The 55,779-nt window shown below is 69.4% G+C and carries 53 protein-coding genes and 1 tRNA gene (1 of these 54 running past the window's edge); 34 read left to right on the top strand and 20 right to left on the bottom strand.

The features are described 5' to 3' along the window. Positions 1-1,043: the 5' portion of an MDR family MFS transporter gene (locus tag OHS16_RS22415; protein WP_328539027.1), read on the bottom strand. It extends 1,300 nt beyond the left edge of the window; the window shows 1,043 of its 2,343 coding nt (coding positions 1-1,043); its start codon is at positions 1,041-1,043; its stop codon lies beyond the left edge, outside the window. A gap of 56 nt (positions 1,044-1,099) precedes the next feature. Between OHS16_RS22415 and OHS16_RS22410 the strand changes: the two genes are divergently transcribed. Beyond that, positions 1,100-1,873 (top strand): peptidoglycan-binding domain-containing protein, encoded by a 774-nt coding sequence (locus OHS16_RS22410; protein WP_328539026.1) that lies wholly within the window; start codon positions 1,100-1,102, stop codon positions 1,871-1,873. 129 nt (positions 1,874-2,002) lie between these two features. Continuing rightward, on the top strand, positions 2,003-2,656 hold the full coding sequence (locus tag OHS16_RS22405) for an HAD-IA family hydrolase (protein ID WP_328539025.1): 654 nt from the start codon (positions 2,003-2,005) through the stop codon (positions 2,654-2,656). Positions 2,657-2,712: 56 nt separating this feature from the next. Here the strand turns inward: OHS16_RS22405 and OHS16_RS22400 are convergent, their stop codons facing one another. Continuing rightward, positions 2,713-3,294 carry a TMEM165/GDT1 family protein gene (locus OHS16_RS22400; RefSeq protein ID WP_328539024.1) on the bottom strand — a complete coding sequence of 194 codons (582 nt, stop codon included), beginning with the start codon at positions 3,292-3,294 and terminating at the stop codon, positions 2,713-2,715. A gap of 243 nt (positions 3,295-3,537) precedes the next feature. Beyond that, the gene (locus tag OHS16_RS22395; RefSeq protein ID WP_328539023.1) at positions 3,538-4,266 is read right to left on the bottom strand and encodes an ABC transporter permease; all 729 of its coding nucleotides are present in this window, start codon (positions 4,264-4,266) and stop codon (positions 3,538-3,540) included. A gap of 188 nt (positions 4,267-4,454) precedes the next feature. Between OHS16_RS22395 and OHS16_RS22390 the strand changes: the two genes are divergently transcribed. The 3 genes from OHS16_RS22390 (at position 4,455) to OHS16_RS22380 (ending at position 7,739) form a co-directional block, all read left to right on the top strand. Beyond that, on the top strand, positions 4,455-5,096 hold the full coding sequence (locus OHS16_RS22390; RefSeq protein ID WP_328539022.1) for an HNH endonuclease family protein: 642 nt from the start codon (positions 4,455-4,457) through the stop codon (positions 5,094-5,096). Positions 5,097-5,158: 62 nt separating this feature from the next. Then, positions 5,159-6,859 carry an alkaline phosphatase D family protein gene (locus OHS16_RS22385; protein WP_328539021.1) on the top strand — a complete coding sequence of 567 codons (1,701 nt, stop codon included), beginning with the start codon at positions 5,159-5,161 and terminating at the stop codon, positions 6,857-6,859. A 247-nt stretch (positions 6,860-7,106) separates the two neighbouring features. Continuing rightward, the gene (locus OHS16_RS22380; RefSeq protein WP_328539020.1) at positions 7,107-7,739 is read left to right on the top strand and encodes a DedA family protein; all 633 of its coding nucleotides are present in this window, start codon (positions 7,107-7,109) and stop codon (positions 7,737-7,739) included. Here OHS16_RS22380 and OHS16_RS22375 read toward each other — a convergent pair. From OHS16_RS22375 to OHS16_RS22365, 3 genes are all read right to left on the bottom strand, one after another. Next, a complete protein-coding gene (locus OHS16_RS22375) occupies positions 7,696-7,947 on the bottom strand; it encodes a DUF2277 domain-containing protein (protein ID WP_328539019.1) in 252 nt (83 codons plus the stop codon). The genes OHS16_RS22380 and OHS16_RS22375 overlap by 44 nt on opposite strands. A 10-nt stretch (positions 7,948-7,957) precedes the next feature. Further along, complete coding sequence (locus OHS16_RS22370) at positions 7,958-8,914, bottom strand: sigma-70 family RNA polymerase sigma factor (RefSeq protein WP_328539018.1); 957 nt, start codon at positions 8,912-8,914, stop codon at positions 7,958-7,960. Positions 8,915-9,102: 188 nt separating this feature from the next. Beyond that, positions 9,103-10,479 (bottom strand): DUF1254 domain-containing protein, encoded by a 1,377-nt coding sequence (locus OHS16_RS22365; protein WP_328539017.1) that lies wholly within the window; start codon positions 10,477-10,479, stop codon positions 9,103-9,105. Positions 10,480-10,865: 386 nt separating this feature from the next. Here OHS16_RS22365 and OHS16_RS22360 point away from each other — a divergent pair, with 386 nt between their 5' ends. Next, positions 10,866-12,074 carry a beta-1,3-glucanase family protein gene (locus OHS16_RS22360; RefSeq protein WP_328539016.1) on the top strand — a complete coding sequence of 403 codons (1,209 nt, stop codon included), beginning with the start codon at positions 10,866-10,868 and terminating at the stop codon, positions 12,072-12,074. 52 nt (positions 12,075-12,126) lie between these two features. On the opposite strand, the gene OHS16_RS22355 is transcribed toward OHS16_RS22360, so the two are convergent. Together OHS16_RS22355 and OHS16_RS22350 are read right to left on the bottom strand one after the other, a co-directional pair. Next, positions 12,127-14,028, bottom strand: coding sequence for an NAD-binding protein (locus tag OHS16_RS22355; protein WP_328540939.1), 1,902 nt, complete (start codon positions 14,026-14,028; stop codon positions 12,127-12,129). Between the two features lie 106 nt (positions 14,029-14,134). Continuing rightward, the gene (locus tag OHS16_RS22350) at positions 14,135-15,688 is read right to left on the bottom strand and encodes a hypothetical protein (RefSeq protein ID WP_328539015.1); all 1,554 of its coding nucleotides are present in this window, start codon (positions 15,686-15,688) and stop codon (positions 14,135-14,137) included. A 60-nt stretch (positions 15,689-15,748) separates the two neighbouring features. Between OHS16_RS22350 and OHS16_RS22345 the strand changes: the two genes are divergently transcribed. Then, entirely contained in the window at positions 15,749-16,492 is a 744-nt protein-coding gene (locus OHS16_RS22345) for a TetR/AcrR family transcriptional regulator (protein ID WP_328539014.1), read from the top strand. A 27-nt stretch (positions 16,493-16,519) separates the two neighbouring features. On the opposite strand, the gene OHS16_RS22340 is transcribed toward OHS16_RS22345, so the two are convergent. Next, complete coding sequence (locus tag OHS16_RS22340; protein ID WP_328539013.1) at positions 16,520-17,026, bottom strand: nitroreductase family deazaflavin-dependent oxidoreductase; 507 nt, start codon at positions 17,024-17,026, stop codon at positions 16,520-16,522. A 182-nt stretch (positions 17,027-17,208) separates the two neighbouring features. Further along, positions 17,209-17,805, bottom strand: a complete 597-nt coding sequence (locus tag OHS16_RS22335; RefSeq protein WP_328539012.1) for a cysteine hydrolase family protein — start codon at positions 17,803-17,805, stop codon at positions 17,209-17,211. A gap of 74 nt (positions 17,806-17,879) precedes the next feature. Between OHS16_RS22335 and OHS16_RS22330 the strand changes: the two genes are divergently transcribed. Further along, positions 17,880-18,908, top strand: coding sequence for a GlxA family transcriptional regulator (locus tag OHS16_RS22330; RefSeq protein WP_328539011.1), 1,029 nt, complete (start codon positions 17,880-17,882; stop codon positions 18,906-18,908). Positions 18,909-19,103: 195 nt separating this feature from the next. Next, entirely contained in the window at positions 19,104-19,655 is a 552-nt protein-coding gene (locus tag OHS16_RS22325) for an isochorismatase family protein (protein WP_328539010.1), read from the top strand. A gap of 21 nt (positions 19,656-19,676) precedes the next feature. Here OHS16_RS22325 and OHS16_RS22320 read toward each other — a convergent pair whose 3' ends face one another. Next, positions 19,677-21,287: a TROVE domain-containing protein gene (locus OHS16_RS22320; RefSeq protein ID WP_328539009.1), complete on the bottom strand. Its 1,611-nt coding sequence runs from the start codon at positions 21,285-21,287 to the stop codon at positions 19,677-19,679. Between the two features lie 876 nt (positions 21,288-22,163). Here OHS16_RS22320 and OHS16_RS22315 point away from each other — a divergent pair. Next, complete coding sequence (locus OHS16_RS22315; protein WP_328539008.1) at positions 22,164-22,886, top strand: class I SAM-dependent methyltransferase; 723 nt, start codon at positions 22,164-22,166, stop codon at positions 22,884-22,886. Positions 22,887-23,315: 429 nt separating this feature from the next. Beyond that, a complete protein-coding gene (locus OHS16_RS22310; protein WP_328539007.1) occupies positions 23,316-24,167 on the top strand; it encodes a phosphotransferase enzyme family protein in 852 nt (283 codons plus the stop codon). A gap of 33 nt (positions 24,168-24,200) precedes the next feature. On the opposite strand, the gene OHS16_RS22305 is transcribed toward OHS16_RS22310, so the two are convergent. Further along, positions 24,201-25,094, bottom strand: coding sequence for a hypothetical protein (locus tag OHS16_RS22305; protein ID WP_328539006.1), 894 nt, complete (start codon positions 25,092-25,094; stop codon positions 24,201-24,203). A gap of 559 nt (positions 25,095-25,653) precedes the next feature. Between OHS16_RS22305 and OHS16_RS22300 the strand changes: the two genes are divergently transcribed. Both OHS16_RS22300 and OHS16_RS22295 read left to right on the top strand, forming a co-directional pair. Continuing rightward, a complete protein-coding gene (locus tag OHS16_RS22300) occupies positions 25,654-26,262 on the top strand; it encodes a DUF6234 family protein (RefSeq protein ID WP_328539005.1) in 609 nt (202 codons plus the stop codon). Positions 26,263-26,881: 619 nt separating this feature from the next. Continuing rightward, positions 26,882-27,871 carry a hypothetical protein gene (locus OHS16_RS22295; RefSeq protein ID WP_328539004.1) on the top strand — a complete coding sequence of 330 codons (990 nt, stop codon included), beginning with the start codon at positions 26,882-26,884 and terminating at the stop codon, positions 27,869-27,871. A 390-nt stretch (positions 27,872-28,261) separates the two neighbouring features. On the opposite strand, the gene OHS16_RS22290 is transcribed toward OHS16_RS22295, so the two are convergent. After that, complete coding sequence (locus OHS16_RS22290; protein WP_328539003.1) at positions 28,262-29,080, bottom strand: class I SAM-dependent methyltransferase; 819 nt, start codon at positions 29,078-29,080, stop codon at positions 28,262-28,264. A gap of 56 nt (positions 29,081-29,136) precedes the next feature. Here OHS16_RS22290 and OHS16_RS22285 point away from each other — a divergent pair, with 56 nt between their 5' ends. The 13 genes from OHS16_RS22285 to OHS16_RS22225 all read left to right on the top strand — a co-directional run bounded on the left by OHS16_RS22285 (position 29,137) and on the right by OHS16_RS22225 (position 40,615). Beyond that, entirely contained in the window at positions 29,137-29,853 is a 717-nt protein-coding gene (locus tag OHS16_RS22285) for a GntR family transcriptional regulator (protein WP_328539002.1), read from the top strand. 611 nt (positions 29,854-30,464) lie between these two features. Beyond that, the gene (locus tag OHS16_RS22280) at positions 30,465-30,731 is read left to right on the top strand and encodes a DUF6284 family protein (RefSeq protein WP_328539001.1); all 267 of its coding nucleotides are present in this window, start codon (positions 30,465-30,467) and stop codon (positions 30,729-30,731) included. Next, a complete protein-coding gene (locus tag OHS16_RS22275) occupies positions 30,728-31,576 on the top strand; it encodes a DUF2637 domain-containing protein (RefSeq protein ID WP_328539000.1) in 849 nt (282 codons plus the stop codon). Before OHS16_RS22280 ends, OHS16_RS22275 begins: the two co-directional genes overlap by 4 nt. Next, positions 31,576-32,319: a DNA methylase gene (locus OHS16_RS22270; protein ID WP_328538999.1), complete on the top strand. Its 744-nt coding sequence runs from the start codon at positions 31,576-31,578 to the stop codon at positions 32,317-32,319. Before OHS16_RS22275 ends, OHS16_RS22270 begins: the two co-directional genes overlap by 1 nt. After that, complete coding sequence (locus OHS16_RS22265) at positions 32,319-32,651, top strand: RRQRL motif-containing zinc-binding protein (protein ID WP_328538998.1); 333 nt, start codon at positions 32,319-32,321, stop codon at positions 32,649-32,651. The genes OHS16_RS22270 and OHS16_RS22265 overlap by 1 nt, the downstream gene beginning before the upstream one ends. Positions 32,652-32,665: 14 nt before the next feature. Next, on the top strand, positions 32,666-33,040 hold the full coding sequence (locus OHS16_RS22260; protein WP_328538997.1) for a DUF6251 family protein: 375 nt from the start codon (positions 32,666-32,668) through the stop codon (positions 33,038-33,040). Positions 33,041-33,313: 273 nt separating this feature from the next. After that, a complete protein-coding gene (locus tag OHS16_RS22255; RefSeq protein ID WP_328538996.1) occupies positions 33,314-35,101 on the top strand; it encodes a MarR family transcriptional regulator in 1,788 nt (595 codons plus the stop codon). Positions 35,102-35,197: 96 nt separating this feature from the next. After that, on the top strand, positions 35,198-36,112 hold the full coding sequence (locus OHS16_RS22250) for a bifunctional DNA primase/polymerase (RefSeq protein ID WP_328538995.1): 915 nt from the start codon (positions 35,198-35,200) through the stop codon (positions 36,110-36,112). Then, a complete protein-coding gene (locus tag OHS16_RS22245; RefSeq protein WP_328538994.1) occupies positions 36,109-36,453 on the top strand; it encodes a hypothetical protein in 345 nt (114 codons plus the stop codon). The genes OHS16_RS22250 and OHS16_RS22245 overlap by 4 nt, the downstream gene beginning before the upstream one ends. Beyond that, positions 36,450-37,613, top strand: a complete 1,164-nt coding sequence (locus OHS16_RS22240; RefSeq protein WP_328538993.1) for a DUF3631 domain-containing protein — start codon at positions 36,450-36,452, stop codon at positions 37,611-37,613. Before OHS16_RS22245 ends, OHS16_RS22240 begins: the two co-directional genes overlap by 4 nt. Positions 37,614-37,794: 181 nt before the next feature. Then, entirely contained in the window at positions 37,795-37,992 is a 198-nt protein-coding gene (locus OHS16_RS22235; protein WP_328538992.1) for a helix-turn-helix domain-containing protein, read from the top strand. Further along, entirely contained in the window at positions 37,992-39,140 is a 1,149-nt protein-coding gene (locus OHS16_RS22230; protein WP_328538991.1) for a tyrosine-type recombinase/integrase, read from the top strand. The genes OHS16_RS22235 and OHS16_RS22230 overlap by 1 nt, the downstream gene beginning before the upstream one ends. Positions 39,141-39,334: 194 nt before the next feature. Then, positions 39,335-40,615, top strand: coding sequence for a PIN-like domain-containing protein (locus OHS16_RS22225; protein WP_328538990.1), 1,281 nt, complete (start codon positions 39,335-39,337; stop codon positions 40,613-40,615). Between the two features lie 172 nt (positions 40,616-40,787). On the opposite strand, the gene OHS16_RS22220 is transcribed toward OHS16_RS22225, so the two are convergent. Next, positions 40,788-40,862 (bottom strand) — tRNA-Val (locus OHS16_RS22220). Positions 40,863-41,127: 265 nt separating this feature from the next. On the opposite strand from OHS16_RS22220, the gene OHS16_RS22215 reads away from it, so the two are divergent. The 7 genes from OHS16_RS22215 to OHS16_RS22185 all read left to right on the top strand — a co-directional run bounded on the left by OHS16_RS22215 (position 41,128) and on the right by OHS16_RS22185 (position 47,472). Continuing rightward, the gene (locus tag OHS16_RS22215; protein WP_328538989.1) at positions 41,128-41,901 is read left to right on the top strand and encodes a DUF4097 family beta strand repeat-containing protein; all 774 of its coding nucleotides are present in this window, start codon (positions 41,128-41,130) and stop codon (positions 41,899-41,901) included. 34 nt (positions 41,902-41,935) lie between these two features. Continuing rightward, entirely contained in the window at positions 41,936-43,327 is a 1,392-nt protein-coding gene (locus OHS16_RS22210) for a hypothetical protein (protein WP_443042667.1), read from the top strand. A gap of 299 nt (positions 43,328-43,626) precedes the next feature. Beyond that, on the top strand, positions 43,627-44,364 hold the full coding sequence (locus OHS16_RS22205) for a FadR/GntR family transcriptional regulator (protein WP_328538987.1): 738 nt from the start codon (positions 43,627-43,629) through the stop codon (positions 44,362-44,364). After that, positions 44,361-45,506, top strand: a complete 1,146-nt coding sequence (dgoD, locus tag OHS16_RS22200; RefSeq protein ID WP_328538986.1) for a galactonate dehydratase — start codon at positions 44,361-44,363, stop codon at positions 45,504-45,506. Before OHS16_RS22205 ends, dgoD begins: the two co-directional genes overlap by 4 nt. An 84-nt stretch (positions 45,507-45,590) precedes the next feature. After that, positions 45,591-46,262, top strand: coding sequence for a bifunctional 4-hydroxy-2-oxoglutarate aldolase/2-dehydro-3-deoxy-phosphogluconate aldolase (locus tag OHS16_RS22195; RefSeq protein ID WP_328538985.1), 672 nt, complete (start codon positions 45,591-45,593; stop codon positions 46,260-46,262). Positions 46,263-46,285: 23 nt separating this feature from the next. Further along, positions 46,286-47,215: a sugar kinase gene (locus OHS16_RS22190; RefSeq protein ID WP_443042784.1), complete on the top strand. Its 930-nt coding sequence runs from the start codon at positions 46,286-46,288 to the stop codon at positions 47,213-47,215. Positions 47,216-47,253: 38 nt separating this feature from the next. Further along, complete coding sequence (locus tag OHS16_RS22185) at positions 47,254-47,472, top strand: FmdB family zinc ribbon protein (RefSeq protein WP_328538983.1); 219 nt, start codon at positions 47,254-47,256, stop codon at positions 47,470-47,472. A gap of 48 nt (positions 47,473-47,520) precedes the next feature. Here OHS16_RS22185 and OHS16_RS22180 read toward each other — a convergent pair whose 3' ends face one another. The 3 genes from OHS16_RS22180 to OHS16_RS22170 are packed head-to-tail and all read right to left on the bottom strand — an operon-like array spanning position 47,521 to position 51,994. Further along, positions 47,521-48,399 carry an HAD family hydrolase gene (locus OHS16_RS22180; protein WP_328538982.1) on the bottom strand — a complete coding sequence of 293 codons (879 nt, stop codon included), beginning with the start codon at positions 48,397-48,399 and terminating at the stop codon, positions 47,521-47,523. Next, complete coding sequence (locus OHS16_RS22175) at positions 48,396-50,831, bottom strand: phosphoribosyltransferase (RefSeq protein ID WP_328538981.1); 2,436 nt, start codon at positions 50,829-50,831, stop codon at positions 48,396-48,398. The genes OHS16_RS22180 and OHS16_RS22175 overlap by 4 nt, the downstream gene beginning before the upstream one ends. Then, the gene (locus tag OHS16_RS22170) at positions 50,831-51,994 is read right to left on the bottom strand and encodes an HpcH/HpaI aldolase/citrate lyase family protein (protein WP_328538980.1); all 1,164 of its coding nucleotides are present in this window, start codon (positions 51,992-51,994) and stop codon (positions 50,831-50,833) included. Before OHS16_RS22170 ends, OHS16_RS22175 begins: the two co-directional genes overlap by 1 nt. Before the next feature lie 202 nt (positions 51,995-52,196). On the opposite strand from OHS16_RS22170, the gene OHS16_RS22165 reads away from it, so the two are divergent. Next, positions 52,197-52,967: a TerD family protein gene (locus tag OHS16_RS22165; RefSeq protein WP_328538979.1), complete on the top strand. Its 771-nt coding sequence runs from the start codon at positions 52,197-52,199 to the stop codon at positions 52,965-52,967. Positions 52,968-53,047: 80 nt separating this feature from the next. On the opposite strand, the gene OHS16_RS22160 is transcribed toward OHS16_RS22165, so the two are convergent. From OHS16_RS22160 to OHS16_RS22150, 3 genes are all read right to left on the bottom strand, one after another. Further along, on the bottom strand, positions 53,048-53,785 hold the full coding sequence (locus tag OHS16_RS22160) for a TerD family protein (RefSeq protein WP_328538978.1): 738 nt from the start codon (positions 53,783-53,785) through the stop codon (positions 53,048-53,050). 123 nt (positions 53,786-53,908) lie between these two features. Next, positions 53,909-55,039, bottom strand: a complete 1,131-nt coding sequence (locus tag OHS16_RS22155; RefSeq protein ID WP_328538977.1) for a DUF475 domain-containing protein — start codon at positions 55,037-55,039, stop codon at positions 53,909-53,911. A 138-nt stretch (positions 55,040-55,177) separates the two neighbouring features. Further along, on the bottom strand, positions 55,178-55,753 hold the full coding sequence (locus OHS16_RS22150) for a TerD family protein (RefSeq protein ID WP_328538976.1): 576 nt from the start codon (positions 55,751-55,753) through the stop codon (positions 55,178-55,180). Positions 55,754-55,779: the final 26 nt, after the last annotated feature.

The raw sequence follows: 55,779 nt of genomic DNA, 5'->3' as shown, positions 1-55,779 counted from the left end.
ACCGGGAAGACCTTCCAGCGGCCTGTGCGGCTGACGATCTGTCCCGACGCGGTGGACGAGAGCAGCAGACCGAACACCATCGGCAGCATGTGCACGCCGGACAGGGTGGGGCTCACGCCCTGGACGACCTGGAGGAAGGTCGGCAGGTAGGTCATCGCGCCGAACATCGCGAAGCCGACGATGAAGCTGATCACCGAACACAGCACGAACGTCCTGATGCGGAACAGTTTCGGGGGAAGCACCGGCTCGGCGGCCCGCCGCTCGACATGGAGAAAGGCGAAGAGCAGCAGCACCCCGAGAACAGCCAGCCCGATGACCGGCGCGGACACCCACGCCCAGGTGGTGCCGCCCAGCGACGCGACCAGCACCAGACACGTGGCGACCGACGCGATCAGGAAGGTCCCGAGGTAGTCGATGGTGTGCCTGGTCGAACGGACCGGGATGTGCAGGACCGCGGCGATCACCCCGAGCGCGACGACGCCGATGGGGAGGTTGATGTAGAACACCCAGCGCCAGCTGAGATGTTCGGTGAACAGCCCGCCGAGCAGCGGCCCCAGCACGCTGGTCGCGCCGAAGACCGCTCCGAAGAGCCCCTGGTACTTTCCCCGCTCACGCGGCGGCACCAGGTCGCCGACGATGGCCATCGACAGCACGATCAGACCACCGCCGCCGAGCCCCTGCACCGCACGGAACCCGATGAGCTGGGGCATGTTCTGCGCGATGCCGCAGAGCGCGGAGCCGATCAGGAAGATGACCACGGCCGTCTGGAAGAGCCTCTTGCGGCCGTACTGATCGCCGAGCTTCCCCCAGAGGGGGGTGGCGGCCGTCGAGGCCAGCAGATAGGCCGTGACCACCCAGGAGAGGTGTTCCATTCCGCCGAGGTCGCTGACGATCGTGGGAAGTGCGGTGGAGACGATCGTCTGGTCGAGGGCGGCGATGAGCATGCCGAGCAGCAGAGCGCCGATGGCGACCAGAACGCTCCGCTGGGGCCGCCCGCCGGACTCGGCGGGGGCCGCCGGAAGTGCCGGGGTTTGCTGAGCCATGCACTCCATCCTGGTGCTGCGGCATAATCGCCGCGAGTTCAAGGGGGGTGGCCACAGTGAGCCATGAGGATTTTGAACCGCTGCGGATACGGCCGTACGTCACGCTGCCCGATCCCGAGCCGGATCCGGCGGACGACGTCGTGGGTGCCGCGTACCCGACCGTGCCGATCGCGGCGGCACCGGTGCTGGAGGCGGAGGCGGCCGGCCCGCCTGATCCGCCGCGGCCGCCGGGCAGGAGGCGAAGACCGTTCACCGTGATCGCGGGCGGAGTGGCCGCGGTGGCCGCTCTGGGCACGGTGGCGTTCGCCGGAGGGCTGTTCTCCGCCGATGACACCGTGCGGGACCAGGCGCTGCCGGACACGGCCAGCAGCACACCCGACGATCCGGTGCCCCCGCCCGCCGCGCCCCCGTCTGCGGCGTCGGCGACCCCGTCCGCGGCTCCACCGGCCGCCAGGCCCCCGAGGCCCGTCACACCGTCCGCGCCGGCCGCCCCCGCCCCACGCGCCTCGGCCTCCCCCACCGCCGCTGCGTCCCCCTCGCCTTCCGCGCCCACCGCACGGGCCACCGCGGAGATCAGCAGTCCGGCCACCCGGGCACCGTCCGCCGCCGTACTGCAGCTGGGCGACAGCGGGCCCGGTGTCGTCGAACTGCAGCAGCGGATGAACCAGGTGTACGTCTACCGTGCGGCACCCGACGGCAGGTACGACGCCGATGTCGAGGACGCGGTGCGCCAGTACCAGTCGTGGCTGGACATCCGGAGCGATCCACCCGGTGTCTACGGGCCCGAGACCCGGCAGGCCCTGGAAGCGACGACCCAGGAACCCCGGTGAGTCACCGGGCAGGCTGGCGCGACCCCCGCTCCGTTTTGTATCCTGCTGAAACAAAGTGGTTCCGCCCGCACTCCCTGACCGGCGGGCGGGGCCGCCTTGTCTCTGCTCACGCCCTCCTGGAGTCCCCTGATGACCGTCCTGAACGCCCGCGCCCTGCTGCTCGACATGGACGGCACCCTGGTGAACTCCGACGCCGCCGTGGAGCGCGTCTGGAGCCGCTGGGCCCTGGCGCACGGCCTGGACCCGCACGAGACCCTCAAGGTCGTGCACGGCCGCCAGGGGTACGCGACCATGGCCGTACTTCTCCCGGACCGCCCGGTCGAGGAGAACTACGCGGACAACCGCGACATGCTGGCCCAGGAGACCGCCGACACCGAAGGCGTGGTGCCGGTTCCCGGCGCCACGGAGTTCATGGCTTCCCTCGCCGGGGTGCCGCACGCCCTCGTCACCTCGGCCGACGAGGCGCTGGCGACGGCCCGCATGACGGCGGCGGCCCTGCCGATGCCGTCGACCCGGGTCACCGCGGAGGGTGTGGGCGCCAGCAAGCCGGACCCGGAGGGCTTTCTGAAGGGCGCGGCCGAGCTGGGCTTCGCGCCCGCGGACTGCATCGTCTTCGAGGACTCCGAGGCCGGTATCACCGCAGGCCGGGCCGCCGGCATGCGGGTGGTGGGTGTCGGCCCGCGGGCCGCGGTGCACGCGCCCACCGCGCAGGTGGCCGATCTGACCGGGGTCCGCGTCGAGCCGGCCGCCGACGGCACCCTGAACGTTCACATCACCGCCTGAGGACCCCCGCACGGCGCGGCGGGCCCGCACCCCCTTGGTGGGGCCCCGCCGCCGCGTCAGCCGGCGATCGCCTCGTAGATGCTGAATCCGGCGAGCACCAGCATCAGACCGGCCGCGATCCTCGTGATCAGTTTGAGCGGCACACGCCTCATCAGCGTCCGGCCACCCACGATGCCGAGCCCGGCGACCGCCCAGAGCGCCAGCACCGCGCCGATGCCCACCGATACCGGGCTGTCGTAACGCGCCGCCAGGTTGGCCGTCATGATCTGGGTGAGGTCGCCGAACTCGGCGACCAGGATGAGCATGAAACCGGCCCCGGCCACCCTCCAGAAGGACTGGTCCGACGGGGCCTTCACCTCGTCCTCCTCGTCGTCCCCCTTGAAGAGCAGCATCGCCGCTCCGGCGAGGAAGAGGGCGCCGACGATCGCCTGGAGCAGCCGGTGCGGAACAAGGGTCAGTACGCTGCCCGCCGCGATGGCCAGCGCGACATGGACGGCGAAGGCCGCCGCGACGCCGACGAAGACATACGAGGCGCGGTAGCGGGTGCCCAGCATCAGACCGGCGAGCGCGGTCTTGTCGGGTAGTTCGGCGAGAAAGACCACGCCGAAGGTGATCGCCAGGATGGTGAAGCTGAACACGGGTTGACGTCCTCGATCGGTCGGGGCTGCCCGTGCCGAGAAGATCCGTCTCAGAGAAGAACCCGGAGAAAAGGGGTCGCTTCGGCACGGCAGCGTCAATGGAAACACTGCGGCCGAAGGTCTCGCTGGCGGGTCTCCTCAGAGATCCGCCTCCGGGCGCCGGCCGAACCGAGGTTCAGCAGTATGTCGACGTTCCGGCGAAGAGCTACTCCCCTTCTGCTCCATCCAGGGTACGGCACCGGCTCATCGGTTCAGGCGCCCCCTGGCCACCAGCTCCAGCACCAGGGCGACCGCCACCGCCTGCACGGCACACAGCGCGACGAGGACGAAAAGCTGAACGGCCCCGGCCTTCACCGGGGAGGCGCCGCCCAGCAGCATGCCCACGAAGGCGCCGGGGAGTGTGACGAGACCCACGGTCCTGGTCTGGTCGAGTCCCGGCAGCAGCGCGTCGGCCGCTGCGGGTCCGGCTATCTCCAGGCGGGCCTCACGGTCGAGCAGCCCGAGCGCCATGCCTGCCTCGACCTCCCCCCGTCGCACGGCCAGTTCGTCGAGCGCGCGCCGCCCGCCGAGCACCGTCGCGGTGAGCGCACCGCCGACGAGGATCCCGGTGACCGGAATGACCGCGATACCGCGCAACGGCACCAGCCCGGTCAGCAGCAGCACGCCCACCACCGGGAAGACTCCGGCGGCGATGGGTACCGCGGCCCACCACCAGGTCCGGTTCTGTGTGATGCGGCGCCCCGCGGTCCGTACCGCGACCGCGTACATCAGGGCCACGAAGCCGAACGAGAGTCCGGCCCTCACCACCCAGCCGATCAGCAGCGCGACACCCGCGAGCTGCACCGCCGCGCGGAGTCCCGCGGTAAGGATCTCGCGGGCGCGGCCGAGGTGCGCGAGGGCGGCCACCGACGCCGCGACCACCAGCAGCACGGCGAGAACGACCCCGAGAGTCACATCGACCGGAAGCAGCACGCGCCAACCGTACGGCGGCGCAGGGGATTCGGCGGTGCCGGAGCTTGTCGTATCCGCAGCGTCCCAGCTCTTGATATGACGTGCTCATGTCGCCACTCTGTTACCTGGCGCCCACCCCACGGAAACCCGGCGCCTCCATGCTGAGCGAGCAGGACCGGTCAATACCCCTCCACCCCACAGGAGTTCGCATGTCAGGTGTCTACGCGCGTCGAATAGCCGTCCTCGCCGCGACCGCCGGCCTCACGGTCGCCGGACTCGTCACCGCACCCTCCGCCCAGGCGGCTCTGCCCACTCCGGTGAGTGCGTCGACCGCGCGGTCCTATCTCAGCTCTCTCACCGTCGCCGCCGAGGGCTCGACCGACGGCTACAGCCGAGACAAGTTCCCGCACTGGATCACCCAGTCCGGCTCCTGCGACACCCGCGAAGTGGTGCTGAAGCGCGATGGCACCAACGTCGTTCAGAGCTCCACCTGCGCGGCGACCAGCGGTAGTTGGTATTCCGAGTACGACGGTGCGACCTGGACCGCGTCCGGGGACGTGGACATCGATCACATGGTCCCGCTGGCCGAAGCATGGCGCTCGGGTGCGAGCAGCTGGACCACGGCGCAGCGGCAGGCGTTCGCCAACGACCTCACCCGCCCGCAGCTGATCGCCGTCACCGACAACGTCAACCAGTCCAAGGGAGACCAGGACCCGGCGAGCTGGCTGCCCTCGCGCACCGCGTACCAGTGCACCTACGTGCGGGCCTGGGTGCAGGTGAAGCACTACTACAACCTCACTCTCGACTCGGCCGAGAAGACCGCACTCCAGGGCGTTCTGAACGGCTGCTGACCCGCCGCGTGACCACCTCCTGCGTCGTTCCGTACGGTACGGAACGACGGAGGAGGATATTCATGGCCGAACTGCGACTGGGACCACTGCTGAGGTACGTCGACTGGGACCGGGGGGAGTCCGCGACCATCTGGGTCGAGGCCGACCGTGCCTGCACGGCCGAAATACGGTGCGCGGACGGTGCGGGAGGCTCGTCGGGCACCTTTCTGATCGCCGGGCACCACTACGCGCTGGTGCCGGTGACCGGCCTGGCCCCGGGGACCGACACCGCGTACGAGGTGCTGCTGGACGGCGCGAAGGTGTGGCCGCCGGCCGAGTCGGACTTCCCGGACAGCACCATCCGCACCCCGCTGCCCGGCGCCGACCGGGTGCGGGTGTCCTTCGGCTCCTGCCGGTGGGCCGCCCCGGTCGGCGGTCCCGGCCGCTCCCCGGTGTCAGCGCCCGGCCCGCACAAGGGGGACCCGGTCGGGCCCGACGCCCTGGACACGCTCGCCGTCTCGCTCGCCGCCGACCCGTCGGCCGAACGTCCGGATGTCCTTCTGCTGCTGGGCGATCAGGTGTACGCGGACGAGGTCTCCCAGGACACCAGGGACTGGCTGGCCACCCGCCGCGATCTGAGCGTCCCGCCCGGCGCACAGGTCGCCGACTACGAGGAGTACACCCGCCTCTACTACGAGTCCTGGCTCGATCCCGAGGTGCGATGGCTGCTGTCCACCGTCCCCAGCTGCATGATCTTCGACGACCACGACGTGATAGACGACTGGAACACCAGCGCGGCCTGGCTGGCCGAGATGCGCCGTACGCCGTGGTGGCAGGAGCGGATCCTCAGCGGGCTGATGTCCTACTGGGTGCATCAGCACATCGGCAATCTCTCCCCCGAGGAGCTGGCGGCCGACAAGCTCTACGCCGCGGTGCGCGACGTACCGGACGGCACCGGCCTGCTGCGGGAGTTCGCGGCCTCCGCGGACAACGAGCCGTCCCTGCACCGCTGGAGCTACCGCCGCGACTTCGGCCGGACCCGGCTGGTGATGGTCGATTCCCGTGCGGGCCGGGTGCTGGAGGAGCAGAACCGTTCGATGATCGACGCCGTCGAGGCCGACTGGCTTCGCCGGGAGACGCTGGACGGGCCGGGAACCTACGACCATCTGCTGGTCGGGACGTCACTGCCCTGGCTGCTGCCCCCGCTGATCCATGACGCGGAGAGCTGGGACTCGGCGCTGTGCGGCGGGGTGCGCGGCGAGCGCTGGGCCCGCCGGGGCGAGAAGCTGCGCAGAGCGGCCGACCTGGAGCACTGGGCCGCCTTCCCGGAATCCTTCGACCGGCTGACCGGACTGATTGCCAGGGCGGGCACCGGTGACGGGGCGCCGGCCACGATCTGCGTGCTGTCGGGCGATGTGCACCACGCGTACATCGCCGAACCGCACTGGCCCTCACACCCGGGGAACACAGGACCGGCAGCCCGGGTGCTGCAGTTGACCTGCTCCCCCGTGCACAACAAGGTCCCGGCGTACATGAAGTTCGGCTTCCGCTTCGGCTGGAGCAGGGCGGGCCGCGCCCTGGGACGGGTGCTCGCGAGGCACGGGCGGGTGGGCGAACCGCCGGTCCGCTGGCACAACGCCGGCGGACCCTGGTTCGGCAATCAGCTGATGACGCTGGACCTGCGCGGCCGGAGGGCCGGACTGCGGCTGGTGCAGGCGCGCGGGGAAAGCAACGGCGCCCGTCTGGAGACGGTGCTGGAAAGGGACCTGACGGCAGACCACTGAGCCCGGCCGGGCCGGCCCTGTCCGCCGGCCGCCCGGTACCACCACACCGAGGCGCACATCCGAGCGAAAACGTACGAACACAGACGATCCGGGAGGTGCCACGGGACCCGGAACAACACGGCGGAAACACCAGGCGTACGCTGTACGGCTGTACTGCCGCTGCTGCCTTTCCCGAGCTCTTCTCGAGCAGGGGGCTGTTCGATTCCCTGCGAGACGCGGCCTTGACAACGATACGGGGGAGTTCCGAGTGCTGGAGAGCGTGCGGTCGCTGACCGGCAGTCCATGGATCTATGCCGTCGTCGCGCTCTCGGTCGTCCTCGATGTGTTCGTACCGGTGCTGCCGAGCGGGGTGCTGGTGATCACGGCGGCCACGGCGGCCGCCGCGGGCTCCACCACGGTCGCGGGTCAGGTCCCGCACAACGTGCCCGATCTGCTGGCCCTGATGGTCTGCGCGACCGCCGCCTCGGTGCTGGGTGATCTGGTGGCGTACCGGCTGGCCTGGCGTGGCGGCGAACGTCTCGACCGGGCCATCGCGCGCTCCCGCCGGCTGACCCGGGCGCAGGAACGTCTCGGCACGGCGCTCGCCAAGGGCGGCGGACTCCTGGTCGTCATCGCCCGCTTCGCACCGGCAGGCCGCTCGGTGGTCTCGCTCGGCGCGGGTGCGGCGCACCGCAAAGTGAAGGAGTTCCTGCCCTGGTCCGCCCTGGCGGGTGTCGCCTGGGCGGGCTACAGCGTGGGACTCGGCTACTTCGGCGGCCAGTGGCTGGGAGCCGGCTGGCTGGGCACCGCGGTATCCGTCCTCTCCCTGTTCGGCGCGGGCTCGCTGGCCGCGCTGCTCATGCGCCGACCGGACGCACCGGCTCCTGCGCCGGCTTCGTGACCCCTCTGACCTCCAGCTGGTCGAGCAACCGCTGCGTCGCCCCGGCGATCTCGTCCACAGCCCGGTCGAACACCTCCCGGTTGTGGGCGGCGGGCGCCCGGAAGCCGGAGACCTTCCGTACGTACTGAAGCGCGGCGGCCCTGATCTCCTCCTCGGTCGCTTCTTCGGGGAGGACGGGCGGGCGGAGAGTCTTGATACTGCGGCACATACCTCCAGTCTCACTCGATTCCGGCGAACTTGTCGGGGTTGGTGATGGAGTAGATGCCCTGCACCCGGTCGCCGTCCGGTGACAGGTCGATGACCAGCACGGAGAACAGCGAGCCCGCCGAATACACCAGCGCTGAGGGTCCCCCGTTGACCCGCTGGTAGCGGATGTCCAGACCTGCCAGCGGCCGGGCGGTGCGGGCCACCAGCAGCTTGGCCACCCTGGCCCGGCCGTGGATCGGCCGGCGTCCGGCAGCCGCCCCCTTGCCGCCGCCGTCGGCCCACAGGGTCACCTCGGGCGCCAGCAGCTCCATCAGTGCCTCCAGGTCCCCTCCGAACGCGGCGGCGACGAAACGCTCGGTCACTTCCTGACTGAGCCGGGGGTCGGCCCGGAAGCGGGGGCGGCGGGCCTGGACGTGTTCCCTGGCCCGGTGGGCGAGTTGACGTACCGCGGCGGGGGTACGGCTCAGGACGGCCGCGGTCTCCGTGTGCGCGTATCCGAACACCTCGTGCAGCACGAACACCGCGCGCTCCAGCGGTGTCAGGGTCTCCAGGACGACGAGCAGCGCCATCGAGACCGACTCGGCCCTTACGGCCAGTTCGGCCGAGTCCACCGGCCCGGTGTCCGGCACCAGCGGGGTCACCAGCGGCTCGGGCAGCCACGGCCCGAAGTACGCCTCGCGGCGTTTGCTGATCGCGGCCTGCCGGGCCAGCGCCTTGTTCACCGCGATCCGCACCAGATAGGCGCGCGGGCTCTCGATGCCGGGCGCATCGGGCGCCGCACTCCTGGCGGCCCAGGCCAGCCATGTCTCCTGGAGCACGTCCTCGGTGTCCGCGACACCGCCGAGCATGTTGTAGACGATGGAGAAGACCAGCTCACGATGGTCCACGAACACCCGGGTCGCGACGTCGGCCGCATCCGCGGGCGCGGTGCCGGGGCGCGCGGTGCCGGGCGCCGGAATCTCGGTCATCGTGGGTCCTCCTGTCGCCGTTTCCCGTCGAGAGCACCACGGAGGAGGGAAGTGTGACATCGGGATGCGCGCATGTGACCCAGGTCTCACCCCGTCCGGCAGGGCGCCGGTGTCCCGCGCCCGCCGTTCCGGGCGACAGGTCGCTCCCGGGCGCAGCGTCACGTCCAGGCGGAGCGTCGCTCCGTACGTCAGGTCCGGGCAGTACCTCCGGCCGGCCCCGGGCGGCCGGTCCCGCGGACCTCGATACGCGGGATCCGGTAATCCCCGTCCAGCACCGGCTGCCGGGGGGTGTAGAGCCGCAGCATGGGCCGGAAGGCGCCTTCCGGTGCGGGCAGCCAGTTGGCGGCCTCCGCGGGGTCGGCCGGCCGCTCGTGCTGGATGTACAGCGTCAGCGAACCGTCCTCGCCGTACACCAGACCCGGCGTGCGGTCCCCCACCGCGTACCGGTCGGCCGGATTGTCCGTGAGGTAGAAGTCAGGGGTGTCGTACATGGTCACGGACCAGAACGAGTCGACGGGCGGCGGGACGTCGAAGCGCAGCCTGTAGGTGTTGGCCCCGGTGAGCCACTGACCGTCGGAGTCCTGGAAGGTGTGCGCGTACACCGCCTCGTAGCCGTGGTTGCCCCACAGGGCGGTACGCGCGGCCACCGCCCTTGTCGTGTAGGACGCCTCCCGGTCCGCGATCCTCCACTCCGCGGAGTCATGGGTGCCCACCCCGTACCGGTCCAGGTTGTAGTCGAAGAGATGCGGGTCCATCTGCCACGCCCCCTGCTGCCGGCTGTCCGCCGGCGCGCGGGAGGCCTTCTCGACGCGTTCGGTGCCCCGCTTCTGGCCTTCGGCCAGCGCCCTCGCCAGGCCGGGTTCGGCGGCGGCGTAGGGCGAGGGGCCCTCCTCGAGCAGCCCCAGCGGCTGGAAGCGGTCCTGATAGGCGCGGTCGGCCGATGCGGGCGGGAAACTCGCCATCCAGACCCTGAGCTGCTCGAAGAACCGGAGTGTGGCGGGGACCCCGGGATCGGGCGCGGGCAGGCCGGTGCGGTGGCTCTCCCCGTCGAGCGGCTCCAGGGTGAACTGCCGCTGGAGCGCCCGCACTCGGGGAATGTCGTCCAGCCCCTCACAGGCGTTGCGTCCGACGACGGTGACCACCGCGGTCGGCGCGTCGATCACCCCGTCCACAGTTGCGGACGCCTCCCCCGACCAGCCCGGCGGGACGATCATCCAGGTGCCCGCGCCGGTGCCGGTGGCACGACGGCCGAGATACGCGAAGTTGTTGCTCCACACGTCGATGAACTGCAGTACGTAGTACGCGCCGGCCGTGTCGGGCACATGCAGCAGCAGCGGCCCCCCGGAGAGGTCGAGCTGTGCGATGGAGTACAGGGTGTCGTTGTTCACCGAGACGAAGTGCACCTCAGGGGTGGCCAGCCGGGAGGAGTGGGCGAACTCGTTGAAGGGCGCCGCCGGCAGGGGGCCGAAGCCCTTCGTGACGGCGTGCCGGACCATCGTGAGATCGAAGACCAGCGGGTAGCCGTAGACGTACGCCTCTGCGGCGAGTTCGGCCAGGTCGCTCATTCCGGGCTCCTGTCAGCGGCACAGGGATGCGTCCGAGTCTCCGCCCGCCCACGGAGGGCCGCCACCGCGGCGCGTCCGTTCGAGTGACGGGACGGCTCCGGACAGGCAGGTTAATGGCGGCTTAAGGCACTTTTATGCAACCAGCTTTCATAAAAAGCCGCAGCTCAGAGGTCCCGCCTGCTGGCCGCTCACCGTTGGCCCCTGCTGTCACTCTGCGTACCATCAAGCTCTGCCGGCAGCAGCCACCTTGGTTTCGAGAGCGCTCTCATCGCCTGGTCCGGCCGTGCCCGTACCGGGGCGCGGTAACGCCCCTCCGGAGGCCGCGGGCGGTTCACCGGCCGCACCGCTCCCGCACTCCCGCACTCCCGCACGGAAGGAACCACCCCATGGCACCCCGTCACCACCGCCCCATCACCCGCAGGAAGCTGCTCACCGCGATCGCCGGCGCTGCCGTCGCGGGTCCGGCTGCCGCCGTGGTCGCCCCGCACGCACTCGCGTCGGTGACGTCCGGCAGCGCGGGACCGGCGCCCCGGACGGCCGGCGCACTCCCCCTGAAGGTCGTCAACAACACCGGCTCGTACACCAATTCGTCGGTGCACCTGTACATCGTGGGCAATCAGGACGGTAAGCAGGTCCGGGTCACCCAGGACGGCGCCCTGTCCCCGGTGTCCCTGTCGGACAACGGCCCGGACGGCTTCACCGACTACGCCATCTCCCTGGCCGGCAGCGGCGCGACGACACTGTCACTGCCGTACATGTCGGGGCGCATCTACGTGGCGCTCGGCGACAAGCTGAAGTTCAAGGCCGTGGCGGACGGCAACGGGAATGCCGCCCTGCAGTACCCGGCGGGCTGGGTGAAATCCGACCCCAGCTACCCGGTGCTGCACGACTGCGCGGAGTTCACCCACAACGCGTCCGGAATGTTCTGCAACACCACCATGGTCGACATGTTCAGTGTCCCGCTGAGCATCAGGCTGACCGGCGCCAGGGACTCGACCACCGGGACACTGCGCGAGGGCGGACGCGCCCAGGCCTTCGCCGCCGTCAAGAAGTCCCCCGCGTTCGCCCCGCTGGTCGTCGACGATCTGCGCATCATCGCCCCCGGGCACGGTCTTGACGCGGGTATCTTCGCGGCGGACTACTTCGACCCGTACATCGACGAGGTGTGGAGCACCTACGCGGGCAGGGACCTCACCATCACCACCAATGCCGGGACCTTCACGGGCCGGGTCAGCGGCGGCACGTTCGGCTTCACGGGGCCGGCCCCGGTCTCCTTCGGCAAACCGACCACCCGCGACGTGCTCTTCTGCGACGGCAGGCTGGCCGCCCCCAACGACGGGACCACCGGCCCGGTCGCCGCCGTACTGGGCGCCGCGTTCAACCGCTCCACGCTGGCCGGCAGCGCCGCGCAGCCCGCCACCGACCCGGCCTCCTTCTACCGGGGCGACGTCACCAATCTCTACGCCAAGTCCGTCCACGCGGCGACAGCGGACGGCAAGGCCTACGGATTCGCCTTCGACGACGTGGCCGACTTCGCCTCCTACATCCAGGACACCGCGCCCACCGGACTTCAGCTGACCCTGACGCCCTTCTAGGTACACGTACAGGTACGGGCAGAGGTACGGGTACGGGTACGGGCGGCGCGGCTCATGGCATCGCCCTGGCCCGTGCCCGGGGCCCCCTCGCCAGGAGTTCGGCCAGGCCCTGCCGGGTCGCCGCGAGGACGACCCGGTCCTGGGAGCGCAGCACATAGCCCGGTGGCAGATTCCAGACCAGTTCGGTGCGCCGCTCCCCCGCGGCTTCAGGACGCGGCGCCGTGAGGTCGGGACGCCGCTCCCCCGGCGCCGCGAGATCCAGCGCGAGGATGCGCCAGGCTCCGGGCCGGAAGACCTCCTCGACGGTCAGCCCCTCCAGCAGTGGATGGCCCGCCACGTCGACCGCGGCGAAGAGCAGCATCGTGCGCTCAACCGGCATCGCGCCCAGGATCTGACGCCCCATCATCGCGCCGGCGAACGCGGGTGCTGCGAGCGTCGAGACACTGCGGCTGCGGGTCACGGCCCGTGGGTGGGCCGCGCGCAGCGTCCGGTAGACGGCGGAGGCGAATTCGTCGTCGAACAGCCGCATCGACACCTGGAGTTCAGGCTGCACCGTACGGGCGTACAGCGCGGCCTCCAGGTTGGTGATGTCCGCGCTGGTGACCGCGAGGAGCGCGTGCGCCCGTTCGATCTTGGCCGCCTCGAGCACCCCCTCGGTGGCGACATCACCGATCACGATCGGCACCCGGAGCCGGCGGGCGAGCGCGATACCGCGTGCTTCGGGGTCCGACTCCACGCACACCACGGGGATGTCCAGCTCGCGCAGGCTCGTCAGGACGCGTGAGCCGATCTTGCCGAGGCCGAGCAGGACGACATGGCCGGAGAGCCCCCGGGGCGGGCGGCGCAGCGCAGCGGAGGTGCGGAACGTCCCGAGCCCCTCCAGCACTGCGGCGATCAGCACCGGCAGGAGCAGCAGTCCGGTCAGCCCGGACAGCAGCTGGATCACCTGGCGGCCTGCCGGTTCCCCGATGGCAGGATCACCGATGGCGAAGAGGTCGAGCAGCGTCAGATAGGCGGCGTGCAGCGGGTTGCCGCCGGCCGTCAGCCAGGACGCGAAGGCCAGTCCGCACACCGAGGCGAGGACACCGGCGAGCGACCAGCGCAGCCTGCGGGAGAAGAGCTGCCGCAGCGGTGCTCCGCGCCCGGCCAGTCTCCCGGGTGACAGGGCGGGTCCGGTGTAGGAGACGGCCTCCAGTACGACGGTGCCCCGGCCGGTGGCCGCCCCGACGCTCTGTTCGTCGGGCAGCAGTTGCGGTCCTGCCCCGCCGCTGCCGCCGGCCGCCGCCGGGTCACCGGGTGCGGCCGAGAGGAGCGCGAGGGTGCACAGCTGAGGCCCGGCCGTCCGGCCCTGTCCCGCGGGCAGCCGTTCCACGGCCCGCAGCAGCAGCCCGTCGGCCCTGATCACCTTGCTGGTGCCGGCCACGGCGGTCGCCGCCAGCGAGGGCGCGGCGGTGTCGGCGTCCGAGAGCACGGTCGTGGAGGCGTCCACCTGGTCGTGGTCCAGGCCGGGCGCGCCGACCGCGGCCGCCTGGTCGAGCAACTGCTCCAGATACTGGCCGAGCTTGCGGTTGTAGAGCCGGATCACCAGCCTCAGCCGGGGGTTGAGGCGACGCGCGGCGAGTGCGGCCCGGATGTTCACCTCGTCGTCCTGGTGGACCAGGGCCAGCGCCGACGCCTGGGCGACGCCGGCCCTGGTCAGTGCGTCCTCGTCGAGATCGGTCTCCTCGAGCAGCCGGTCGGCGACCGCGCCGCGGTCCCCGGGCTGCGGCCTCGCGACGACGGCGGACATCCTCCCGAAGAGAGCCGACGCGCGGCCGGCCGGCACGGCCCGGGTCTGTGAGGGCGCCCCCGCGCCCCCGGCCGGCGGTACGACGAGGGTCACTCGCTCCCCGTACACCCCGCGCAGTTCCGCGGCCAGCCGGTGAGCGAGACCGCCGTCGCCGCAGACGACCATGTGGCCTTCCGCGGTGCTCTGTTGGTCCTGCTGCGGCTGCCCGGGCGGCCTCGGCTGCTGAAGTGAGTACACAGCAGCACAGACTGCCGTACCCAGATGTTCGGTTTCACCCGGGGAGCCCGGAGCCGTCCGCGCAGAGGAACAACGGTGTGACCGAGAACGGCACACGCACGGTGCGGCCCTCCCGTCCGGTGTCGGCCGAGCCGCGCCGAGGTGTCCCGATGGGTACATCGGCGCCGAACACGTCGACGGCACGGGCTGTTCCGTGCGGCCACGGCCAGTCGACGACCGTCGCCGGTCCGTCCTCCGCGCTGAAGGCGTCTCCGCGCGCCCACAGGACGTGCAACGGCCCCCGGCCCTCGCGCGACACCTCGAAGGCGTACAGACCGGGGCGGTCACCGGTACCGAGGGACCGGACACCCGAAGTGCCCCGGAGGAAGGCGGCCAGCAGGGCGAAGGTGTCCGCCGATGCGTTGCGCCGGGTGAGGCCGCCGTCGGCGTAGTCCATCAACGCCAGCTTGCCGAAGAGGAATCCCATCATGTTGAGCCGGTCGCGGTAGCCGGGGATCTCAGGGGCCAGGTTCCAGCAGACCGTACGGGTCACACCGGCGGCGATGGCCAGCACGTTGCGGGTGACGATCTGCCGGCAGTTGATGCGGTCCCGCTTCGCCGCGAGCTCCGGCGGACAGTCCTCCATGAACATCCGGAGCTGCGGGGGCAGTCGGCCGGCCCGCTCGTAGAGCGTACGCATCGTCCTGCGGTCCGGGCTCTCGTCCGGGGTCCGGCCCGCGGACCGCCCGGGATCCGCGGGGGCCGCAGAATCCGCGGGGGCCGCGGAGTCCGCATCGCCCACAGGGTCGGCGGGGGCTGCAGGGGCCGCGGCGGCGAACTCCACCATCATGGCGTGCTCGAACTCGGCCTGCGCCTCAGGGAATTCGAAGAGGGTCGGGCCGTTGTACTCGCCCGCCACCACGGGGCGTTCGTAGCCGTGGCGGCGCATCATCAGGCGCACCTCGTCCACCTGGTCCGGGATGCTGTGCGGGTCGCCGTACAGGTTGACCGAGAAGAGGTCGAAGGCATCCCGGCCGTGCTCGACGACATGGTCGAAGAACCGCCGGGCCCCGCTGCCGGCCGGGCTGGAGAGCACGTCGTGACCGCAGCCTCCCAGGATGGTCCGCGCCTGCGGGTCCGCGCCCCGCACGCTGCGGTGGAAGGCTGTCAGCTGCTCCACATAGTCCGGTGCGGTACCGGCCCACAACAGACCGGTGTTGCTGGGCTCGTTGTTGCACTGCCAGTAGTCCACCCGGCCGCGGCAGCGTGTCACGAGTGCGCCGATGAAGCGCTCGTACTGCCCGACGTCATGGGCGGGCGACGAGGGCAGGAAGCCGGCCGGCTGCCGGGTCGCCCAGGAAGAACTCGAGCAGACGGTCACCCACACCTCGTCGCCCGGATCGAGCTGGCCGAGGATCGCGTCCACGACCGTCCAGTCATAGCGGCCGGGCTCGGGCTCGACCTGGCCCCAGTAGACGTAGACCCGGGCCAGGGTGGAACCGAGCCCGCGCATCTCGGGCACAAAGCTGTCCGGCGCTCCGAACATTCCATAGCTGATCCCTCGAACGATTCCCAGACGGACCCCGTCCGGGGCGGCTGGCCGGCTCATGCGGCCTCCTCACTCTTACGTATATGACATATACTCTAGCTGAACCAATAAACTCCCACCGTGAAGGAAAATCCGGGCGGCTCACCGGCGCCCCTGATCTGGAGCCGACCGGTCACCAGACGCCGCCAGAGCCCGCTGGAGCGGGACGACATCGTGCGGGCCGCCGTCGAGCTCGCCGACGAGGGCGGAACCGGAGCCCTCACCATGGCGGCGGTCGCCAAGCGGCTCGGTCCTTTCACGCCGATGGCGCTGTACCGCCATGTGCTCAGCAAGGACGGACTGATCGACCTGATGCTCGACAGCGTCACCGCGGAGATCCCGCTGCCCGATGAGCCCGGCGGCGACTGGCGGGCGGATCTGCGCGCGGTGGCCACGGAGAGCTGGGCGATGGTCAAGCGGCACCTCTGGTACGCCCAGCTCGCACCCACCCGCCCGCCCCTGGGACCGCACCTGATGCGCCGCACCGAGTTCGTGCTGGGGGTGCTGGTAGGACAGGGCGCCACGGTCGGCGAGGCCATGACCTACGCAGCCCTGCTGGACCGGCACGTCCTGGGCAGCGCGCAGCAGGAGGCGGAAGAGCTCGCCATGCGGCGCCGCTACGGGCTGCACACCGCGGAGCAGCTCGGTGAGGCCATCACAGCGGCCCGGGAACTCGCGGCGGCCGGCGGGCGCCATCCGCTCCTGACGCAGTGGATGGGCTCCCCGTCGGGAGCCACCATGGACGAACAGTTCGAACTCAGCCTGGCGTTCCTGATCGACGGCATCGCCACCCGGCTGCCGGGCACCGGCCGGCGGCATCACTGACCGGACGTCCGCGGCGCCCGGTCCCGCTCACCGTTTCGGAGAGCGTGCCGCGACCTCCAGCCTCACGAACGGGATCCGCTCCCCCGCCGCCCGGAAACTCGCCACGCTGCCATCGGTCCGGAAACCCATGTACCGGCAGAGCGCCTTCGCGGCACGCGGATGTAGCGGCGCGTAGCGTGCCATGACCTCTCCGCCCTCGGCGCCGGCCAGGAAATGCGCGGTGACGGCGTGATATCGACGGCCGATCCGGATGGTGGCCTGCGGGGTGTGCCGCAGGTTCCGGTACCACTGGGCCTGCGGTCCGAAGCCGGACGCCACCGTCCAGGACTGTGGCGCAGCGGCGTGCGTCACCACCTCGATGACGACCCGGCGGGCCAGGCCCGAAGTGCGGCCGGTGTGAATGAGCAGCATCATCCGCCCGCCGAAGAGCGATCCGAGGCCCGCCCGGTACAGATGCACCGGCGCCCTGGCGACCAGACGCTTCCAGCCGGTGGGTGGTCGGGGCCGGTTCGGCTCTGCGGGAAACACTGTCATGTCCCGTCCTCTCCAGGAGTCCGGCCGCGTCCCGGCGGCCTCGATCCCTCACGGCGTCACGCTCCCGTGCCCGGCGGGGGGGGCACGTCCGCACAGCGTAGGCACCGCTGCGAAACCGGGGGCCTGCGGCCGTCGGATCCCGGCCACCGCCACGGCGGACCGCGGACCGGCCGGCAGCCGCCCTAGGGTGCCGGCCGAACCGCCGCGTCCACCGCTTCCCCGGTCGTCACGACCGTCGCGAATCCCCCGCCGTGCAGCGACACCGCAGACGCCTGCGCCAGTTCGTCCGCGGACCGCCGCCAGCCGAACGGCCCTTCCAGATCGAAGGTGTAGGTGGCGTCCACCGCGAACACCACCTGATAGCCCAGGTTTCCACCCATCCGAGCCGTCGTCTCCACGCACATATTGGTCTGGATCCCGGCCACCACGATCTGCGAGATGCCCTGGGCCCCGAGCCACTCGCCCAGGTCAGGGCTCCCGTAGAAGGCCGAGTTGACCGTCTTGGTCACCAGCAGCTCCGGCCCCGCGCCCTTGCCCCGCCGCTGCTCGACGTACTCCTTGAACACATTCCCCGGGTGCCCCGGTCGCAGTGGCGAGTCCGGCCCCGCCGAGTCGTGCCGTACGAAGACGACCGGGCGCCCGGTGGCCTGCCAGGTGTCGATGAGCGATGCGATGTTCCCGTCGGCATCCGGATTGTTGCGCGGCCCCCAGAAGCCCAGGTCCTCGAATCCCTGCTGCACATCCACCACGACCAGCGCCGCGTTCTCTTTGATCTCCATGCACACCATGCTGGTGCCGGGGCCCGGCAGCGCCCAGAGGAACATAAGTCAGCGATCGATGGTTTACTGCCGATGTGCCAGCCCGTACCCCTGCCGATCCCCGGCCGCACCGGATCGCCCTGGTCTGTTTCCCGGGCATCCGGGCCTTCGACGTCTCCGTCATCAACGAGGTCTGGGGCACGGACCGCACCGACCGCGGGGTGCCCGCCTTCGAGCTGCGGCGGGTCGCGGCAGATGCCGCACCCGTCCCGATGCGCGGCGGGCTCGCCCTCGCCCCCGACCGCACCCTGGACTGGCTGGCCCGCGCCGACCTGGTCCTGGTCCCCGGGCTCGACGACCACCTCACCCGCGCCCCGGAACCCGTACTCGAAGCCCTGCGCCGCGCACACGGCCGGGGCACCACCGTCGCCGCACTGTGCGGCGGGGCCTTCACCCTGGCGCAGGCCGGACTCCTGGACGGCCGACGGGCGGTCACGCACTGGAATCTGGCCGAAGACCTCCGCGCCCGGCACCCCCTCGTCACCGTGGAACCTGAGGCCCTCTTCATCGAGGACGGCGCCATCTGGACCGCCGCCGGGTCCGCCGCCGGCATCGATCTCTGCCTGCACCTGGTGCGGACCGTCCACGGTGCGGAAGCGGCGGCGACGATCGCCCGCTCGATGGTCACCGCGCCGTTCCGCACCGGTACGCAGGCCCAGTTCATCGAACACCCGGTGCAGCGCACCGACCGGGACGCCGACGCCATCGCTTCGGTGCGCGCCTACGCCCTGCGGCATATCGGCGAACCGCTCGGAGTCGGCGGCCTGGCCGCCCTGGCGGGCATGTCGGCGCGTTCCTTCGCCCGTCACTTCGGGGCGGCCACCGGTACGACTCCCCTTCGCTGGCTGCTGGACCAGCGCATCGCCGCCGCCCAGAAGCTGCTCGAACACACCGATCTGCCGATGCCCGAGGTGGCCCGCCGCACCGGCTTCGGCAGTGAGATCACCATGCGCCAGCACTTCGCCGCCCGTCTGGCCACCAGCCCGCGGGCCTATCGCGCGGCCTTCACAGCACGGAAAGCGGACCGGCCCGTACGCCAGCGGCGGGCAGCCGAACCCGGGTAGAGCCCGGCCAGGGCACGGAAGGCCGCTCTCGGCTCCCAGCGTGCCCGGGTACGAGCGGGTGCCGGGTACGAGCGGGTGCCGGTACGTACGGGCGGCCTTCCCCTCCACGGACCCGGGTTTTCAGGGCGGCGTCCGGGCCGGCGCGCGGTCCGGTAGGGAGCAAGCCCCCCGCAGAGAGGCGGCTACCGTGGGCCGATGCCAACGACCTCCGCCCTCCTCGTCATAGACATGCAGAACACCCCGGTGGCGATCGCCCACCGGGGCGCCGAGACCGTCGCCGTGATCGCCAGGCTCCGGGCGCGCGCCGCATCCGCCGGTGTTCCGGTCGTGACGATCCAGCACCACGACGACGAGATGAGGACCGGTAGCGAAGGCTGGCGGATGGTCCCCGAACTCGGTCCTGCCGCCGGCGAGAAGGTCGTCCACAAGACCAGCGCGGACAGCTTCCTGGACACCGATCTCGACAGGACCCTCAAAGCGCTGGGAGTCACCGAGGTGATCGTCACCGGTTTCGCGACCGAGATCTGCGTGGAGACCACGGCGCGGCAGGCGCTGAGCCACGGGTACGACCTGGTGCTGGTCGCCGACGGGCACACCACATCGCACAGGCCCGCCTCCAGCGCGTACGTCCCGCCGGACCGGTCGATCGCGCACCACAACGAGATCTACCGGCATCTCGCTTTCCCCGGGCGGTCCGTCCGCGTACTGCGCGCGTCCGACGTGGACTTCGCGCCCGCCCTGCGGTGAACCGCGCCTGCCGCCACGCCGCTACACCCAGGGCCAGGTGGCGTCGCGGCCGGCCTCGATGAGCGGGATCGTACGGAACGCCTGGTCGGTGAGACCGCCCATGGCATGCCGGTTCCCGCCGCCGGACGGCATGGCGCCCGCCCGGTACCCGGCCATGTTCCACATGTACACGGGTACCGTCCTCGGGACGAGTTCGTCGATCTCCGTCTCGCGCATCCCGCCGTGATCGGCGCAGTTGGAGGGAAGCCATCCCGGCCGGGTCTGTTCGTCGGTGACGACGACGATCCGGTCGTGCCGGTCGAAGTGCTGCTTCACCGCCGTCGGGATGTCGGTGCCGGCGATGCGGCCGAACTTCTCGATCAGCTTCAGCACGCTGCCGCCCCTGGGAACATGCATCAGCCGGCTGGACATACCGAACTCGACGAGTGACGGGTTCGCCGCGCGCACCGCAAGCGCCGAACCGAAGACAGCGGCCTGTTCCGCAAGAGTGATGTCCGACGCGTTCGGCGTCGAGTAGCCGTATCCCGGGAACATCGAAGGGGACCTGTCGACGAGGATCAGCGTCCGGCCCGGCAGCGCGGGCACATTGGCCAGCGAGTGACCGAGCGCCTGCTCGAGCGCGTGAGCCCAGCGCAGGGACGGGGCATGCTTGTACGCGGCCCAGAACCTGAACGGCAGCATGCGAGACCGCGACACCTCTCGCGGATCGGCGATACGGGCGGCGGCCTGCGCCGCCGCGGCGTCGCGGACCCCGGCCTCGTCGAAGTTGCGGAGATTCCGGCACAGCGCCATCAGGCCCATCGACGGGATGACGGCTTCCCACGCCTCGGCATCCATCGGGCCCTGCAGCCAGCCGGCCAGCGCCTCCCAGGTCATACCCGCGGCGCGCAGCAACTCCGGCTGGGTCCCCAGGATGTGACGGCGCTGCTCGACGGGTGTCGCCATCAGCCGCTGCCGTGCCAGGAGCAGGGGCAACCGGGCGGGTATCTCGTCGCCGCGCTTCTTGCGCCGGTCGATGGCGTGCTCGAACAGGTCCCCCTGCCACGGCTTGTCGGCCGCGGGCGCCGGGTGGGCGAGGTTCAGGACATCGCCGAAGCGGTACCCCTTGGACTCGGTGTCGTACTTGAGGAGCGACCGCTCCGTGTAGAGCCGCCGCGCCGCGTCGGCCAGGCCACGCTTCACCGGCTTGGGGAGGGCCCGACCGTAGTTGCCGGTCCAGTAGCCGAGGAACTCACCGGGCTCGTCGGCACGTTGCAGGACGGAGTCGATGACCTGCCTCGAGTAGCCGGGCGCCTCGCGGACGATCCGTTCGGCCGTGAACTCCGCGGCTCCCACGAGAGCCGCGCTACGCATGTTGCCCTCGCCCCGCAGCCACTTCAGCAGACCCGCCACCCAGGCGGGGTCTTCGATGGCGAGCTCGCGGACCAGGCTCCGGTAGCGCTCGTCGCGCTCGTCACCCTTCTCGTAAAAGGCGTTCGCGCCGACGAAGTTGGACACAGCGAGGAGGAAGAGCTCCGACCTGGTGTCGCGCAGGTGCCCCGCGCCGCCCTCATGGGTTGTTGTGCGCTCGTCGACGGACGTCACCGGGGAGCCGGCAGCCGGCCGGGCACGGCGCTGGTTGAACCTGGACATGAGAGAACCCCTCGCGTGGAGGGGAAGCCCAGCAGGGGAGGTGCCCGAGATCAAGGTCGGCCGGGGAGACAAGGTGCTCTACCGCTGAGCTACGGAAGCCCGGAGCCTCCGACGGGACTCGAACCCGCGACCACCCCATGGAAAGTGGAAGTATCCCCGATCTGCGCACCGGACACCCCCCGATGCTGTGCCTCCCGAGATCAGAGTGGCGGCGGTCCTGCGGGTATCGAGCCCGCATGCCCGAAGGCATTTCACCAGAAGAAGTAACCGCAGCCTGCGCACCGGGAGATGCAAGAACCTGTGGCCTCACATTACAGGCGCCCGGGGAAAGCACGATGGAATTTCTCTTCCAACCCCGGCCGGCCCCTCTCCCACCATGTGCCGTCACCGGTGCCGCGCCGGCCCGGCCGGGGACGGGGGGTTCGTATGCCTCCGTGTACCGGCGTACAGCTGAGGGGCTGTCGCGGATCCCGCGGTCGCGGGCGTTGCGGGAAGTGAGGAGCGCGGCGGCCCGCGGCCGTCCCGTCGTACGGATTCTCGGCGCGCACCAGGTTGCTGCGCAGCGTCTTGCGCGCGCCACCACGGGAGTTCCCACCCGCGCTGAATGACAGCGCCCATGTGACCGTATTCCTTGGCACGACGGGGCCGAGGCGGGTCCGGCTCCCACCGGGGTGCGGACCCTCCGCCCACCCCGGCGCCCGGATACATCATCGAACCGGAGACACGGCCGGAGACCGCTGCACCGGACGAAGGCGGGGATTGCCGCGGAGGCTGCGGCGACAGCCCCGGCAGCGATATGAAGAAACCAAGCACGGCCCATGAGCCGTCGGCCGGACGGGCTTTGCCGGAACGGCCGATTCCCTGAGAGGACTCGCGATGGTCGACACGACCGCCTGGGACACGAACGCACGGCAGAGGCCGGAGCGGCCCCCGCATGGCGCAGGCCGGCGCACCCGGTTCGACTTCACCCAGTACCCGGACCACGGCCCCGGCGCGGACGTTCTCGGCATCGGCCCCGGCTCATCGGTCCTCGACCTCGGCTGCGGACAGGGCGGCAATCTCGCCCACCTCGCCGCCCTCGGTGCCCGCGCGGTCGGCGTGGACGCCTCGCCCGCGCAGCTGAAGGCAGCGCAAGCCCTCTGGAACGGCGCCGGCCTCGACCTGAACCTCGGGGACGCCGTGACGTACATGGAGAACACGGACGAGGACTTCGACGCCGTGTACTCGGTGTTCGGCGCGGCCTGGTTCACCGACCCGATGGTTCTCCTGCCGGCGGTCCGCAAGGCGCTGCGTCCGGGCGGGGTGTTCGCGTTCTCCCAACGACCGCCCGTCGGGAACCACTACGGCTGCCGGTCCGCACACATCGGCCGGTCCGATGGATTCGATGGGTCCAATGGGTCCAATGGGTCCTACGGGTCCGGTGGATCCGGTGGGTCCGGTGACGCTGACCCGCTCGTCATGCAGCACTGGGACTACGAGCCGCAGGCCTGGCTGCACATGCTCACGGAGCACGGATTCACGGCAGCCACCGCGGGCGTACTGGCAGCTCCGACGGGCACCCGCGAGATCGGAACACTCCTCGTGCGGGCGCTCTGCTGACCACGCGGGACCCCCCGGGCGTGCCCATCGGCGGCCTGCGGTCCCAGGGGGTGCCGTGCCCTGTCTGTCCGGCAGTTCGTCCCCCAGGTGCGGCCCCGGCCGGGCCGGACCACCCAGCGGCGGCCGGGCGGCGAGGGGATGGGGCCCTCGGTATTGCCCGGGCCCAGGAGAACCAGCGGGCCATGGCTCTCCGGGCCTTCCCGCTGCGCTGCGCTCATGGCCGCCGCCGTACGCCGCTCCGCGCCCTGCTGGTGCGTCAGGACGCCCTGGACAGCCGCAGTTGCTTGAGACTGCGGTAGTGCGCTGCTGTCCCGACGAGGCGGGCAAGTGCTGCGGCCGGGTGGCCCCGGCCCCCAACGGGGTACGGTGCCCGAGGTCGCGCCACTTGGGAAGTACGGCAGCTGTGAGCGAAAAGGGGGCCAGGCAACGATGCAGGCGTCAGAGGTCCCGCGTGCAGTAGCTGCGGCCTTGTCAGCAGCCTCATCGCTCGACCTGACAGTCGACGACGCCATCGTTGTTCATGACTCGAACAAGCTCAGTCTGCGTCTGCTGCCTTGTGATGTCCTGGCCCGCGTGGCACCTGCAGAGCACCAGGTGGCACAGTTCGAGATCGAGCTTGCTCAACGGCTTGCCGAATCCGGGAGCCCGGTGGCCGCTCTTGACCCTCGAGTGGAGCCAGGCGTATACGAGCGGGATGGCTATGTGGTCACGCTGTGGACCTACTACGAACCCGCGACGCCTCATGAGGTCTTACCAGCGGACTACGGCAATGCACTCAAGCGGCTGCATGCCGGTATGCGCACACTCGATGTCCCCACGCCGCATTTCACGGATCGAGTCGAGCAGGCCCAGCAACTCGTGGCAAGCCGCGACCGTACGCCGACGCTCGCCGACGCGGATCGCGAGCTCCTCGGCAACACCTTGCGAAGCGTGAGGCGAGCCATCACTGAGCGCGGCACAGCCGAGCAGCTCCTGCACGGCGAGCCGCACCCCGGCAACGTGCTGACCACGAAGAACGGGCCGCTGTTCATAGACCTCGAGACGTGCTGCCGTGGGCCTGTCGAATTCGACCTCGCCCATGCGCCCGATGACGTCAGCGAGCACTACCCGGGTGTCGACCGAGGATTGCTGCGTGCGTGCAGGATCCTCGTGCTGGCGATGATCACAGCATGGCGCTGGGATCGAGAAGATCAATTCCCGAACGGGCGCCGGCTCGGCACGGAGTGGCTCTGCCAGACCCGAGCAGCCCTGGATCGCAACGGGCTGGATACCGGCAGCTGATTGCGAGCCGCTGTGTGGGGCCGGCCGCCGCTGTCACCCCGCCTTAGCGGGGTCAACCCCGGACAGGACAGCGGCGGCCACTGCCTGCTTCACGCCACAAGCCTCCTGCTCATCGGCTGGGGCGAGCCACAGTGGTATCAGACGCGACGCGGAAGACGAGGAGTCCATGCGCAGGTAGTGGCAGGCGCCGTTGATGTGCACCGCGAGAACGTAGACGTCATCGCCGTCAGCCTTGCCGGAGACCACGCGCACGGTGTCGCGGGCGGATACGAGCCGCTTGTCCTTCAGCAAGTCCACAGCGCCTTGCGGAGTATGCGCATATCCCGCGGTAGCCACTTGCCGGTACACATAAGTCCCGGTGGGCTGCCGCGCAAGCAGCTCACCCATCTGCGCCACGAGGCTGCCGGGCTTGCTATCGGTCCGCGAGGCGGGGCAAGTCATCGTGGACTGTTTCACGCTACCTGCGCCGAAACTGTAGGTGTAGCGGTAGCAGCGGACCGGATAGGCGCCTGCGGCGACGGTCTCCGTGCCGGGCGGCAGCAGCCCCAACATCACCTTCGCCGTGTGGTTGTGACCGCCGGACTGCCCCTGCCCCGTGCCGGCACTCAGCAGCGCTCCGCCGTGTGCCTCGACCTGGGCGACGAGCGTGCCCTCGGTAAACTGCCCCCCGAAGGTGTGCCCTGGCGACCAAAAACCTGCATTCAGGTCGCGACGCAGGTCCTTGGCGAGCTCGGCGGCCTGAGCGTCGACGGCGGACGTGTCCGGAGCGGTGATTCTCTGGTAGAGCAAGGTGCCCGCCACTCCCGTGGCCCCGGAAACGAGTGCCGTCACCGTGAACAGCAGGACTCGCAACCCAGCACCGCGCCCCCGCGCCTCCCCCGAACCGGACAACCGGTCCTCTTGAGCCTCCGCAGCGTGCGTCGTCATGTCTTTGCCCCTGTCAACGGGAGGTCTCAACTGCCTCGCTGCCGCCGTATATTGCCAGCCTCCTCGTAACGCCAGGCCGGGGGCTACCGCTCCGGCTGAGCTCCCCCCGCCGGGGGCAGCCGCTCCGGCATGAACTCCGCCGCCTCTGCATTCGGGCTGCCCCGGCCTTCACTTCGCGTGGCGGGTGAAGAGGAAACGGAAGTTGGGTTCGCGGCCTTATCTTCAGCAGGTCGATCACGATGAATCGTCTCCCTCTGACACATCATCCTGCTTCAGGACAGGCGGTCCGCACTGGTGCGGCGGCGATCGCTGTCGTTCGCGCCTGTTGATGGCAAACGCTGATGTCCGGTGCAAGGGCTCCCTCTACGGATTCCACTCGGCACCTATGAGGCTTGCGCGCGGGCTGCTCCACATTGGTCGGCCGGTGGCACGCTGACTGCGGCGGCGCGATGAGGGCGGCGCATCCACATGGTGTGCTCATGTGTGGTGCCTGCCACGACAGCATGCTGGACGGCATGCGAACAACAAGCTGTCACGCGCAAACGGAACGGTGCTGGGTATGAGGCCCGGGGGTGAGCCGTCGACTGGCGAGCAGGTCGGGGTCAGCGTGGCGCTACTCATCATCGATCTGATGGTCATCGCCTGGTTGGTGTTCCGGTACGGGATGACTGGCTGGGCCGACAGCTACGACCAGGACAATCCGCCCAGCGCGCCCAAGGAAGCGTTACAAGGAATGTGGCTCCTGGTCGGCGGCGTAGTCGTCACAGGCGGTGGGCTCCTTGCTCTGCGATGGCGTATCCCTGGCGTCATGCAGCTGGTTGGCCTGGGTCGGAGCAGCGCTGCTCGCCTTCTCTGCCTACCCGTGAATAGCGCACATCGGATCCACCCCAACCCATCGCATCCCCGGCTCCCATCACGTCCGCCTTCGACCCACACACCCTGGAGCGGGCGTGGTCCAGGGCGCCAAGGTGGAGCGCGCCCCGGTACGAACGCCCTTCACACCTCGGGCTGCCACTGCTTGGCTCTGCCTCGGTCGAAGGCGTTCGGGATGGAAGCCCCACAACGCTCCCACCAACCCGCCGGCACCCGCGAACGGCGCCCGACTCCAGCCCGGAGCCTGAACGCCCACGCCGGAGGCATGCCTTGTGCCTGTCGTTTACCTCGGTGAGGATCTCTGGCTCCGGTTGCGCGACCGGCGTAGCCAAGGCCCGGAGCAAGGCGGAGGCAGCCGCTCAGGGCTGCGCCCACGCCATGCGCGGGGTTCTTGAACCCGTAGAGAAGGTTTCTGCCAACGCCCAGGAGGAGGATCTTTCGCCCATCACGAGGCGGTTCCGGTCAGCGGTGACCAACCTCCACCCGCTGACGTCAGAACTGAATGTCAAAGGCCCCCAACCATGATCAGTTGGGGGCCTTTGCACTGGTGGGCGCGGACGATTTCGAACCGCCTACATCTGCTTTGTAAGTTCGCCCAGGAAGGGTCAACCGGGCCCCCGAGCTGGCACCGACCTACCGCCGCTGCCCGCCTGACACCGCCCACGTGCGTTGCCGTTGATGTCACCGGATGTCAGAGGCCGGCCGACGTCCGGCGCCCGCCCGTCCACGATCACCAGTTGCGCCAAGTGTCAGCGACCTCCCCACGGGTGACGCCGCCGTTCGCGGTTAGTGCTGCCACGTCCACACCATGGTCGCCCAAGGTGACGTCGATGTACTTGCACAGCTGTTCCTGCTCCGCTGGCGGCCGGTCTGGGCACCGACATGGTCACACCTCCGAGTCCAAGCTCAGTACGATGCGCCGAACGAAACCTACTGGAGGGACGCTTGTGCTTTCACAAATTTCCGCCATCTGGAACTCTGCATCCAAAGAGGTTCGATTCATAGGCAAGACTCTTCCGATCGCAGGAGGGGCGCTCCTCACGGCGGGAATTATATTTGACCTAACTCACTTTTGGGGCGAATTTTCTTTTCTTGTCAACATGACCTCCAGCGTGGCCGCCGCATGCTTCGGTGTCCCCTTCGTACTCTTGTTTCTTGGATGGCTCACAAGAAAGGAGTCCGACGCCGCAGACCGCAGACTGGCAACAGCAATTTCCATTCAGTTCGCTGTCGATTTCGAATCTTCGACATTGGCAGTAGCCAAGCCTGGCGTTCCGGCAACCGTTCGATCAGACATGGAGCTATTATGCCGCGACTTCGAGGCATCCATGAAACGAAGTATGAGACTCCTGACAAACGCAAACGCGTTCAGCAACCCGGACGGGTCGGCGAGGAATAGGGACACGGAGCGGTATAAGACTGATCGGGATACTCAAACCCACGCATGGCAGTGCGAAACAGGATCCAATGGTATCTCCGAGGTTGCTTCAATTCTGCGCGACTTGGCAAATGAGACCGAAATACAGAACCGCCTCATCAAATCCGCCATCCAACCGATGGGACGCAAGGAGCGCGCCAATTGGATTATGCGAGTTCGATACCAGTGGGAAGCACTGGAGAGGAATGCTCGGCCGCGGCTCGCAGTGTGCGGATACCCGTGGATTTCGACACCGGAAGTGATCGTTCATGCACTTGGCACTCTTGACGAAGTTGCAGGCAAGAGATGGGAGTTCAAGGAATTTCGCCTATTTCACAACAAGGGGGAAATGAATTTCACTCACATACTAAATTCGGCACGTGTCAACAACGCAGCCAACGTTGACCGGATTGCCTGGATTAAAGCCGCTACTGCTCTCTGCACAGAGGCCGGAAGCGCGCGTTCTCATTTTGAGGGCCTGAGTTGAGGTGCCTCCCCTAAGACGACCCTAGCCCCGCTTGGGCGTCGACTGCATCCAGCTTCTCAGCGCAGTCGGCGTTCCGCCCCGGTCGTTTCGGGGATCCTCGGGCGCAGTCAGAACGCCGTGACGACAGCGTGGGCAGAGAGACGGGGCGCTGCTCGACAGCGCGCTTACAGTCGATCCCGACCAGGCCGGCCGGGAGCTTGGCGAGTTGAGGCCCCTCGCCATGATCGGCGAGGGGCCCTTGCACTGGTGGGCGCGGACGGTTTCGAACCGCCGACATCTGCTTTGTAAGTTCGCCCGGGAGCCCTTACGAGCTTGGCCAACGCGGCTTCTGTCACGCTGCGCTGTGCGTGGAAGTGCTCTCCGGTGCAGTGGTGTGCGCCCACGTTGCCGTCACTGATTGCCGTCAGGCGCCCTGCCGACGGCAAGCAGGTGCGAGCTGGCGGCGAGCAACTCCGGGTACGGCTCTGCCATCCGCGCCGCCGCCATGGCAGAGGCAATCAGGTCATCCGTCGGCCCATCGCCCGGCTGCTGTTCAGCCGCCTTCACGAGGGACCATGCCGGTCCCTCGATCCCGAAGACCTGAACGTCCTGGAGACCTGCGGCGACCAGTTCCGCCACGAGCTCTTCGGCTCGGTGGAAGTACGACAGGGTGAATCCCCGCACGCCGTCGTAGACAGCCGTCTCCAGGATCTTGGAGACGGACGCATGGATTCGTTCGGTGTGCAGGTGGGCGTACGTGACGTGCTCGAAGAGCGACGCATAGCGATTGATCGCGGCGGCGGCGACCAGCCCGCCGGGCTTGGCGACACGGGAAGCTTCCGCCAGCGCCTGTTGCCTGTCGGCGGGGTCGGGCAGGTGGTAGAGCGGCCCGAGGAGCTGTACGACGTCGAAGCTGTCGTCTGGCTCGGACAGGGCACGAGCGTCCCCTACGGCCGCTGGGCACACCGCCGACGCGGCCTCAACGTGACGGGGCACCGGGTCCACCAGAGCGACGTTGTAGCCGTCCTTCACCAGCCACTCAGCATGAATCCCGGTTCCCCCGCCCACGTCGAGCACACGCGCCGGCGCGGGGGGCAGAAAGCGTCGGAGGAGTTCTTGAGTCCTGGCCAGTTCCATCCGGCCGTCTGCCGAGCTGCGCAGGCGGCTGTCCTCGTTGACCGTCTCGCCATAGAACCGCATCACGGAGGGAGCCAATTCGAGATTCGACATGGTCGCAGTATCGTGTGTACCGGTGGACCAGTCCAGGGCAGGAATTAGGGGAAACCATGGCAGTCCTGAAGTACGAAGAGATCGCAGAGTTCCTGCGCGCCCGCATCGCCGCTGGTGAGATCGCTCCCGGGGAGACGATCCCGTCGGGCCGCGAGCTGGCCGAGCAGTGGGATGTGTCACGGGCTACCGCCATCAAGGCCGTCGATGTTCTGCGGAACGACGGCGTGGTCGTGGCCAAGCAGGGAACCGGATTCGTCGTCACGGAAACGCCCGTGGCACGCCCCGCCGGCGCTCGCCGCGCAGGGTCGGCGCGCATCCTGGGCGGCATGCCGTTCCTGCGCGTTGGTACGCCTGACTGGGCGGAACCCCCTGCCCACGTCGCCGCCGCCCTCTGCCTCTCCCCCGGGACTAAGGCGCTGCGGCGCGTTCGCGTCCTTCAGCTCCCGGACGGAACCCCGAATAGCTGCGTCGAGGCGTGGTTCCCCCCGGATGTCGCGGAGGTATCACCACGCCTCGCCGACACCAACCCGATCGCCGAAGGCACAACGCGCTACGTCCGACGTCAGACCGGGCGAGGCCCGGCCGAAGGCGTGGACGTCACCACCGTGCGCCTTGCGTCGGAGACGGAGGCAGACCGCCTGAAGGTGCCGCAGGGGGCACCGGTGGCCGTGCTTCTGCACACGGCGTATGACGAGCAGGGGAAGCCGCTGGTCTGCGAGGAGGGCGTCACGCCGTCCTCGTACTTCGAGCAGGTGGACACCTACGCCATGTAGGCGCAACACGAGCAACAGAGACGGCTGGACCGGTCCACCGGTTCAGCTTTTTTTGTTGCCTTGAAAGCGCTCCCCACCTGCACCTTTATTCGTGATGGAGTGACGCCGCGCGGATTCATCGCTTGACTGGACCGGTCCACCGGTCCAGTCTCTTGTTGTGGCCATCGCCCGATCCGGAATCTCCGGAGGGGGCCAATTCCGTCACGCCAAAACTCAACAGCGTGATCCACCGCAGCACGGCGGCCGTGACCGTTCCGGCCGAGGCGAGTGGAGACCAGCCGACCGAGACACGGCCCCCTTCACACCGGGGCCCACACCCCCTGACCGGGGAACGCCATCGGCTCTAAGAACCTCGCGGCACACCTTCGAAACTGCGACGACTTCCGGGATCTCGGACCTCCCCGGAACAAGCAGCGCCGCGCGACATCAGGAGAACCGAAGCACCAGCGTTCACGGTGCCCGGCATTCGGGCCTGCCTCTTCGGCGGGCTGCGGTGCCGGGTCGCCGTGGTCGCTCGTAGCCCACGAACGACCAAGACGGCGCGCGGCCCCGGTGGTGAGACACCGGGGCCGCTGTTCGGGCCGTCCCACCTACCAGGGAGAAAACGACCCATGAAGACCATCGCTGCACTTCAGTCCCTTGTTACGGCCGAGTCGCTCGACATCGAGCCGACCACTGCTGAGCTGGACGCGATCGAGCAGGAGATGCCGCTCATTCAGGCGGAACTCAAGCTGCTGGATGCACAGATCATGACCATGGACCGCCCGGCCAACGAGCTGGACGCCCGGCGGGTTCGCCGGGCAAGCAACCGGGTGCTGGCCACCCGCCGGGACCTGACGAACCGCGCCCGCATCGTGCAGTCGGACGGTGCGGCATGAACCGCTTCGGTAAGGGCCTGCTCGTGTTTGCCCTGATGGTCGTCGTCGCCATGGCATTTCGCGTCTCGTGGAACGCACTTCGAGACGTGGCCAGCGCGACCGGCGCGGACAAGACCGCCGCCCTGCTCTACCCTTTCGTCGTCGACGGACTCATGGCGCTGGCGCTGGTCGCCACGCTGGTACTGACCGACGAGGCCCGGCGGTTCGCGCTGCGGGTGCTGGCCGCCTACACCCTGGCTTCCCTGGTCCTGAACTACGTGCACGGCCTCGTCCCGGAGCTCCACGGCGGTTCGGTCGACTGGGGTCGACTGGCCGACTGGGACCCCGCCAACTGGGCCCTGGTCCTGCTCGCCACGTCGCTGCCGGTCGGGTCGATCTACTTCGGCTCCGACCTCGTGGCCAAGGTCCTGCATCACCGACCGGTCGAACCGGCGAATGCGGCGAAAACGACAGAGACAACCGTAAATCGGTCTACCCCTGACCTGGGAGAGTCGATCCCAGCCCTGGTTGCTCCGGTCACTGCGCGGCCTGCCCTTCCGGCTTCCGTGCCGGTCGACCTGGTGAAGCGGATCGAGCCGGTTCCGGTGCGGGCGGTGGCTGCCGAGTCGGCTCGACCACGTGCGGCGACCGGCCGCGTCCCGGACGCCGCACGGACGCCCCGACCGGTCCGCACGGCGGGTGAACTGCTGGACGAGGCACGCTCGGTGACCTCCGACTGGCCGATCGGGGACCTGACGGCCGAAGGGATCCGCAAGGCCGTCCACACCTCCGCCGCCAAGGCCCGTGTGCTGCGCGAGACCCTGCGGACCGAGCGTGCGGACGGTCCGGCCAAGGCAGTGGCCTGATGCGCCGGCCGCGAGTCCTTGATCTGTTCTGCTGCGCGGGCGGGGCGTCGATGGGCTACTACCGGGCCGGGTTCGACGTGGTCGGCGTCGACATCGTCCCGCGCCCCGCCTACCCGTTCCGGTTCATCGAGGGCCATGCGTTGGACGCGGCGAGGGAGATGTGCCAGGAGTTCGACCTGGTCCACTACTCACCGCCCTGCCAGGCATCCTGTGCACTGACCAAGGGAACCAACCGGGGCCGACGTGACCACCTGGACCTAATTCCGCAGGTGCGGGAGGTGTGCGAGTGGTACGGCGTCCCCTACGTCATCGAGAACGTCCAAGGCGCCCAGCTCCGCAAGGACCTACTGCTGTGCGGGGAGATGTTCGGCCTCTCGGTCCTCCGCCACCGCTACTTCGAACTCGGACCGTACTGGGCCCCCCGACCAGCCCCGCACAAGCCACACCGTGGCCCCGTGCGGGGCTGGCGGCACGGCGTCTGGCGCGACGGCCCCTACATCGCCGCGTACGGCAAAGGCGGCGGCAAGGGCTCCGTCACCGAGATGCAGCAGGCCATGGGCATCACCTGGACTGACGTCCACGAGGAACTCACCGAAGCGATCCCGCCCGCCTACACCGAGCACATTGGCCGGGACTTCATCGCCGACGACTGGGGCGCGGCCACCGTGCCCTGCCCAGAGGTCCGACTCGTGCAGCTCGCCCGCAGCGCCCCTCATCCCAGCGAACTGGGGGTGGCTGCCTGATGAGTATCCCGACCTATCGGTGGCGCCTGGCCCCGGACGGCTACGCGACCCGCCGCCAGCTCCGTGCCCTCGGGCTGCGGCCCGGCGGTCAGGACGTCGCCGCACAGCTCGAACGCCCCCGCCGACGCCGGGGGCCGCTGGTCGCCTACCTCTACCGCATCGACCAGGCCAAGCCCGTCCGCCCGATGACACCGGGCCGCGCCGCCGCTCTCGCCAGGGCGATGGCGGCCCGCCGGACCTGCCCTGAGTGCCGTCGTGATGCCGGGTACTGCATCCCGCGCTCGCTCGGCATGTGCGTGCCCTGCTCCGACTCGTTCGCCCCCGCGGCTTAGATCGAAGGAGAACCATGGACCAGCACCTTCCCGCCCCCAGGGCGGTCACGGTCGTCCAGCTCCCGGACGGCACCTACACCTACGCCGACGCCACCCACCTGCCCGCACCCCAGCAGGCGGCGCCGCAGCAGATCGTGCAGCACATCCACCAGGCGCCGCCGGACCGCACCGTCCAGCGCATCGCGCTCGGTTCCGGCGTCGGTGCGGGCGCGGTCGCGGCCGGTGTGTACTTCGGCCCGCTCCTCGTCGGTGTTCTGACCGCGATCGCGGCGAACCTCGCGCTGCTGGCCTTCCTCGCGGCCGTCATGGCGTGGGGCGTGGTCACCGTCGTGAAGTCCGTCAACGGCACCGGCACCAAGACCGCTTCGAAGTCTCTGCGCCGCCGGTAACCACGCCCCTGAACACCCAAAGGCCGTAGGTGGCTCGTAGGGCTCCCGACCCCCCTTCCGGGTGGGTTGAGACCCCCCGGTCCGCGCACGGCCGCCACAACCCCCGTAGCGACGCAGGGTGACCGGAGTTTCCGGCCTCGCGCGCACACGCGTAGGGGCCCCTGGGAAACCAGGAAACCGGAAACACCCTCACTCCACGTACATACGCACCCGCGTGAGGGCGGGCCGTGCAGGGCCCGCCCTCACCGACTCAGAACCCTTGGAGAAGATCCCGTGAGTCAGTCTCAAGTCTGGCGTACACACCGCCAGTACACCGCCACCGCCGCCCGATGGAGCGCGGACCGGTGGCGCAAGGAAGCAGACCGCCGCCGCACTCTGCGCGCCGACCGCAAGCCCCTCGTACGCGATGCCCGCCGCGCCCTGGCCACCGCCCGCGCCATAGACCCCGAGGGCATCACCCCTCTGCGCCACCGTGCCGAGCGGGAGTTGCGCACGGCCAGGCGTCGGGTCCCTGACCCGATGTGGCTGTTCGCGTCGAAGACCGCCACCGCCCTCGGGGTCGCCGGGTACGTGTGGCTGCCGCAAGTGTCCGTCCGCGCGTGGGTGTGGTCCGCCATCGCCGTGGTCGCAGCCGTCACCGCCCTGACGGTCTGGGCCGCCGTGCGCGGGCGCGACACCACCGGACTCAAGCCCACCGCCGAAGAGACCGCGCTGCTGAAACGCCTCCAGCCCCAGCACTGGAAGGAGCACGCCGAACAACGCGGCCTCGCCGGAACGCTCACCGGCCGGCCGAAGCTCACCGACGCCGGAATCATGTGCGCGGTCCGCCTCGAAGGGACATGGACCGCGACCAAGCTCCGCAGCGCTGAAGACCACATCCGCGCCCTGCTCGGAGCCCGCACCAGCCTGCGCATCCAGACCAAGGCAGGCAAGCAGGGCGGGTGGGCCGAACTCATCCTGCGCACCCGCAGCGCCGCCGACGGTGACGACCTGACGTGGACGCCCGAGCGTCGCTCCCTCGGCATCGACAACGTGACCGGCGAGCAGGTGACCGTGCCTCTCGGGGAACGGCTCCTGATCGCCGGACGCTCCGGCGCCGGAAAGTCCGTCGCCTCCCGCCCGCTCCTCTACGACGCCTCCGAGGGCCCGGCCAACGCGCTGGTCATCATCGACCTCAAGCGCGTGGAAGGCCGCCTGTGGGACCACCGGGCCCGCGTCGCCTCCACCCCGTACGAGGTCATCGACGTCACCGACGAGCTGGAGACGGAGATGCTGGAACGGCTCTCCGTCCTGCCCAAGGGACAGGACACCTGGACCCCCACCCCGGACCGGCCCCGGATCACGGTCGTCGTCGACGAGGGCGCCGAAGTCATGACCGCCGCCGACAAGGTCCCCTACGAGACAGAGACCACCGACGGCAAGACCCGCACCGCTAACCGGTCCGCTCTGCCCGCCTTGGAGTCCATCGCCCGCATGGGGCGGGCCGCGTGCATCGACCTGTGGTGGATGACCCAGAAGCCCACCATCGGCGACGGCATCCCCAAGCAGATCGCACCACAGATCGGCGTCTCCATCTGCCTCGCCGTCCGCACGCCGGCCGAAGCCCGCGTCGTCCTCGGAGAGGACGCACAGGCCAAGGGATGGACCGCCGACGAACTCCCCGTCCCCGGTGTCGCCCTGATCCGTGACGGCAAGCGCAAGCCCGACCCGGTCAAGGTCCGCTACATGGACAAGGCCGTCGTCATCGCCCTGCCCGACCGCACCCCCTGGTCACGTTCGGGGACGACGACAACGGAAGCCGCGGGCACCCCGACGCTCACCCTCGTGAAGGACACCGCGCCCGAGACGGCACCGGCCACGGACGGTGCCACCGCCCGCGTACTCAAGGCCATCGAGACCGCCGACGAACCGGTCCGACAGAAAGACTTGGTGACACTCACGGGCCTGTCGAAGGGTGCCGTGTCCAAAGCCGTCAAGTCCCTCACCACCGGTGGCACCGTCGCGCGCACCCCGGACGGCTGCCTGACCGCCGCACGCGGCGACGAGTCCGCCGCCGCCTGACACACCCGCACAACAACGAGGGCGGCCGCCCTCTCACGCCAATGAATCGGGGCCGCCCTCGTCAACCAGCACTCACGAGAACTGGAGACACCCAGCATGACCCATCACCCGCCGACCGCGCTGCTGTCCGCAGCCTTACAAGCCGCCGAACACGGCTGGCACGTCTTCCCGCTCCGGCCTGGGGGCAAGCGGCCCGCCCTCCACGGCGAGACCGCATGCCCCCGCACCGGCCCCTGCACCACCGGCCACCTGAAGTGGGAGCAGCGCGCCACCACCGACCCCGAGCGGATCCGCGCCGCCTGGTCCACCGGAGCGTGGAACGTCGGGATCGCCACCGGGCCGTCCGGGCTGGTTGTCGTCGACCTCGACCAGCCAAAGCCCAACAGCGAAGAGGGCACGCCTGACGGCGCGGCCAACCTTTCTGCGCTCTGCGAGCGCGCCGGGCACCCGGTGCCCCGCACCCGCACGATCCGGACCGCGAGCGGCGGACACCACCTGTACTTCACCGCCCCCGCAGCCGCCCGCCTCCACAACACCGCCGGAACCCTGGCTCCCCTCGTCGACACCCGGGCATGGGGCGGGTACGTCGTCGCCACTGGCAGCATCATCAACGGCCACCGCTACACGGTCGAGGGGCCCGCCCTCATCAACCCCCTGCCCGCATGGCTCCTGCAGCGGCTCACGCCTCCGCACCCGAAGCCCGTGGCCACTGTCCCCGGGCCTGTCTCGGCACCCCTGCGGACCCACCGGTATGCCGAAACCGTCCTCCAGCGCGAGCGGGAGACCGTCCGGGGCGCACCCGAGGGGCGGCGCAACACCACCCTGCTCGCCTCCGTCCGGGCAATGGGCCGGTTCGTGGCATGGCGAGACCTTCCCCGCCACGTCGTCGAAGCGGCTTTTCAGGCAGAGGGCGAGGCCGTGGGGCTCACTCCGGCCGAGTGCCGCGCCACCATCGCCAGCGCCCTGGGCTGGGCCATCCGCACCTGCCGGCCACGACCGGAGGCAGCATGACCACCCGCGCCAATCTCCCTCTGAAAAGCCTCCCCAACCCGCCCCAGCCTCGCCGAATCGGCCCCGGCCACACCGGCGGTGATGCGCCGAAGGTCGTCGTCGAAGGCGTCCGCGTTGCCGTTCTCCCTGGCCCGCGCACGGTCACCGTGACCGGCATCCAGCCCGGTCTGACCGTGCGCGGACTCGGCCGCAACGAGACCCCCGTCGCGGACTGGCTCTGTGCCTGCGGCCACCACGAACGCGCCCGGGGCCGCCGCGCCGTCATCGAGCTGAACGCCCGCGCAAGCGTCCAGCAGTGCCCCCACACCACACCCGCCGTCTCTGGGAGGGCCGCCGCATGACCGACCCCACACCGACCACACCTCCCATCGACGGCGCCGCTCTCCTCGACGAGGTAGAGGCCTTCCACCGCCGCTTCAACGTCTTCCCGAGCGAAGCGGCGTTCGTCGCGGTGGCTCTGTGGGACGCGCACGCTCACCTGCTCGACTGCTTCGACTCCACCCCCCGCATCGCCTTCCTGTCCCCCGAACCGGGGTCCGGGAAGACCCGGGCACTGGAGATCGTGGAAACCCTCGTCCCGCAGCCCATGACGGCCGTCAACGCGTCCGCCGCGGCCCTGTTCCGCAGCGTGTCCAGCGGGAACGGGAAGCCCACCATCCTGTTCGACGAGATCGACACCGTCTTCGGGCCCAAAGCCGGGGACAACGAGGAACTGCGCGGCTTCCTGAACGCTGGACACCGCCGCACCGGGGTCACTTACCGGTGCATCGGCGACGGCGGACAGCAGACCGTCCAGGCCTTCCCCTCGTACTGCGCGGTCGCGGTCGCCGGTCTCGGCTCGCTCCCGGACACGATCATGAGCCGGGCCGTCATCGTCCGCATGCGCCGCCGGGCCCGCAACGAAACGGTCGAGCCGTTCCGGGCCCGCATCCACGAAGCCGAAGGGCACAAGCTCCGAGACCGTCTCGCCCAGTGGGCTGAGCACGACAGCAGCTCCATCATGGGCGCTTGGCCGGAAATGCCCGACGGGGTCAGCGACCGGCCGGCCGACGTGTGGGAACCGCTGCTCGCCATCGCCGACGCGGTCGGCGGTCACTGGCCCGAGCGGGCCCGCGCCGCGTGCGTGACTCTCGTAAATGCCTCCCGTGCCAACGACAAAGGCAGCATCGGTGTCCGGCTGCTCACCGACCTGCGTGACCACGTCATGGTCGGCATCGACCGCCTGCCCACCGTCGCCATCCTCGACAGGCTCAACGCCCTGGATGACGCCCCGTGGGCCGACCTTCACGGCAAGCCGCTCGACAACCGGCGCCTGTCCAAGATGCTCGCCGAGTACATGACGGCCGACAACGAGCCCATTGCCTCCCGCAACATCAAGACCGCCGGAAGCGTGCTCAAGGGCTACTACACCGCCGATCTCTGGGACGCCTGGGCCCGCTACTGCCCCCCACCCCCGGAAAGTCCGCTACCTCCGCTACCAGGCACCGAAAATACGGCCTGACCAGCGCAAACCCGGTAGCGGCAACCGGTCTCGGCTACCGCTACCCATCCGCTACCGCTACCTCGTCCGCTACCTCCGACAGACCCTCTCACCTGCGAGGTAGCGGCGGTAGCGGAAGTAGCGCCCCTGACAGGAAGGGGCCCCGGCCCCTCTTTCGCTCTGCCCAGGAGGCAGTGACCCGATGAGCGCTCCCCTGTCCAACATCCCCGAGGCATTGACGGTCCCCGAGGTCATGCACGCACTGCGCCTCAGCAGGTTCAAGGTCTACGACCTCATCCGCTCGCGCGAACTCAAGAGCATCACAATCGGCCGATGCCGCCGGGTGCCCGCCGACGCTCTCCGCACCTTCATCGACCACCAGTTGGAAGAGGCTGCCTGATGGCACGTAAGAGGAATCCGAACGGCGCCGGCAGTATCTGGCAGCGCAAAGACGGCCGTTACGAAGCGCGCGTCTACGTTCCCCAGCCGGACGGCACGCGCAGGCGCAAGACCGTCTACGGCAGCACCTGGGACGAGTGCGACACCAAGCGGCAGGAGCTGGTCCTTCGTGACCGGCAAGGCGTCCCGACGCCCACCCGTTCGGCCAGGCTCTCCGAATGGCTGCCTTACTGGCTGGAGGAGTTCGTCAGGGACGACCGCAAGAAGACGACGTACGCCAAGTACGAGACGCACGTACGCCGGTACCTGATCCCGCACATCGGCTCCAAACGACTGGAGGCCCTCGGTGCGGCCGACGTGCGCCGCATGCTCACAGCCGTGACGACACAGGCCACGGCTGCGACAGCCAAGGAGTCGCACCGCGTCCTACGCAGCGCCCTTACGGCCGCATGCCGCGAGGAGCTGATCAGCAGGAACGTGGTCAAGCTCGTTCCAGCCCCCCGGGTGCAGTCGCGCGAGCTGAAGCCGTGGGATCTGGAGGAGACGACGACCTTCCTGGAGGCCGCGAGGAGGGATCCGCTGTACGCGGCGTTCGTGCTCGCCGTGGCTTTGGGGCTGCGGCGGGGCGAGGTTCTTGGACTCCGCTGGTCAGACATCGATTTGGAGCGCCGCACGCTCACCGTGCGGAATCAGATCCAGCGGGTGCAGAAGGAGCTCTACGCGGACTCCACGAAGAACCGCCGCACGCGCGCCATCCCCGTACCGCTCATGTGCGTGGCGCCGCTGCGCTGGCAGCGTCTCCGTCAAGCCGCGCAGCGCCACGACGCGGGGCAGGCCTGGCATGACAGCGACTACGTGTTCACGACCAGGACCGGGCGAACGATTGAGCCGAGGAACCTCAGCCGATCGTTCGAGCGCATCACGGAGGACGCGGGACTGCGCCGCATTCGCCTGCACGACGCTCGGCACGGATGCGCCACGCTCCTGTTCGCCGCCGGTGTGCCGGCACGCGTCGTGATGGAGATCCTGGGTCACTCCCAGATCGCCGTCACTATGAACATCTACACCCACGTGTCCGACGAGAACCGGCGGGAGGCGATGGGTCACATGGATCGGCTGCTGCGGCGACCAGCCCGACGCGTTCTCTGAGCCCCGCTGCGTCCGTCCCGAAGTTCGCCTGGGGCGGACGCAGCGATGGGACCGCCCCACAGAGTCGCCGGTAGGGCTCCACAGCTCGATCGAGACCAGGCAACGAGCAACTGACCCTCCAGCCAATCATGCCAAAAACCCTCGGTGGCACTCCCAGGTCCGATATTCTAATTCACCCGACCAGAGAGGGCCCAATGAAGAACATATTTAGCGAGTACTATTCACCCTCCGATGCGAAGTATTCACAGTTCCTGAAAGAAGGACTCATCGCCCTAGATGCAAACGTCCTCTTGGCCCCGTATAAGGTCGACAGCGATGCCCGGAAGCAGATTTTCGAAATTCTCACCCACCTCAAAGATCGACTCTGGGTTCCCTATCAGGCAGGCTACGAATTCTTCAAGAACCGGCCCGCCGTGATGGCAGGAGAGGATAAGGTATATCAGTCCCTCGAAACTCCACTGATTGCGGCGCGCAAAAAAGTCGAAGAGCACCTCAAGAGCATCGCAGGGCATCCGGTGATAACACCATCGGACACTAAAGATATCTTGAACGGCATAGATCAAATAATTTCCAAAATCCACATTCTGCAGAAAGGGCGCGATTCGCGATTGGAAGACTCACTACGCGATGACGCAATCCTGAAAAAATGGGAGGACCTTCTGGATTCGCGTATAGGTGAGCGCCCTAGCCCTGAGAGCCATCACGCAATGATTGAGACCGTCACCAAGCGGTACACGGAGGGGACCCCGCCTGGCTTGCAGGACGAGGACAAGCCAGATAATTCCCACGGGGACGGGATACTCTGGCTGCAACTTCTCGACAAAGCCAGAGTTACCGAGTCACCCATTCTACTGATAACGGACGACGTCAAGGATGACTGGTATAGGCGACACGGAGGGAAAACAATTGGCCCACGGATCGAACTCGTTCGAGAGATGCAGGATTCGGCAGGTGTTGCATATTACCAACAACCACTATCCTTCTTTGTCCAGCGCGCGGGCAAAGTTCTCCATAAGCCAGTATCCGAAAAGACCGTTCGGCAAGTGGTGGGGGCATCCGCGTCTGTCATTTCAGGATCAGCATTCGAGAACGCAGTCTACTCAGAACTGCTTACACAGTTCCCTGCCTCAGATATCACCCAATACGTACAGGACTTTGCGCCAGTAGATCTAGCCGTTCGGGTTGGCTCCGCGGTGGTAGGGGTGATAGTGACTCTAGATTCCACCTTGATTCACCGCAACACCGGGAAATTCCTAACGCAAGCTATCAACGGACGCAAGTTTGATGCCATATTGCTCGTAACACCCAAGCCGTTGAGTGCGAGACATCAAGATTTCCTCATGAATCTGACAGAGGATTCTCCCAAACCATTGAACGCCGTCACTTGGCATCCAACACGCCTCAATTCAGTTCGCCTCAGTAAGGCCGTACTTTCTCTGGCCGACCAAGCAATTTCCACCGTCTTGAGGTCATAGACACAGCCGAAAGTCGCTCCAGGCTGGTGCGCCTCAGCCCGACACCGCACCAGGGCAGCGTAAGCAAGGTGACGAGAGCGCCGACGATTCCGTCACCGGCCCTTGGACGGCAACTGCCGTCACCTACTGCCGTCAACGCCCCCGCAGCGGCTCGCTGCGGGGGCGTTCTGGCTGGTGGGCGCGGACGGTTTCGAACCGCCGACATCTGCTTTGTAAGAGCAGCGCTCTACCCCTGAGCTACGCACCCGTGGATGAGGGATCAGAGTACATGGCCGGAGCGCCCCGCTCGAAACCTGTTGTGGTCGGCAGGCGGGCGGGAACGGGCCTGGCGCCGCCCCCGGCACCAGGCCGCGGATCAGCGCCGCGCCGGCGCCGGGGAGGACCAGGTGCCGGCGCGGAACCGGGACAGGGCCGGGGGTTACCCCCACCCCCGTTCCGGTGGGCGGCCGGATCGTCCGGGGTGGGGGTGGGTTCGTACGGTAGGAGCAAGTCGGCAGGGATCAACTGGGGGAATGATCATCGTGGCAATCCGTACCCGAACGATTCTCGTCGCAGGCGCGGCCGCCGTCGCGGCCCTCGCACTCTCCGGGTGCGGAGCCGATCCCTCCGACGCGCCCGCCGAGCACAAGTCGTTCGCGTTGAGCGGGAAGACGCTGACTGTCGACTCCGACAACGCCTCCATCGAGCTGGTGCCGGCCGACGTGAAGACGGTTGAGGTAACCCGGCGGGTCGACGGCTGGGTCTTTCTGGGGAGCGGGCCCCATGCCTCCTGGTCGATGAAGAACGACAAGCTCACGCTGCGGTTGAAGTGCGACGCGCTGGCCAGCGACTGCGCGGCCCGGCACCAGATCAAGGTGCCTCGCGGGGTGACGGTGGTAGTGCAGGACGACAACGGGAGAATCACGGCCACCGGCTTCACCACTCCGCTGAAGCTCCGCTCCGACAACGGGGCCGTCGTGGTCCGGGACTCCGCCGGAGCGCTGGACCTGAGCAGCAACAACGGATCGGTGAATGCCGAGAACGTCTCATCGGGCTCGGTGACCGCCGGCTCGGACAACGGTGCGGTCCGGCTGGCCTTCAGCAAGGCGCCGGACCGGGTGAAAACGGTCAGCGACAACGGGGCCGTCGAGATCGCGCTGCCCACCGGCACGGGCCTCGCCTATCGGGTCGACACCAGCAGCGACCACGGAAGAGTCAAGATCAGCGTGCCCAGGAACGACTCCAGCACCCATGTGGTGAGCGCTCGCAGCGGGAACGGTGAAGTCACCGTGCGAAGCGCGAACTAACCGGCCCGTGTGTTCGTCCTTACCTGGTGGGAGAATGGCCGGGCAGGACGGACCACCACGGGAGAGGGATGTGACGGCAAGACGCGGGCAGCCGTATGCGCGAGCGAGTGCCGTCCGGGATGTCCTGACGCTGATGGTCCTTCCGGTGCCTCTGCTGGCCGCCCTCGCCGGGGCCTTCGCCGGCGGGGGTACGCGGCGCTGGTTCGGCGGGCGCGGGGAGAACCACCGGGCCGAAGCGCAGGCCGCGAAGGATGCGGCGGCCGCGGCGTTCTACGACCTGGACACCGCACAGCGCGACCTGCAGATCTCGATCGAGACCATCACGGCGGTGGACAGTTCGCCCGATGCCCGCAGGGTGACGGCCGATTTCGCCGCGCTGGGGCGGCGGATCGACGAGGCCAGTACGTCGTACATCACCGCGGTCGACGCCCACGACCTGGACCGGGACGATCTGGAGGTCTCGGAGGTCGCGCATGCCCGTACGCAGCTGACGCTGGCCAAGGACGAGCTCGTCCGGGTGAAGGGTGAACTCGACAGGTTCGCTCAGGGGCTCGGGCCGCTGCTCGGCAAGGCCGAGACGCAGCTGGCCAGGCTCGCGCCTGCGGTGGAGCGGGCGCGGCAGGCGCTGCTCGCAGCGAGCAATGCTCTCGATTCGGTGCGGGACTCCGGGCTGAAGGCCGATGACCTCGCCGCGCGGCTCGCGGCCCTGGGGCCCGAGCTGACCATGCTCAATCAGGGAGCCGGCCGGCACGGCGTGACGGAGACGCTGCGGCGGGCGGACCAGGTGCTTCGTGATGCCGAAGCGATACGGATCGAGGCGTCCCGGCTGCCCGAGCGGGCCGCCGAGATCGACCGGCGGCTGGTGTCCCTGCGGACCCGCGCCCAGGCCCTCACCACGCGGGCCGGCACGGTCGAACCGGTGCTCAGTGAGCTGAGGCGGCGGTTCACCGCACCGTGCTGGCAGGACCTCCAGCATGTGCCCGAACAGGCCGCGGCATCCGTGAAGCAGGCGGAGGCGAAGCTGAGGGAGGCCTCCACGGCGCGTGCCGAGCAGCGATGGCCCGACGCGACCTCCCTTCTCGGCACGGTCAGGGCACTGCTGAACAGCACCGACGAAGCGGTGTCTGCTGCCGCAGGGCGGCTGGAGCGGCTCAACGCCGTGGCCAAGGATCCTGAGCAGGAGATCCAGCGGACCCGGTTCGCGATCCGGGATGCCCAGCGGCTGGCGATGACCGGCCGCAACACGCCGGAGCCCCGGCACGCACGCCCGCTCGACCTGGCCGTGGAGCGGCTGGAGCAGGCGATTGCGGGGCTCGGGGGCCGGCATCCCGACTACTGGCACTTCCTGACCGAGACCGAGGACGTCAGGAAGACCGCGGCGCGGGTGGTCGAGCAGATCCGCGAGGAGCGCGGCGCGGGCCACTGACGTGGTTGCGGGTGGAGCGGCGAGGCTATACGGGGGCTGCGGCGGGGCCAGTGACACGTGACGGCGCTGCGGTAGCTGTGACAGAGCCGGTGACACGTATCGGAGCAGCGGCAGCCTGCGTCACCCCTGCCGAGAATTAATTGATAATTAACGAGTAATCATGCGAGGCTTGCCCCGTCTCCCGATCCCCGGGTCGCGGGGACGGCAGCGCCCGACCAGTCCAGCACCAGCACCAGCACCAGCACCAGCACCAGCACCAGCACCAGCACCAGCACCACAGTGCCCGGAAGGAACCCGCGATGCCCGCACCCGCGGCCGCGCCCGACGCGTCGTACATCGGCCGCGGTGTCCACCGGGCCGCCGTCGAAGCCCTCGCCCGTCGGATCTTCGACGGTACGTACGCCGAGGGCGCCACCCTCGACCTGCCTCAGCTGATGGCCGAGCTGGACATCAGCCAGACCGTGCTGCGCGAGGCCATCAAGGTCCTGACCGTGAAGGGCCTCCTCGACGCCCGGCAGCGGCGTGGCACCTTTGTCCGTCCCCTGGAGAACTGGAACCTGCTGGACAGCGACGTGCTGCGCTGGCGTGCCGCGTCGGGCTCGGGCGCCGGCGACGACAGCTTCTTCGACGAGCTCTTCGAGCTGCGCCGCTCGGTCGAGCCCGCCGCCGCCGCGCTGGCCGCTCTGCGCAGGACCGACGACGACCTCGCCGCTCTGGACACCGCGCTGGATGCGATGGGCTCCGCGGAGAACGATCCGGCTCTGCTCGTGGCAGCGGATGCGGTGTTCCACACGGCGCTGCTCGCCGCCTCGCACAACCGCTTCTTCGTACAGATGCAGCGGGTGATGATCCCCGCGCTGATCGAGCGGGACCGGGTGGTGCACGCGGGACAGCCGGCACATCCGCTGACCGTGCATTGCGGCGTCGTGGACCGGATCCGCGCCGGGGACGCGGACGGGGCGTCCGCCGCCATGCTGGAGCTGCTCGCCTTCGGCCGGCACGACCATCACCGTCACACCGAGGGAAATACCCAGTGAAGATCAGCCGCATCGAGACGTTCCTGGCCCCGCCGCGCTGGATGTTCGTACGGGTGGAGACCGACGAGGGCACCGTCGGCTGGGGCGAGCCGGTCGTCGAGGGGCGGGCCGAGCCTGTCAGGGCGGCCGTGGATGTCCTCGCGGAGTATCTGATCGGCGCGGACCCGATGCGGATCGAGGACCACTGGCAGGTGATGACCAAGGGCGGCTTCTACCGCGGCGGCCCCGTCCTTTCCAGCGCGGTCGCAGGACTGGACCAGGCGCTCTGGGACATCAAGGGCAAGACATACGGACAGCCGGTGCACCAGCTGCTCGGCGGACCGGTGCGCGACAGCATCCGGGCGTACGCCTGGGTCGGCGGCGACGAACCCAGTGCGGTCCGTGAGGCGGTCACCGAACAGGTCGAGGCGGGCTTCACCGCCGTGAAGATGAACGCCAGCGGCCGGATGACACCGATCGCGACCCGGGCCGAGATACGGGATGTGCTGCGGCGCGCCGAGACCGCGCGTGAAGTGCTCGGCGAGGAAAGGGACTTCGCGCTCGATTTCCACGGCCGGGTGTCCGCGGCCAATGCCCGCCGGCTGTTGCCGCTGCTGACCGAGACCGCGCCGCTGTTCGTCGAGGAGCCCGTGCTCTCCGAGCAGTTGCACGTGGTGCCCGATCTGGTGAACGCCTCCAACATCCCGATCGCGCTCGGTGAACGGCTCTTCGCCCGGCATGAGTTCCTGCGTGCGCTGCAGGCGGGTGTCGCGGTCGTGCAGCCCGACATCTCTCATGCGGGCGGCATCTCGGAGCTGCGGCGTATCGCCTCACTCGCCGAGGTGCACGGTGCACAGATCGCCCCGCACTGCCCGCTGGGCCCGGTCGCCCTGGCCGCGAGCCTCCAGGTCGCCTTCACCACCCCGAACTTCCTCATCCAGGAGCAGTCCATCGGCATCCACTACAACAAGGCCGCCGAGCTGCTGGATTACGTCGCCGACCCCGAGCCCTTCCGCTTCCGCGGCGGTTCACTGGTGCGGACCGACCGGCCGGGTCTGGGTGTCGAGGTCGACGAGGCGGCGGTGCGGGCGGCCGACAGGAAGGGCCATGACTGGCGCAATCCGGTGTGGCGACACGAGGACGGGGCGTTCGCGGAGTGGTGACGCCCGGCGCGACTGGAACGGTGACGGCTGAACAATGACGGCTGAACAATGACGTCAGGAAGCACGACGGCAGCAGGAAGCACGATGGCAACAGCAAGCAGGACGGCAGGAACCATGACGGACTTCACCACGGTGCTGCGGAGAGAGCGGCTCGTCGCCATCGTCCGCGGTAACGACCCCGAGGCCGCATTCCGGACCGTAGTGACCCTGGTCGGGGCCGGGCTGCCACTGGTCGAGGTATCGCTCAGCGGCGCCGACGCGCTCGGCGTGATCGGACGGGCGCGGGCGGAACTGGGGGACGACGCCTGGCTGGGCGCAGGCACGGTGCTGACCGCGGACGACGCCCGCCGGGCGGCGGACGCCGGTGCCAATCTGATCGTCACGCCGGGTCTGGGGCCGGGGGTGGACGAGTCCGTACGACTGGAGCTTCCGGTACTGGCCGGGGTGGTCACCCCCACCGAGGTGATCGCCGGGGTGGCGGCAGGCGCAGCCGCCCTGAAGCTCTTCCCCGCTTCGGTCGGCGGTCCTTCGTATCTCAAGGCTCTGCGGGCACCGTTCCCCGATGTGCCGTTCGTGCCGGTGGGCGGGGTGGACGCGGCAGCGGCCGCGGAGTATCTGGCGCTGGGCGCGGTGGCGGTGGGTGTCGGATCTCCGCTGACCGGGGACGCGGCGGATGGCGGTGATCTGGGTGAACTCCTCAAGCGGGCCGATGAGTTCGTGCGGGTCGCAACCGAGGCGGGAGCGGTGCGGTCGTGAGTGTGTTCACCTTCGGGGAGTCGATGGTCGCGCTGCGCGGCAGCGGTCCGCTGAAGCTCGGCGGCACCATGGCTGTCTCGGTCGCGGGCGCCGAGTCGAATGTGGCCATCGGGCTGGCGCGGCTGGGGCATCCGGTGCGCTGGGCGGGTGCGGTCGGTACTGACGAGGCCGGCGAGCTGGTGCTGCGGACCCTGCGCGCCGAAGGCGTCGACGTCTCGGGCGCTGTTCGTGATGAGGGCGCGCCGACCGGTCTGCTCCTCTTCGAGCCGCGGCTGCCCGATGTGACGAGGGTGCACTACTACCGCGCGGGGTCGGCGGGTTCGCGGGTGTCCGCCGACGATGTGGCCCGATCGTTCCGCGCGCAGGGGGAGTCGCCCCGGGTACTGCACCTGACCGGCATCACTCCCGCTCTGTCGCCGCAGGCCCGGTCCGCCGCCGAGCGGGCGCTGGAACTGGCTGCCGAGCACGGGGTGCTGGTCAGTCTTGACGTCAACTTCCGCTCACGGCTGTGGAGTGCGCAGCAGGCCGCGTCGGTGATGCGCGACTGGGCGCCGCGCGCCGACGTACTCATCGCATCGGACGACGAGCTGCCGCTCTGCCTGCCCGACGGCGCCCCCGACGACCCCGCCATGCGGGCGAAGACGCTGCTGGACGCGGGCACCGGCGAGGTGGTGGTGAAGCTCGGCCCGGCGGGTGCGACGGCTTACACGGCGGCCGGGGAGCTGCACTGCGCGGCGCGTCCGGTGCGCAGTGTGGATCCGGTGGGTGCGGGGGACGCCTTTGTCGCCGGATATCTCTCCGCGTTGCTCGACGGCGCGGACACAGCGGGCCGGCTGGACCGCGCGGTGACCACGGGTGCCTTCGCGGTGGCGACGCCGGGCGACTGGGAGGGCGCTCCGACTCGCGGCGAGCTGGGCCTGCTGGGGGCCGGGCCGGGCACCGTGGTGCGCTGAGCGGGCCCTGCCGCTCAGCAGGGCGTTAGTGTGGGCGCATGCCTCGTTACGAGTACCGCTGCCGCACCTGCGGAGACACCTTCGAGCTCAGCCGCCCGATGGCGGAGTCCTCCGCGCCCGCCTCCTGCCCCGACGGCCATGACGACACGGTGAAGCTGCTGTCGACGGTGGCCGTGGGCGGGTCCTCCGGCGCTGCTTCGGCCGCTCCCACCGGTGGCGGCGGCGGTGGCTGCTGCGGCGGAGGATGCTGCGGCTAGCAGAAGGCACCGGGCACCGGGGGAACACTGCTCCCGGCCGGCTCGCCTTCAGCTCCCGGCCAGGTCCCCCGCCCGGTTCCGCCTCCGGCCCCCCTCCCGGTCCTCCGGGTAGCGCTCGACCGCGTCGCCGAAGGCCCGCAGGATCTCCTCACCGGCCGCGACCCCGCGGCTGGTCGTCGCGTCGACGTGAGGGGCGTTCCAGGCGGTGTCGGCGAGTTCACCGTGGGCGGGGCGCCAGCCTCGGTCCGCGGCCGTCAACAGGTCCGCGTCCAGCAGTGAATCGCCTGCTGCCAGGGTGAGTTCGGCGCCGGTGCGCGCCGCCACCTCGCGCACGGCGGCGCTCTTGGTGAGCGGTTTCGGCACGGCGTAGAGCTTGCGGCCCTGCAGTGACACCGTCCAGCCACGACGCTGCGCCCAGGCGGCGAGCTCCGTCACCCAGCTGTCGGGCAGCAGGGCCCGCTCGACGACCAGGTAGGCGAAGAGGTCCTCGGCGATGCGTTCCTTGAGCAGCCAGGCCGGGTCGGCGGTGGAGACCAGATGGGCGCGTACCTCGGCCAGCGAGGCGCATTCATCGGCGAGCCGCTTGGCCACCCGGTCCCGCCAGCCGGGGTCGGAGACGCCGTCGACCAGCAGATGTCCGCCGTTGGCGCAGATCGCGAACCGCGGTGGCGGGCACGGCAGATGGATGCGGTGGTACTGCTCCCGGGTGCGGGTGGTGGTCGGTACGAAGACGGTACCGGCGGCGAGCCTGCCCAGCAGACCGGCCGCGGTCTCCGTCATGTAGGAGAGGGGCTTGCTCCCGTACACCTCCACGCACAGCAGTCTGGGCGCGTCCGCGTCGGGCATCGTCAGGTCCAGGGCGGCCGTCGAGTAGATCAGGGTGCGGTCGAGGTCACTGGCGACCAGGACGGGCGGGTAGGCGGTCACTCGGCCACCACCGCGGTGCCGTCGGCGCCGGTCGCGCCCCGGGTGAAACGCGGGTGGATCAGGCCGACGCACGTGTAGGGAAGCCCGTCGACCTCCTCGACCGGTACACCGCGCTGTTCGGCGAGCAGCCGCACATGGTCGAGGTCGGCGCCCGCGCCGCTTCGCGCCAGGATCTTCCAGGGGACGCGGCGCAGCAGCACCCGGGTGGTCTCGCCGACACCCGGCTTCACGAGGTTGACGTCATGGATGCCGTACTCCTCGCTGATCCGCTCGACGGCGGCCCAGCCCTCCCAGGTCGGTGCACGCTCCGCCGAGAGCAGTTCCTTCACCTCGGCTTCCACTGCCCCGGTCACCTCGTCGAAACGCGCGGCGACGGTGTCGATGAAGTCGTTCGAGACATCGGACGCGGCCAGCTCGCGGTAGAACTTCGCGCCGTGGAAGTCGTCGGGTCCGACCAGATCGGCCCGCAGCACGGTGCGGGAGATGAGCCCGGAGACCGTCGAGTTGAGACAGGCGGAGGGGATGAGGAAGTCCTCGCGGGTGCCGTAGGTCCTGACGCAGCCGCCGGGGTCGGCGAGGACCGCGATCTCCGGGTCGAATCCCGGGAACTCCCGCAGAGCGTCGGCCAGTTCGCGGGTGATCGCGCCCTTGCCCGTCCAGCCGTCCACGAAGACCACATCGGCCGGGTCGTGGTGCGCGGCCAGCCAGCGCAGCGCGTTGGCGTCGATGCCACGTCCCCGCACGATGGACACCGCGTAGTGGGGCAGATCGATGCCGTGCCGGTGCTGCGCCCAGCGGCGCATCAGTACACCGACCGGGGTGCCCGCCCGGGCGAGGGACACCAGCACCGGCCGGGGGGACCGCTCGGCGAGCACCGTCTCGGTGACGGTGCCGACGGCCCGCGCGATCCGCGCGGCCGATGTCTCCAGCGCCGCCCGGAAGAGTTCCTGGTACCGCTCGCTCGGCTGGTACTCGACGGGCAGCGATTCGGCGTAGTGCGCGCCACCCGCCTGGATCGCCTCCTCGCGCTCCTCGGTGGGCGCCTCGAGTTCCACGCCGGACATGTCCTGGAGCAGCCAGCCGACGTCCTGCGCCGCGTACGACGAGAAGGCGGGGCCACGCAACGGCTGGGGCATACGGACCGCTTTCTGGTTCTGCCGGTCGGGTGTGTACGAGGGCACGACGGCGAGCAGTACCTGCGGGACCTCCGCGCCGAGCTGGGCCAGCAGCCCGCCGGGGGCGTGCAGTTCGGGGGTGTCGGCGGCGGAGTCGACCACCACGACGACCGCGTCGAAGTCTCCGTTGGTGACGTTGTAGGCGTAGCGCTCGCCGGGTCCGTCGGCGGGGTTGTCGTGTGCCGGGAAGACCAGCCTGGTCCGTATCGCGTAGCCGGGGTCGTCCACCGCGAGCACCGGTGAGCGGGTGGTGGTCGAGAAGCGCACGTCGCGCCCTGTCCTCTCGAGTGCGAGAGCGAGCCTGAGCGGGGCGTACATCAGCTCCTCGAAGCCGAGGACCAGGATGCGTGAGGCGTCCGCGGAGAGCCCCTGCGCCAGTCGCGACGCCATGTCGGGCAGTGCGGCCTCCAGCCGGCCGCGGTGTTCGGGGGTGAAGCCGTGCCGGGCGCCGTCCGGCACTCCGGCAGGCCAGCCGATGCCGATCCGCACCGGCTCGCTGCCGGGGCCGTCTGCCGCCCCGGGCTCCTCGTCCGCGGGGTGCTCGGCGACGAGTCGCTGCCCCTTCTCGAGTACGCCGTCCGGCAGCCGTACGGTGCCCCGGGCCGTGGTCACCAGGTCCACCCGGGCGCCGATGTCCCGTGCGAGGGTGTCCAGCCGTCCGAGGTCGGACTCCGACCTCATGTCCACCAGCGCGACGATCACATAGCGTTCGCGCGGATAGCGCTCGTGCAGGGCGCGGATGGTGTTGAGCACCGTGTTGCCGGTGGAGAACTCGTCGTCGACCAGGATCAGCGGGCCGCCGCCGGCCAGCAGGTCCGGGTTCTCGGGGAGCAGCAGGTGGGAGGTGGCATGGGAGTGCGCCTCCTCGAAGCCGCCGGCCTGGGCGACGCCGGTGACCGGGCGCCGGGTGGAGTGCAGGCAGGCAGCGAGAGCCACTCCGTCGGCGACGGAGTGGCCGAGTCCGGTCGCGGTCTCCGCGTATCCGAGGACGACCGCCCTGGCGGCGTCCTCGTCGCCGAGCAGCTCCCGCACCCGGCGGCCGAGCCGGTGGCCGTGTCCGTACACCGTGGACGGCCGCTGCGGCACGTGTTTGCCCAGCACGTTCGACACCAGCAGATGGGCCCGCTTGGGATTGCGCCGCAGCGCGAGGCCGAGCAGGTCCCGGAGGGTGTCGTCCCCGACGAGCTCGACGCCGAGCCTGCGTGCGACCCAGGTTCCCGACCAGACCACGTTGTCCGTCCTTCTCACAGGCCGCATCAGCCGGGAAGCCCGGCGGTCAGCAGCTCGACAAAACCGATGTCTTCCCTGGCCACGCCGAAGGCCTCGGCCCGCAGCAGCGTGCGTTCGGCCCATGCCCGGTGCGGCTTCACCTCGTTCATCTTGTTGGTGTAGGCGGAGCGCAGCACCCCGCCGCCTTCGCGCTCCGGTCGCAGGATGTCCTCCGCGTCACTGAATTCCTCGTGGCTGACCACGGAAAGGGCGTGCACCGGCACCACATGCGAGGGGTGGATGCAGGTCTTGCCGAGCAGTCCGTTGGCGCGGTCGAGTCCGATCTCGCGCAGCAGCCCGTCCAGGTCGTGCTCGATCAGGGTGGTCCTCAGCTGGTCGGCGCGGCTCTCCGTGAAGGGGCTGCGGCGCAGCTGCGGTTTGAACATCCGCTCCTGGACCCTGAAGTACTCCCAGACCGGTCCGGTGATGGTGAAGCCGGTGCCGTCCGAGCGGCCCAGCACGTTCACCACGTCGCCTATGACGGCGGCGACGATCTGGACGTCGTACGCGGTCATGTCGGGGGTCCTGCGCAGTCCGTACGCCGAGCAGAAATCGGTGACGCCCAGGCGCAGTGCGAGGACGCGGTCGCGGTACTTGTCGACGAGGCGGGCGATTCCGGCGAGGGTGTCGGCCCGGGTCTCCAGATGCAGCAGTTCGGGCGATTCGAGTACCGGCATCGCGAAGAGCCGGCGGTCGCTCGCGCTCTCCGCGGCGCCGAGCGCCTCCAGAAAGGCGGTTCCGCGCTCTTCGGTGAATTTCGGCAGTACGAATCCGGACAGCAGCCGGGCCGAGCCGCCGAGCCTGCGGACCAGGTCGGGTATCTGCCCGGGCTCGCGGACCCGGATGAAGAGCAGGGGCACCTCGCCGCCCCTGGCATCGAGGTCGGCGAACTGTCGCACCAGGTTGGCCTCACCGCCCGCCACCTCCGCGTCGTCGATGGAATCCTCCAGGCAGAGCACCATGGAGACCACGCCGCGCCCCGCCTGCTTCATCACGTCGTCTGCGAGCGCGGGCCGGGTGGCCGGACTGTAGAGGGTGGCTCCGAGGGCGGCGGCCAGTATGCCGGGCGGGGAGGCGGCATCGAATCCGGCCGGCTCCCGGTGGAACAGTCCCTCACGGACGACGGGCGGTATATGCCCGAAATGACGCATAAAATTCCCCCCGGGCTGCGTATGCGTTCCTGATGACGTGTGGCCGGTAATAGTACGTAAGGACGGATGTCGCTGGTTCCCTCGCCGGTGAACTTCAGGTGACCCCCCGCTTCCGGGGACCACATACCCGGCGACAGACCGGACACGTCGGAATGCGCCCCCGCGTTGTCCGCACCCCCGCGGGGGAGGCAGGATGGCCGGCATGACGCACGCGATGCTGAAGGGCTCGAACGTTCCGCTGGACGCCATGGCCGTACGGGCCGTCCTCCGCTGGACCCCGGGCCCCGACGTCCCCGACATCGACGCATCGGCCCTGCTGCTGGGTCCTGGCGCTCGTGTGCGATCCGACGAGGACTTCGTCTTCTACAACCAGCCACGCCACCCTTCCGGCCTGGTGCGGCGGCTGCCCAAGAAACGCGTCACCGAAGGGCTCACCGACACCATCGAGGCGGATCTGGCAGCCCTGGACCACTCGGTCGAACAGGTGGTGCTGGCCGCGTCCACGGATGACGCGCCCTTCCTGGCCGTCCGGGACCTGCGGATCCTGCTGTACGACGCCGCGGTGCCCGCCGACGGTGGAGCACCCGCGCTCGCGGTGTTCGACATACAGCCGGAGACCGGCCTGGAGACCGCGATGATCTGCGGTGAGCTCTACCGCCGCGGGGACGGCTGGAAGTTCCGGGCGGTGGGCCAGGGCTATCCGACGGGCCTCGTCGGTCTTGCCACCGCGTACGGCATCTCGGTGGACGAGACCGAGCCCGCCGCGGGGGCGGTGTCGGGGCCACGACAGCCTGAGCCTTCGGGGCCGGCAGCCGGACCGCGCCAGCGGGAGCCCGCCGCGAACCAGGACCAGGCCGCCACCGCGGCCTTCCCGCCGCCTCCGCAGTCCCCGCCCGCGTACGGATATCCGCAGCCCGCCGCCGCGCCGCAGCTCGTGCTGCCGCCGATGGGCCCGCAGTTCCTGCCCAGGTAGGCCCCTGACCGCACGGGGCCTCCCGACAGGTCTCGCACAGCGGCAGCAGGACCCCGAGCGGCCCCGGACCCGCCCGGGGCTCAGATCTTCGTCTTGTAACCGCGGCCCCACTGCAGCCCCCACCCGTAGAGCCGGTCCAGCTCGGCCTGGAAGCCGTACACGAACTTCACCTCGCGCCGGACGACCAGGTCCCCCTTGACGTTCTCCACGGAGAGAACCGCGCAGGAACGGGCCTGCGGGTGCCGCTCGTCGAGCTGGATCTCGATCCGCGGACCGTTACTGGGGTAGAGCGTCACGACCGCGTGGGTACGATCGAAGGCCGGCGTCTGGTCGTAGATGTAGACGAAGACCAGCAGCCGCTTGATCTCCTCGCGGTGATCGAGGTTGACGAAGATCGTCTCGCCGGACGGCGCCCCGAACCTGTCGTCTCCGCTGAGCTGCACATACGGCGGTTCGTTGAGACCGCCGAACAGGCCGCCCAGTGGCTGCACCACGCCCTTGCTGCCGTCGTTGAGCTCGTAGAGGCACCCCAGGTCGAGGTCGACGTTGACGACGCCCTGGGTGTGCGCCTGGACCACATCGGGCTGGAACATCTTGAAGGGGTGCCGGAGCAGGCCGCCGCTCTGCCGGTTCCGGCCGCCGATGTCCGATGTCCGCATCCGCCAGGACAGGTTGACGCGCAGGTTTCCCGTGCTCGCGCCCTGTTTGGTGAGCGAGACAACCGGGTGCCGTTTGGTGAGTTCGATGGAGTTGGAAGCGGAACTTCCCGAATCGAAATGCTGCGCGTTCCCCCGTCGCAGACCGTCCCAGAACGCCATGCGCGCTCCACCCCCAGATGTCTCGGTGACTGTTCCCCGGCCCTTCCCGCACGCGGGCGGGGCGGCCGGAAGGCTGATGCTTCCCGACCGCCCCGTTGAGAGCGTTCCGCAATCCCGTACGGGTCACACCCCGGACGGGACTTCCGTCTCTCCGCCGCCCTCCGCCGCGATCCGCTGGTTGCGGCGGACCGATGACCAGAAGGACCAGGCGATCAGCACGACACCGACGAGACCGGTGATGACCTCGTTGATCTCGTACTGGATGGTGACGAGCAGGATGACCGACAGCGCACCGATCGCGTAGTGCGCGCCGTGCTCCAGGAACACGTAGTCGTCCAGGGTGCCCTGGCGGACCAGGTACACGGTGAGCGACCTGACGTACATGGCGCCGATACCGAGGCCGAGGGCCATCAGCACGATGTCGTTGGTGATGGCGAAGGCGCCGATGACACCGTCGAAGGAGAAGGACGCGTCCAGAACCTCGAGGTAGAGGAACATGAAGAAGGCGGCCTTGCCGGCCAGGACGACCGCGGCGACGTTCGAGCCGGACTTCCTGGCAGCTTCCTCGGCTTCCTGCTCACGCTCCTCCTCTTCCTCGAGACGGTTCTCGAAGTAGCCGGAGAGTCCCCCCACCACGAGATAGGTGATCAGACCGGCGATCCCCGAGATCAGGACCGTCTGTCCCTTGTCCGCGTGTACGCCGCCGTGCTGGTGGGCGTGGGTCGCGAAGGTCATGGACGCGATCAGCAGCACGATCAGCGCGATGCAGACCGAGAGCATGTCGACCTTGCCGAGCTTGGCCAGCGGACGCTCGATCCAGCGCAGCCACTGCACATCCCGGTCCTCGAAGATGAAGTCGAGGAAGATCATCATCAGGAACATGCCACCGAAGGCGGCGATCGAGGGATGCGCGTCGGTCACCAGCTGCTGGTAGTGGTCCTTCTCGTTCACCGCCAGCTTGACCGCCTCGATCGGATTGATCTTGGCGCTGATGGCGACCACCAGAACGGGGAAGATCAGTCGCATGCCGAAGACGGCGATGAGCACACCGACCGTGAGGAAGATCTTCTGCCAGAAGGCATTCATCTTCTTCAGGATTCCGGCGTTGATCACCGCGTTGTCGAAGGACAGTGAGATCTCGAGGACGCCCAGGATCGCCACAATGCCCAGGGCGGTCCATCCGTCGTAGATCACCGCCACGGCCAAACCGATCACGGTGATCACGAATGACCACCCGAAGGTCTTCAGAAGCACTGGCTACCCCATCGTGTGTGTACGGGTTCCCCCGCGCCGTGCGCGGCGTAACGCGGCATTCTCCCGGGGTACCGCCCCCGGACCTCCAGCACGAAATCCCGGAGGCCTCCCGGACTTGAACTGTGCCGGAAGAATGCTTTAGGAAACATTGACCCCGAAGTCTAGGGCGATGCCGCGGAGCCCCGACGCGTACCCCTGCCCAACGGCACGGAACTTCCACTCCCCGCCATAGCGGTAGAGCTCACCGAAGATCATCGCGGTCTCGGTCGACGCGTCCTCGCTCAGGTCGTACCGGGCCAGCTCCTGGCCGTCCGCCTGGTTCACCACACGGATGAAGGCGTTCGCCACCTGCCCGAACGTCTGCCCGCGGCTGTCCGCGTCGTGGATCGACACCGGGAAGACGATCTTGTCGCAGTGCGCGGGCACCGCCGAGAGGTCGACGATGATCGACTCGTCGTCGCCCTCGCCCTCGCCGGTGAGGTTGTCACCGGTGTGCTCCACCGAGCCGTCGGGGCTGGTCAGCTGGTTGTAGAAAATGAACCACTCGTCGCCGAGCACCCGGCCGGACTGGCACAGCAGCGCGCTGGCGTCGAGGTCGAAGTCTGCTCCGGTGGTGGATCGTGCGTCCCAGCCGAGACCGACCAGCACTTGTGTGAGGTTCGGTGCGGCCTTGGAGAGGGAGACATTGCCTCCCTTGGCGAGCGTGACGCCCATGATCGTGGTCCTCCCCGAGATGACGA

This window comes from Streptomyces sp. NBC_00344, from assembly GCF_036088315.1.
Taxonomy (GTDB): domain Bacteria; phylum Actinomycetota; class Actinomycetes; order Streptomycetales; family Streptomycetaceae; genus Streptomyces.
The sequence above is the reverse complement of the archived record's forward strand: the minus strand, read 5'-3'. Positions and strand labels throughout refer to the sequence as shown.

What these genes read in the sequence shown, in the direction of transcription:
- OHS16_RS22405 (WP_328539025.1), top strand. Translation starts at nt 2,003, where the DNA reads ATGACCGTCCTGAACGCCCGCGCCCTGCTGCTCGACATGGACGGCACC.
- OHS16_RS22390 (WP_328539022.1), top strand. Translation starts at nt 4,455, where the DNA reads ATGTCAGGTGTCTACGCGCGTCGAATAGCCGTCCTCGCCGCGACCGCC.
- OHS16_RS22385 (WP_328539021.1), top strand. Translation starts at nt 5,159, where the DNA reads ATGGCCGAACTGCGACTGGGACCACTGCTGAGGTACGTCGACTGGGAC.
- OHS16_RS22375 (WP_328539019.1), bottom strand. Translation starts at nt 7,947, where the DNA reads ATGTGCCGCAGTATCAAGACTCTCCGCCCGCCCGTCCTCCCCGAAGAA.
- OHS16_RS22370 (WP_328539018.1), bottom strand. Translation starts at nt 8,914, where the DNA reads ATGACCGAGATTCCGGCGCCCGGCACCGCGCGCCCCGGCACCGCGCCC.
- OHS16_RS22365 (WP_328539017.1), bottom strand. Translation starts at nt 10,479, where the DNA reads ATGAGCGACCTGGCCGAACTCGCCGCAGAGGCGTACGTCTACGGCTAC.
- OHS16_RS22360 (WP_328539016.1), top strand. Translation starts at nt 10,866, where the DNA reads ATGGCACCCCGTCACCACCGCCCCATCACCCGCAGGAAGCTGCTCACC.
- OHS16_RS22355 (WP_328540939.1), bottom strand. Translation starts at nt 14,028, where the DNA reads ATGGTCGTCTGCGGCGACGGCGGTCTCGCTCACCGGCTGGCCGCGGAA.
- OHS16_RS22350 (WP_328539015.1), bottom strand. Translation starts at nt 15,688, where the DNA reads ATGAGCCGGCCAGCCGCCCCGGACGGGGTCCGTCTGGGAATCGTTCGA.
- OHS16_RS22340 (WP_328539013.1), bottom strand. Translation starts at nt 17,026, where the DNA reads ATGACAGTGTTTCCCGCAGAGCCGAACCGGCCCCGACCACCCACCGGC.
- OHS16_RS22335 (WP_328539012.1), bottom strand. Translation starts at nt 17,805, where the DNA reads ATGGAGATCAAAGAGAACGCGGCGCTGGTCGTGGTGGATGTGCAGCAG.
- OHS16_RS22325 (WP_328539010.1), top strand. Translation starts at nt 19,104, where the DNA reads ATGCCAACGACCTCCGCCCTCCTCGTCATAGACATGCAGAACACCCCG.
- OHS16_RS22320 (WP_328539009.1), bottom strand. Translation starts at nt 21,287, where the DNA reads ATGTCCAGGTTCAACCAGCGCCGTGCCCGGCCGGCTGCCGGCTCCCCG.
- OHS16_RS22315 (WP_328539008.1), top strand. Translation starts at nt 22,164, where the DNA reads ATGGTCGACACGACCGCCTGGGACACGAACGCACGGCAGAGGCCGGAG.
- OHS16_RS22310 (WP_328539007.1), top strand. Translation starts at nt 23,316, where the DNA reads ATGCAGGCGTCAGAGGTCCCGCGTGCAGTAGCTGCGGCCTTGTCAGCA.
- OHS16_RS22305 (WP_328539006.1), bottom strand. Translation starts at nt 25,094, where the DNA reads ATGACGACGCACGCTGCGGAGGCTCAAGAGGACCGGTTGTCCGGTTCG.
- OHS16_RS22300 (WP_328539005.1), top strand. Translation starts at nt 25,654, where the DNA reads ATGAGGCCCGGGGGTGAGCCGTCGACTGGCGAGCAGGTCGGGGTCAGC.
- OHS16_RS22295 (WP_328539004.1), top strand. Translation starts at nt 26,882, where the DNA reads ATGCGCCGAACGAAACCTACTGGAGGGACGCTTGTGCTTTCACAAATT.
- OHS16_RS22290 (WP_328539003.1), bottom strand. Translation starts at nt 29,080, where the DNA reads ATGTCGAATCTCGAATTGGCTCCCTCCGTGATGCGGTTCTATGGCGAG.
- OHS16_RS22285 (WP_328539002.1), top strand. Translation starts at nt 29,137, where the DNA reads ATGGCAGTCCTGAAGTACGAAGAGATCGCAGAGTTCCTGCGCGCCCGC.
- OHS16_RS22280 (WP_328539001.1), top strand. Translation starts at nt 30,465, where the DNA reads ATGAAGACCATCGCTGCACTTCAGTCCCTTGTTACGGCCGAGTCGCTC.
- OHS16_RS22275 (WP_328539000.1), top strand. Translation starts at nt 30,728, where the DNA reads ATGAACCGCTTCGGTAAGGGCCTGCTCGTGTTTGCCCTGATGGTCGTC.
- OHS16_RS22270 (WP_328538999.1), top strand. Translation starts at nt 31,576, where the DNA reads ATGCGCCGGCCGCGAGTCCTTGATCTGTTCTGCTGCGCGGGCGGGGCG.
- OHS16_RS22265 (WP_328538998.1), top strand. Translation starts at nt 32,319, where the DNA reads ATGAGTATCCCGACCTATCGGTGGCGCCTGGCCCCGGACGGCTACGCG.
- OHS16_RS22260 (WP_328538997.1), top strand. Translation starts at nt 32,666, where the DNA reads ATGGACCAGCACCTTCCCGCCCCCAGGGCGGTCACGGTCGTCCAGCTC.
- OHS16_RS22250 (WP_328538995.1), top strand. Translation starts at nt 35,198, where the DNA reads ATGACCCATCACCCGCCGACCGCGCTGCTGTCCGCAGCCTTACAAGCC.
- OHS16_RS22245 (WP_328538994.1), top strand. Translation starts at nt 36,109, where the DNA reads ATGACCACCCGCGCCAATCTCCCTCTGAAAAGCCTCCCCAACCCGCCC.
- OHS16_RS22240 (WP_328538993.1), top strand. Translation starts at nt 36,450, where the DNA reads ATGACCGACCCCACACCGACCACACCTCCCATCGACGGCGCCGCTCTC.
- OHS16_RS22235 (WP_328538992.1), top strand. Translation starts at nt 37,795, where the DNA reads ATGAGCGCTCCCCTGTCCAACATCCCCGAGGCATTGACGGTCCCCGAG.
- OHS16_RS22230 (WP_328538991.1), top strand. Translation starts at nt 37,992, where the DNA reads ATGGCACGTAAGAGGAATCCGAACGGCGCCGGCAGTATCTGGCAGCGC.
- OHS16_RS22225 (WP_328538990.1), top strand. Translation starts at nt 39,335, where the DNA reads ATGAAGAACATATTTAGCGAGTACTATTCACCCTCCGATGCGAAGTAT.
- OHS16_RS22215 (WP_328538989.1), top strand. Translation starts at nt 41,128, where the DNA reads ATGATCATCGTGGCAATCCGTACCCGAACGATTCTCGTCGCAGGCGCG.
- OHS16_RS22210 (WP_443042667.1), top strand. Translation starts at nt 41,936, where the DNA reads ATGGCCGGGCAGGACGGACCACCACGGGAGAGGGATGTGACGGCAAGA.
- OHS16_RS22205 (WP_328538987.1), top strand. Translation starts at nt 43,627, where the DNA reads ATGCCCGCACCCGCGGCCGCGCCCGACGCGTCGTACATCGGCCGCGGT.
- OHS16_RS22195 (WP_328538985.1), top strand. Translation starts at nt 45,591, where the DNA reads ATGGCAACAGCAAGCAGGACGGCAGGAACCATGACGGACTTCACCACG.
- OHS16_RS22190 (WP_443042784.1), top strand. Translation starts at nt 46,286, where the DNA reads ATGGTCGCGCTGCGCGGCAGCGGTCCGCTGAAGCTCGGCGGCACCATG.
- OHS16_RS22185 (WP_328538983.1), top strand. Translation starts at nt 47,254, where the DNA reads ATGCCTCGTTACGAGTACCGCTGCCGCACCTGCGGAGACACCTTCGAG.
- OHS16_RS22175 (WP_328538981.1), bottom strand. Translation starts at nt 50,831, where the DNA reads ATGCGGCCTGTGAGAAGGACGGACAACGTGGTCTGGTCGGGAACCTGG.
- OHS16_RS22170 (WP_328538980.1), bottom strand. Translation starts at nt 51,994, where the DNA reads ATGCGTCATTTCGGGCATATACCGCCCGTCGTCCGTGAGGGACTGTTC.
- OHS16_RS22165 (WP_328538979.1), top strand. Translation starts at nt 52,197, where the DNA reads ATGACGCACGCGATGCTGAAGGGCTCGAACGTTCCGCTGGACGCCATG.
- OHS16_RS22160 (WP_328538978.1), bottom strand. Translation starts at nt 53,785, where the DNA reads ATGGCGTTCTGGGACGGTCTGCGACGGGGGAACGCGCAGCATTTCGAT.
- OHS16_RS22150 (WP_328538976.1), bottom strand. Translation starts at nt 55,753, where the DNA reads ATGGGCGTCACGCTCGCCAAGGGAGGCAATGTCTCCCTCTCCAAGGCC.